The sequence below is a fragment of the Romboutsia sp. BSD2780061687b_171204_C1 genome (genome assembly GCF_015560225.1).
GTDB classification, from domain to species: Bacteria; Bacillota; Clostridia; order Peptostreptococcales; family Peptostreptococcaceae; genus Romboutsia_C; species Romboutsia_C hominis.
Genome location: NZ_JADMRK010000001.1, coordinates 749,727 through 807,397, shown reverse-complemented (window position 1 = coordinate 807,397; position 57,671 = coordinate 749,727). Strand labels below are relative to the sequence as shown.

59 protein-coding genes and 1 riboswitch (1 of these 60 only partly in view) are annotated in these 57,671 nt (G+C 26.5%); of the genes, 19 read left to right on the top strand and 40 right to left on the bottom strand.

The genetic code is table 11. The annotated features are described in order from the left end of the window. The 5 genes from accC to lexA all read left to right on the top strand — a co-directional run. A protein-coding gene (gene accC, locus I2H23_RS04095) for an acetyl-CoA carboxylase biotin carboxylase subunit (RefSeq protein WP_092925861.1) crosses the window boundary here: on the top strand, positions 1-993 show its 3' portion. 375 nt of this gene lie to the left of the window's left edge; only the last 993 of its 1,368 coding nucleotides appear in the window; its start codon lies off the left edge, out of view; the stop codon is at positions 991-993. Positions 994-1,006: 13 nt separating this feature from the next. Then, on the top strand, positions 1,007-1,855 hold the full coding sequence (gene accD / locus I2H23_RS04090; protein ID WP_092925863.1) for an acetyl-CoA carboxylase, carboxyltransferase subunit beta: 849 nt from the start codon (positions 1,007-1,009) through the stop codon (positions 1,853-1,855). 169 nt (positions 1,856-2,024) lie between these two features. After that, positions 2,025-2,978, top strand: a complete 954-nt coding sequence (locus tag I2H23_RS04085) for an acetyl-CoA carboxylase carboxyltransferase subunit alpha (protein WP_092925865.1) — start codon at positions 2,025-2,027, stop codon at positions 2,976-2,978. Between the two features lie 657 nt (positions 2,979-3,635). After that, positions 3,636-4,781, top strand: coding sequence for a tyrosine-type recombinase/integrase (locus tag I2H23_RS04080; protein ID WP_207733553.1), 1,146 nt, complete (start codon positions 3,636-3,638; stop codon positions 4,779-4,781). 101 nt (positions 4,782-4,882) lie between these two features. Next, positions 4,883-5,512, top strand: a complete 630-nt coding sequence (gene lexA, locus I2H23_RS04075) for a transcriptional repressor LexA (RefSeq protein ID WP_092925871.1) — start codon at positions 4,883-4,885, stop codon at positions 5,510-5,512. Positions 5,513-5,579: 67 nt separating this feature from the next. On the opposite strand, the gene deoD is transcribed toward lexA, so the two are convergent. After that, a complete protein-coding gene (deoD, locus tag I2H23_RS04070) occupies positions 5,580-6,293 on the bottom strand; it encodes a purine-nucleoside phosphorylase (protein WP_092925873.1) in 714 nt (237 codons plus the stop codon). Positions 6,294-6,507: 214 nt separating this feature from the next. Here deoD and I2H23_RS04065 point away from each other — a divergent pair, with 214 nt between their 5' ends. Next, positions 6,508-6,912, top strand: a complete 405-nt coding sequence (locus I2H23_RS04065) for a DUF4829 domain-containing protein (protein ID WP_092925875.1) — start codon at positions 6,508-6,510, stop codon at positions 6,910-6,912. A gap of 34 nt (positions 6,913-6,946) precedes the next feature. Here I2H23_RS04065 and I2H23_RS04060 read toward each other — a convergent pair whose 3' ends face one another. Further along, positions 6,947-7,570 carry an OmpA family protein gene (locus I2H23_RS04060; protein ID WP_092925877.1) on the bottom strand — a complete coding sequence of 208 codons (624 nt, stop codon included), beginning with the start codon at positions 7,568-7,570 and terminating at the stop codon, positions 6,947-6,949. Continuing rightward, positions 7,560-8,960 (bottom strand): MotA/TolQ/ExbB proton channel family protein, encoded by a 1,401-nt coding sequence (locus I2H23_RS04055; protein WP_166505393.1) that lies wholly within the window; start codon positions 8,958-8,960, stop codon positions 7,560-7,562. The genes I2H23_RS04060 and I2H23_RS04055 overlap by 11 nt, the downstream gene beginning before the upstream one ends. 539 nt (positions 8,961-9,499) lie before the next feature. Here I2H23_RS04055 and rluF point away from each other — a divergent pair. Together rluF and ymfI are read left to right on the top strand one after the other, a co-directional pair. Then, positions 9,500-10,204 carry a 23S rRNA pseudouridine(2604) synthase RluF gene (gene rluF, locus I2H23_RS04050; RefSeq protein ID WP_092925881.1) on the top strand — a complete coding sequence of 235 codons (705 nt, stop codon included), beginning with the start codon at positions 9,500-9,502 and terminating at the stop codon, positions 10,202-10,204. Positions 10,205-10,281: 77 nt separating this feature from the next. Then, positions 10,282-11,022 carry an elongation factor P 5-aminopentanone reductase gene (ymfI, locus tag I2H23_RS04045; RefSeq protein ID WP_195581115.1) on the top strand — a complete coding sequence of 247 codons (741 nt, stop codon included), beginning with the start codon at positions 10,282-10,284 and terminating at the stop codon, positions 11,020-11,022. 79 nt (positions 11,023-11,101) lie between these two features. Here ymfI and I2H23_RS04040 read toward each other — a convergent pair whose 3' ends face one another. The 11 genes from I2H23_RS04040 to I2H23_RS03990 form a co-directional block, all read right to left on the bottom strand. Further along, positions 11,102-11,461, bottom strand: coding sequence for a hypothetical protein (locus I2H23_RS04040; protein ID WP_092925885.1), 360 nt, complete (start codon positions 11,459-11,461; stop codon positions 11,102-11,104). 81 nt (positions 11,462-11,542) lie between these two features. Further along, entirely contained in the window at positions 11,543-12,208 is a 666-nt protein-coding gene (locus I2H23_RS04035; RefSeq protein WP_195581114.1) for a glucosaminidase domain-containing protein, read from the bottom strand. Between the two features lie 193 nt (positions 12,209-12,401). After that, positions 12,402-13,646: a peptidase U32 family protein gene (locus tag I2H23_RS04030; RefSeq protein WP_166505390.1), complete on the bottom strand. Its 1,245-nt coding sequence runs from the start codon at positions 13,644-13,646 to the stop codon at positions 12,402-12,404. Between the two features lie 179 nt (positions 13,647-13,825). Continuing rightward, positions 13,826-14,647, bottom strand: coding sequence for a pyrroline-5-carboxylate reductase (proC, locus tag I2H23_RS04025; protein ID WP_195581113.1), 822 nt, complete (start codon positions 14,645-14,647; stop codon positions 13,826-13,828). A 158-nt stretch (positions 14,648-14,805) separates the two neighbouring features. After that, entirely contained in the window at positions 14,806-15,699 is an 894-nt protein-coding gene (locus I2H23_RS04020; protein WP_166505388.1) for an HD domain-containing protein, read from the bottom strand. A 42-nt stretch (positions 15,700-15,741) separates the two neighbouring features. Next, positions 15,742-17,712 (bottom strand): [FeFe] hydrogenase, group A, encoded by a 1,971-nt coding sequence (locus I2H23_RS04015; RefSeq protein ID WP_092925895.1) that lies wholly within the window; start codon positions 17,710-17,712, stop codon positions 15,742-15,744. A 105-nt stretch (positions 17,713-17,817) separates the two neighbouring features. Next, positions 17,818-17,958: a hypothetical protein gene (locus I2H23_RS04010; RefSeq protein ID WP_166505387.1), complete on the bottom strand. Its 141-nt coding sequence runs from the start codon at positions 17,956-17,958 to the stop codon at positions 17,818-17,820. 153 nt (positions 17,959-18,111) lie between these two features. Then, complete coding sequence (locus I2H23_RS04005; protein WP_092925897.1) at positions 18,112-18,783, bottom strand: response regulator transcription factor; 672 nt, start codon at positions 18,781-18,783, stop codon at positions 18,112-18,114. Positions 18,784-18,802: 19 nt separating this feature from the next. Further along, positions 18,803-19,078, bottom strand: coding sequence for a hypothetical protein (locus I2H23_RS04000; protein WP_166505386.1), 276 nt, complete (start codon positions 19,076-19,078; stop codon positions 18,803-18,805). 79 nt (positions 19,079-19,157) lie between these two features. After that, positions 19,158-20,093, bottom strand: a complete 936-nt coding sequence (locus I2H23_RS03995; RefSeq protein ID WP_092925901.1) for a dipeptidase — start codon at positions 20,091-20,093, stop codon at positions 19,158-19,160. Between the two features lie 90 nt (positions 20,094-20,183). Further along, on the bottom strand, positions 20,184-20,999 hold the full coding sequence (locus tag I2H23_RS03990; protein WP_092925903.1) for an Mrp/NBP35 family ATP-binding protein: 816 nt from the start codon (positions 20,997-20,999) through the stop codon (positions 20,184-20,186). 166 nt (positions 21,000-21,165) lie between these two features. Between I2H23_RS03990 and I2H23_RS03985 the strand changes: the two genes are divergently transcribed. Both I2H23_RS03985 and I2H23_RS03980 read left to right on the top strand, forming a co-directional pair. Then, positions 21,166-21,390: a hypothetical protein gene (locus I2H23_RS03985; RefSeq protein WP_092925905.1), complete on the top strand. Its 225-nt coding sequence runs from the start codon at positions 21,166-21,168 to the stop codon at positions 21,388-21,390. A gap of 98 nt (positions 21,391-21,488) precedes the next feature. Further along, positions 21,489-22,313 (top strand): thermonuclease family protein, encoded by an 825-nt coding sequence (locus tag I2H23_RS03980; protein WP_092925907.1) that lies wholly within the window; start codon positions 21,489-21,491, stop codon positions 22,311-22,313. Positions 22,314-22,437: 124 nt separating this feature from the next. On the opposite strand, the gene I2H23_RS03975 is transcribed toward I2H23_RS03980, so the two are convergent. Beyond that, a complete protein-coding gene (locus I2H23_RS03975; protein ID WP_166505384.1) occupies positions 22,438-22,602 on the bottom strand; it encodes a hypothetical protein in 165 nt (54 codons plus the stop codon). 52 nt (positions 22,603-22,654) lie between these two features. Beyond that, a complete protein-coding gene (locus I2H23_RS03970; RefSeq protein ID WP_202819469.1) occupies positions 22,655-23,905 on the bottom strand; it encodes a chloride channel protein in 1,251 nt (416 codons plus the stop codon). A 177-nt stretch (positions 23,906-24,082) separates the two neighbouring features. Here I2H23_RS03970 and I2H23_RS03965 point away from each other — a divergent pair, with 177 nt between their 5' ends. Then, positions 24,083-24,241: a hypothetical protein gene (locus I2H23_RS03965; RefSeq protein WP_166505383.1), complete on the top strand. Its 159-nt coding sequence runs from the start codon at positions 24,083-24,085 to the stop codon at positions 24,239-24,241. A gap of 43 nt (positions 24,242-24,284) precedes the next feature. On the opposite strand, the gene I2H23_RS03960 is transcribed toward I2H23_RS03965, so the two are convergent. Continuing rightward, complete coding sequence (locus I2H23_RS03960) at positions 24,285-24,905, bottom strand: HAD family hydrolase (protein WP_166505382.1); 621 nt, start codon at positions 24,903-24,905, stop codon at positions 24,285-24,287. A gap of 60 nt (positions 24,906-24,965) precedes the next feature. Beyond that, the gene (locus I2H23_RS03955; protein WP_166505381.1) at positions 24,966-25,373 is read right to left on the bottom strand and encodes a hypothetical protein; all 408 of its coding nucleotides are present in this window, start codon (positions 25,371-25,373) and stop codon (positions 24,966-24,968) included. 270 nt (positions 25,374-25,643) lie between these two features. On the opposite strand from I2H23_RS03955, the gene I2H23_RS03950 reads away from it, so the two are divergent. Beyond that, positions 25,644-26,189, top strand: coding sequence for a peptidylprolyl isomerase (locus I2H23_RS03950; protein ID WP_240276264.1), 546 nt, complete (start codon positions 25,644-25,646; stop codon positions 26,187-26,189). A 99-nt stretch (positions 26,190-26,288) separates the two neighbouring features. On the opposite strand, the gene add is transcribed toward I2H23_RS03950, so the two are convergent. Beyond that, positions 26,289-27,275, bottom strand: a complete 987-nt coding sequence (add, locus tag I2H23_RS03945; RefSeq protein ID WP_166505379.1) for an adenosine deaminase — start codon at positions 27,273-27,275, stop codon at positions 26,289-26,291. 81 nt (positions 27,276-27,356) lie between these two features. Beyond that, positions 27,357-27,456: riboswitch (purine riboswitch) on the bottom strand. A 109-nt stretch (positions 27,457-27,565) separates the two neighbouring features. Here add and I2H23_RS03940 point away from each other — a divergent pair. Both I2H23_RS03940 and I2H23_RS03935 read left to right on the top strand, forming a co-directional pair. After that, positions 27,566-28,294 (top strand): M48 family metallopeptidase, encoded by a 729-nt coding sequence (locus I2H23_RS03940; protein ID WP_166505378.1) that lies wholly within the window; start codon positions 27,566-27,568, stop codon positions 28,292-28,294. 139 nt (positions 28,295-28,433) lie between these two features. Beyond that, a complete protein-coding gene (locus tag I2H23_RS03935; RefSeq protein ID WP_195581112.1) occupies positions 28,434-29,210 on the top strand; it encodes a hypothetical protein in 777 nt (258 codons plus the stop codon). A 698-nt stretch (positions 29,211-29,908) separates the two neighbouring features. Here I2H23_RS03935 and I2H23_RS03925 read toward each other — a convergent pair. Next, positions 29,909-30,052, bottom strand: a complete 144-nt coding sequence (locus tag I2H23_RS03925; RefSeq protein ID WP_166505376.1) for a spore coat protein CotJB — start codon at positions 30,050-30,052, stop codon at positions 29,909-29,911. A 1,065-nt stretch (positions 30,053-31,117) separates the two neighbouring features. Between I2H23_RS03925 and I2H23_RS03920 the strand changes: the two genes are divergently transcribed. Further along, entirely contained in the window at positions 31,118-31,318 is a 201-nt protein-coding gene (locus tag I2H23_RS03920) for an integrase (protein ID WP_242977287.1), read from the top strand. A 130-nt stretch (positions 31,319-31,448) separates the two neighbouring features. On the opposite strand, the gene I2H23_RS03915 is transcribed toward I2H23_RS03920, so the two are convergent. From I2H23_RS03915 to I2H23_RS03905, 3 genes are all read right to left on the bottom strand, one after another. Continuing rightward, on the bottom strand, positions 31,449-32,321 hold the full coding sequence (locus I2H23_RS03915) for a MurR/RpiR family transcriptional regulator (RefSeq protein ID WP_092925918.1): 873 nt from the start codon (positions 32,319-32,321) through the stop codon (positions 31,449-31,451). A gap of 263 nt (positions 32,322-32,584) precedes the next feature. Next, a complete protein-coding gene (locus I2H23_RS03910) occupies positions 32,585-33,166 on the bottom strand; it encodes a tRNA (mnm(5)s(2)U34)-methyltransferase (protein WP_166505375.1) in 582 nt (193 codons plus the stop codon). Positions 33,167-33,173: 7 nt separating this feature from the next. After that, positions 33,174-33,890: a pseudouridine synthase gene (locus I2H23_RS03905; RefSeq protein ID WP_166505374.1), complete on the bottom strand. Its 717-nt coding sequence runs from the start codon at positions 33,888-33,890 to the stop codon at positions 33,174-33,176. A gap of 175 nt (positions 33,891-34,065) precedes the next feature. Here I2H23_RS03905 and I2H23_RS03900 point away from each other — a divergent pair, with 175 nt between their 5' ends. Beyond that, complete coding sequence (locus I2H23_RS03900; protein WP_166505373.1) at positions 34,066-35,160, top strand: AI-2E family transporter; 1,095 nt, start codon at positions 34,066-34,068, stop codon at positions 35,158-35,160. Positions 35,161-35,274: 114 nt separating this feature from the next. Here the strand turns inward: I2H23_RS03900 and I2H23_RS03895 are convergent, their stop codons facing one another. The 5 genes from I2H23_RS03895 to I2H23_RS03875 all read right to left on the bottom strand — a co-directional run bounded on the left by I2H23_RS03895 (position 35,275) and on the right by I2H23_RS03875 (position 40,008). Next, the gene (locus tag I2H23_RS03895; protein ID WP_166505372.1) at positions 35,275-35,943 is read right to left on the bottom strand and encodes a tetratricopeptide repeat protein; all 669 of its coding nucleotides are present in this window, start codon (positions 35,941-35,943) and stop codon (positions 35,275-35,277) included. A 295-nt stretch (positions 35,944-36,238) separates the two neighbouring features. Further along, positions 36,239-36,856, bottom strand: a complete 618-nt coding sequence (locus tag I2H23_RS03890) for a hypothetical protein (protein WP_092925928.1) — start codon at positions 36,854-36,856, stop codon at positions 36,239-36,241. Between the two features lie 161 nt (positions 36,857-37,017). Next, on the bottom strand, positions 37,018-38,655 hold the full coding sequence (locus I2H23_RS03885) for a hypothetical protein (protein ID WP_092925930.1): 1,638 nt from the start codon (positions 38,653-38,655) through the stop codon (positions 37,018-37,020). Between the two features lie 88 nt (positions 38,656-38,743). Then, the gene (locus tag I2H23_RS03880; protein ID WP_195237706.1) at positions 38,744-39,313 is read right to left on the bottom strand and encodes a hypothetical protein; all 570 of its coding nucleotides are present in this window, start codon (positions 39,311-39,313) and stop codon (positions 38,744-38,746) included. A gap of 122 nt (positions 39,314-39,435) precedes the next feature. Further along, positions 39,436-40,008, bottom strand: coding sequence for a TVP38/TMEM64 family protein (locus tag I2H23_RS03875; RefSeq protein ID WP_195237704.1), 573 nt, complete (start codon positions 40,006-40,008; stop codon positions 39,436-39,438). Between the two features lie 307 nt (positions 40,009-40,315). Here I2H23_RS03875 and I2H23_RS03870 point away from each other — a divergent pair, with 307 nt between their 5' ends. Then, on the top strand, positions 40,316-41,980 hold the full coding sequence (locus I2H23_RS03870) for a glutamine--tRNA ligase/YqeY domain fusion protein (protein WP_195237702.1): 1,665 nt from the start codon (positions 40,316-40,318) through the stop codon (positions 41,978-41,980). A 35-nt stretch (positions 41,981-42,015) separates the two neighbouring features. Here the strand turns inward: I2H23_RS03870 and I2H23_RS03865 are convergent, their stop codons facing one another. Together I2H23_RS03865 and I2H23_RS03860 are read right to left on the bottom strand one after the other, a co-directional pair. Further along, positions 42,016-42,903, bottom strand: coding sequence for a YegS/Rv2252/BmrU family lipid kinase (locus tag I2H23_RS03865; RefSeq protein ID WP_092925938.1), 888 nt, complete (start codon positions 42,901-42,903; stop codon positions 42,016-42,018). Positions 42,904-42,993: 90 nt separating this feature from the next. Further along, positions 42,994-43,635: a lactate utilization protein gene (locus I2H23_RS03860; protein WP_195237700.1), complete on the bottom strand. Its 642-nt coding sequence runs from the start codon at positions 43,633-43,635 to the stop codon at positions 42,994-42,996. Positions 43,636-43,862: 227 nt separating this feature from the next. Between I2H23_RS03860 and I2H23_RS03855 the strand changes: the two genes are divergently transcribed. Continuing rightward, positions 43,863-44,633 carry a YaaA family protein gene (locus tag I2H23_RS03855; RefSeq protein ID WP_195237699.1) on the top strand — a complete coding sequence of 257 codons (771 nt, stop codon included), beginning with the start codon at positions 43,863-43,865 and terminating at the stop codon, positions 44,631-44,633. A gap of 97 nt (positions 44,634-44,730) precedes the next feature. On the opposite strand, the gene I2H23_RS03850 is transcribed toward I2H23_RS03855, so the two are convergent. The 5 genes from I2H23_RS03850 to I2H23_RS03830 all read right to left on the bottom strand — a co-directional run bounded on the left by I2H23_RS03850 (position 44,731) and on the right by I2H23_RS03830 (position 50,282). Continuing rightward, positions 44,731-45,612 (bottom strand): GGDEF domain-containing protein, encoded by an 882-nt coding sequence (locus tag I2H23_RS03850; protein WP_092925944.1) that lies wholly within the window; start codon positions 45,610-45,612, stop codon positions 44,731-44,733. Between the two features lie 43 nt (positions 45,613-45,655). Beyond that, a complete protein-coding gene (locus I2H23_RS03845) occupies positions 45,656-46,501 on the bottom strand; it encodes a YihY/virulence factor BrkB family protein (RefSeq protein WP_092925946.1) in 846 nt (281 codons plus the stop codon). A 401-nt stretch (positions 46,502-46,902) separates the two neighbouring features. Continuing rightward, positions 46,903-48,315 carry a cation:dicarboxylate symporter family transporter gene (locus I2H23_RS03840; protein ID WP_240275840.1) on the bottom strand — a complete coding sequence of 471 codons (1,413 nt, stop codon included), beginning with the start codon at positions 48,313-48,315 and terminating at the stop codon, positions 46,903-46,905. Positions 48,316-48,764: 449 nt separating this feature from the next. Beyond that, positions 48,765-49,706, bottom strand: coding sequence for an alpha/beta hydrolase (locus tag I2H23_RS03835; RefSeq protein WP_166505369.1), 942 nt, complete (start codon positions 49,704-49,706; stop codon positions 48,765-48,767). A 144-nt stretch (positions 49,707-49,850) separates the two neighbouring features. Continuing rightward, positions 49,851-50,282 (bottom strand): hypothetical protein, encoded by a 432-nt coding sequence (locus tag I2H23_RS03830; RefSeq protein ID WP_166505368.1) that lies wholly within the window; start codon positions 50,280-50,282, stop codon positions 49,851-49,853. A gap of 201 nt (positions 50,283-50,483) precedes the next feature. On the opposite strand from I2H23_RS03830, the gene I2H23_RS03825 reads away from it, so the two are divergent. Then, positions 50,484-51,290, top strand: coding sequence for an N-acetylmuramoyl-L-alanine amidase (locus tag I2H23_RS03825; RefSeq protein WP_166505367.1), 807 nt, complete (start codon positions 50,484-50,486; stop codon positions 51,288-51,290). Between the two features lie 62 nt (positions 51,291-51,352). Here the strand turns inward: I2H23_RS03825 and panF are convergent, their stop codons facing one another. From panF to I2H23_RS03800, 5 genes are all read right to left on the bottom strand, one after another. Then, positions 51,353-52,852 carry a sodium/pantothenate symporter gene (gene panF / locus I2H23_RS03820; RefSeq protein WP_166505366.1) on the bottom strand — a complete coding sequence of 500 codons (1,500 nt, stop codon included), beginning with the start codon at positions 52,850-52,852 and terminating at the stop codon, positions 51,353-51,355. After that, positions 52,852-53,160: a YhdT family protein gene (locus I2H23_RS03815; RefSeq protein WP_092925957.1), complete on the bottom strand. Its 309-nt coding sequence runs from the start codon at positions 53,158-53,160 to the stop codon at positions 52,852-52,854. The genes panF and I2H23_RS03815 overlap by 1 nt, the downstream gene beginning before the upstream one ends. 129 nt (positions 53,161-53,289) lie before the next feature. Beyond that, positions 53,290-54,036 (bottom strand): polysaccharide deacetylase family protein, encoded by a 747-nt coding sequence (locus tag I2H23_RS03810; RefSeq protein WP_092925959.1) that lies wholly within the window; start codon positions 54,034-54,036, stop codon positions 53,290-53,292. Between the two features lie 273 nt (positions 54,037-54,309). Next, entirely contained in the window at positions 54,310-55,635 is a 1,326-nt protein-coding gene (locus I2H23_RS03805; protein WP_092925961.1) for an APC family permease, read from the bottom strand. A gap of 456 nt (positions 55,636-56,091) precedes the next feature. Next, positions 56,092-57,438, bottom strand: coding sequence for an APC family permease (locus I2H23_RS03800; protein WP_166506248.1), 1,347 nt, complete (start codon positions 57,436-57,438; stop codon positions 56,092-56,094). Between the last annotated feature and the right edge of the window lie 233 nt (positions 57,439-57,671).

Genomic DNA, 57,671 nt, shown 5'->3' with positions numbered 1-57,671 from the left:
TTAGGTATAAAGGTAGTTCCTGGTTCTGATGGAGTACTAAAAAACAAAGAAGAAGCTTTTGAAGTAGCAAATAAAATTGGTTATCCAGTAATTATAAAAGCTTCTAATGGTGGCGGTGGGAAAGGCATGAGAATAGTCTATACGCAAGACGAACTGTTTTCAAATTTTGATATAGCTAGTTCTGAATCTTTAGCGTCATTCGGAAGTAGTGATTTATATATGGAAAAATTCATAGAAAATCCTAGACACATTGAAGTTCAAGTATTTGGAGATAGATTTTCAAATGCGATACATTTAGGTGGAAGAGATTGCTCTATGCAAAGAAAAAATCAAAAAGTACTAGAAGAATCACTTTCTAACTACTTAAGTGAAGAAGAGAAGAATAATTTATATAAGAGTGCTGTTAATATCGTAAAAGGAACTAATTATATAGGTGCAGGAACAATAGAATTTATAGTAGATAAACACAAAAACTTTTATTTCATAGAAATGAACACAAGAATACAAGTAGAGCATCCTGTTACGGAAATGATTACAGGAATTGATCTTATAAAACTTCAGATATTAATTGCAGATAATAAGCCTATACCTTTTACTCAGAAAGAGATAGTATTTAAAGGACATGCTATTGAATGTAGAATAAATGCTGAAATACCAGAAGAAGAATTTAAACCATGTCCTGGTGAAATAACATCACTAAATATACCTGGCGGATTTGGAACAAGGTTTGATACCTTTGTTTACTGTGGATATACTATACCTCCTCTTTATGATTCTATGATAGGTAAGCTTATTTGTTGGTCAGAGAGTAGAGAAGAGTGTATAAAAAAAATAAATAGAGCGCTAGACGAAATAATTATAGAAGGTGTGAGAACTAATATAGATTTTCAAAAATCGCTTATAAATAGTGAAGCTTTCTTAGAAGATAGGCATTATACTAAATTTATCGAAAATGAATTTCTGGGAAATAAACAGATAGCAACAACTATATAAGGGAGAAATCATTATGATTAAAAAATTTTTACCATCTAAAGAAACTAAATATATCACAGTTTCTCTAGATAATAAATTTAAAAAGAATAGTGTAGATGATAAATTTTGGATATATTGTGAAGGTTGTAATGATCATGTTTTTAAAAAAGATATAGAGGATAATTTAAATATATGTCCAAAATGTGAAACACATTATAGTATTAAAGCTAGAGATAGAATAAGTTTAATTTCTGATAATGGTACTTTTAAAGAGTTTATGTTTAAAATTGACATTCAGGATCCATTAGAATTTCCGAATTATTTAAATAAACTTAATAATTACAAGGAAAAAACTAAAGAAGATGAAGCTGTTATTTGCGGCACTTGTAGTGTAAATGGAATAAAAATAGTTTTATGTGTAATGAATCCAGATTTCATGATGGGAAGTATGGGCAGTATTGTTGGTGATAAGATAACATATTCTATAGAATATGCAGCTAGTAATGATCTTCATATAATTATTTGTACGGCCTCAGGAGGGGCTAGAATGCAAGAAGGAATGGTATCATTAATGCAAATGGCTAAAACTTCTCAGGCCATTTCTAAGCTCGAGGAAAAAGGATTATTATATATAAGTTTATTAACACACCCTACAACTGGCGGTGTTAGTGCTAGTTTTGCTATGCTTGGAGACATAATTTTATCTGAACCAAATACATTAATTGGCTTTGCAGGTAAGAGGGTTATAGAACAAACTATAAATCAAAGGCTTCCTAATAATTTCCAAACTTCTGAATTTTTACTAGAGCATGGATTTATAGATAAGATAGTTAATAGAAAATATTTAAAAGATACATTATATACTATACTTTCACTACATTAAATAATATATACTATACTTTCACTACATTAAATAAATAGATATAAATTAGCGAATAAATACAAAAAATTTATTCGTTAATTTTTTAGAAATAAATATTAAATAAATGAATATTTACATTTAAGTTGAATATATAAAAATTTAATTTAAGATATTTCTATGGAGGAATAGAATGGATATAAATACTATTGAGATAAATAAAAAAATACAGAAATTAAAGGCAGATATAAATAATTTAACTGAAATATCCAAATCTAATCAAATAGATTTAAGTAATCAAATAAGAGAATTGGAAGAAAAACTAAGTAAATTAAAAGATGAAGCTAATGTTAATTTATCACCTTATGAAAAAGTTTGTTTAAGTAGAGATATAAAAAGACCTACAACAAAAGATTACGTTGATAGAATTTTCTCTAATTTTATAGAACTTCATGGAGATAGGCTGTTTAAAGATGATTCATCTATAATCGGAGGAATAGGCAATATAAATAATTTTAAGGTTACCATTATAGGTCATCAAAAAGGAAATGATGTTCATGAAAATATTAAAAGAAACTTTGGGATGCCTCATCCAGAAGGATATAGAAAAGCCCTTAGGCTTATGAAACAAGCTGAAAAATTTAAAAGACCTATAATTACATTTATAGATACACCGGGGGCATTTTGTGGTATAGAAGCTGAAGAACGTGGTCAAAGTGAAGCTATTGCAAAAAACTTACTTGAAATGAGTAAACTTAAAGTACCTATCATATCCTTTATAATCGGGGAAGGGGGAAGTGGAGGAGCACTCGGAATTGGTATTGGAAATGATGTATGTATGTTGGAACACTCAGTTTACTCGGTAATTTCTCCTGAAGGACTGTCGAGCATATTATTTAAAGATTCCTCTAAAGCTAAAGAAGCTAGTGAAGTAATGAAACTTACTAGTAAAGACTTATATGCGCTTGGTATAATTGATAAAGTTATAAAAGAGCCATTAAACGGTGCTCAAGAAGATGTGGATTTAGTAGCTAACAAAATAAAAGAATTTATATTAGATAGACTTGATTACTATGAAAAACTTACTGAAGCTGAAATAGTTTCTAAAAGATATGATAAATATAGAAAAATCGGAAAATGCTTGTAGATTTAAAAAAATATACCTATATGATAAATTTAATTATATAGGTATATTTTATTTTGTATTATAAAAAAATACACTAATATAAATTCATTTAACAAATTTATCTATTATGCATGCAGATTTATTAAATTAATATTAATAATAAAAATTAAAATAAATTTAATATTGATAATTGGAAGTAGTGGTATATTTATAAATCTTTAAGATTTAACTAGTCTTTAAATGTATATTTAAGGAATAGTTATTATAATTAATAATATTATGCATATAAATTTATTAAATTTAGCAATTTGTGCCTATGCTTATATAGATTTAATTAATTTATATTTATTTGCTAATACTCTTTTTTTGTTTCTATATATTTTGTTTATAAATAGTTTTTCATATTGCATTTTATAGTTATCTTTCTTAAAGATATATTTATACATTAATATTAAAGCTTAAAGATATATTTATACATTAATATTAAAGATTTTTCATCTAAATATATAAGTATATTTAATATACTTTATTTTAAGCTTCAAATGCTTATACTTAATCTCTTTACAATGTAATTTGTAAGTAATACTTAAATTTTAGGAATAGTTGAAATACGAAAAACCTAGTGTTATTATATTTTATAGTTATAATAACTTTTCATTTTATAGTTGGAGGTAAATTTTGAAAGATACAAAAATATTAAAAATACATAATAAATCAGATAAACCAGATAACATCGTCATACGTGATAACAATCTTATAGAAGAATGTATAATAATAGAAAAATCATTGCCTAATTTTATGAAAGATTACTTTGTTTATTTAAAAGGATCTGTATCTGTCTCTACTAGACATGCATATTTAAAAGATATAAAATTTTTCTGCAATTACTTAGTTGAATCTCAAGAACTAACAATAGCTAAAGAAATATGTGATATTACCTTAGAAGAATTTAATTTAATAAAAGCAAGAGATGTAAACTTATTTTTAGGTGATTATTGTACTAGATACTATAAACATACATCCCAAGATACAACTTTAATTTATGAAAATAATAATAGAGCCCTTGCTAGAAAAAAATCATCTCTCTCTACTCTATTTAAGTTTATGTTTAGAAATGAACAATTAGACAGCAACATAACTGATGGCTTTAATCCAATTAAACTTCCTAAGCCTCAACCAGATGCTATAAAAAGACTCGACATAGATGAAGTCGCTAAAATGCTTGATTCTGTTGAAAATGGTTATGGATTAACTGATAAAGAAAAAGTTTATTGGAGGAAAACTAAGCTTCGTGATAAGGCTATTTTAGCTTTATTTGTTACTTATGGACTTAGATTAAATGAGCTCAGAGAGCTAAATATTTCTTCTTTTAACTTTTCTAGGGGTGAATTTAAAATATATAGAAAAAGAGGTAAAGAAGTCTTGATGCCAATTAACCATACTTGTGAAGTCGTTGTTAAGGATTATATTTATAATGAGAGGACAAAAAGTGAATTATTGGCTGAAGAACACAAAGATGCTTTATTTTTATCTTTACAAAATAAAAGAATTACACCAAAAGCTATCAGACAACTTGTTAAAAAATATACGTCTATTTCTATGGAAACATCTAGAGATAGTGGTTATAGCCCTCATAAACTTCGTGCTACTGCCGCTACTTCTCTAATTCAAAATGGTTTTTCTATATATGATGTACAAAATCTATTAGATCATGACAATGTCACTACTACCCAGCTTTATGCTGCACATAAAAAACATGTTAAAAGAGATATTGTAAATAATTTTGAATGGATAGATGATAAAAAAGAAACTTCTTTAGACTAAATAGTAAATACTTCTTATTTCGGAACGAATGTTTGAGAAAAGGGAAACATTGTGCTACAATATAAGTATAATGCAATAATTGACTAGGAAGGAGAGATTTTATGTATATAGATTTGAGTAGCAAGCAAATATTAATATTAGAATTTATAAAAGATCAAATAGCCTCAAAGGGGTATCCACCATCAGTTAGAGAAACATGTGATGCTGTAGGGTTAAAATCAACTTCTACTGTACATGCACATTTAAATAAGCTTGAGAAATTAGGGTATATAAGAAGAGATGCTACTAAGCCAAGAGCTATAGAAGTTTTAGATAAAGCTGGATTCGAATCAGATTTTCCTACACCAGAAATGCTAAATCTTCCTCTGGTTGGACAAATCACAGCAGGGTTACCAATACTTGCAAAACAAAATATAGAGGAGTACATAACATTACCAGCTAATCTAGTTAAAGGTAGCAATAACTTTGTTTTAAAAGTTAAAGGTGATAGTATGGTTAATGCAGGTATTTTAAATGGAGACTATGTTATTGTGGATAGAAAAAATACTGCTGTTGATTCTGAAATAGTAGTAGCCCTTATTCACAATGAATATGCTACAGTAAAGACATTTGAAAAAGATGGAGATGTTATTAGGTTAATACCTCAAAATGATTTTATGGAACCAATAGTTCTAACATCCAGAGATGTACAAGTTATAGGCATTGTTACAGGTGTGTTTAGAGTATTATAATAAATTTAAGTATTTATAAGTAAAAGATATGGTATTATAACCATATCTTTTACTTTTGATTTAAAATTTAAGCTAATTCTAATGCGATTTCCATCATTTTTGTAAATGCTACTTGTCTATCATGAGATGAACACTCTTCTCCTGTAAAAGGACAATCTGATATTGTAAGTATAGTAAGTGCATTAACTCCTGCTCTAGCAGCATTCATATAAAGACCAGCTGCTTCCATTTCTACACATAGAACCCCCATCTTCTTCCATTTTTCTAAATTACCTAGTCCTGTATCAGAATAAAATACATCACTTGAAAGTATATTTCCAACAGTTACTGTAGTCCCCTTATCATTAGCTATATTTACTGCTTTTTGTAGTAATTTATAACTTGCTATTGGAGCATATGTACCTGGTAAATTATATTGTGATGCAAAGTTTGAATCGGTACAAGCACCCATACCTATTACAATATCATGTAAATTTAAGTTTTCATTTATTGCTCCTGCTGAACCAATTCTTATAAGGTTTTTAACTCCATAAAAGTGTATTAATTCATAAGAATAAATCCCTATTGATGGTATACCCATACCACTTCCCTGTACAGATATTCTTCTCCCTTTATAATAACCTGTATATCCAAACATCCCCCTAACAGTGTTATATTCTACTACATCTTCTAAAAAGTTTTCCGCTATAAATTTAGCTCTTAGCGGATCTCCAGGAAGTAATATAGTTTCTGCTATATCTCCTAGCTTTGCATTATTGTGCGCCGTTGGTGTATTATTCATATTTTAACCTCCTTAAAACATTAAGTATTAACAAATTTTAACTTATAATTTATTTTTAGCTTATATGATAGTATACTATAATTAAGTGCACCTTTTCTAGGCATAAATACCTGAATTTAAGCATTAACTTAATTAAAATTGTTAATTAGGAGGTGATTTCATAAAAAATAAAACTAAGAGTAACCAGACATTAGCATTACTACTTTTAATACCTATGCTTATATTTTCTTTTTTAGCAACAATAAAATCTGAAGGTATAGAAAAAAATGATAGCTCTAGAGAAGTTGTAAATGAATATTTTAACTCAATCAATAAAAAAGACATATCTAAAATAAATCAAATTATTACAGATCAAGATGAAACTAATTTATTAAGTTCTAAATTAAATTATATAGACAAAATTACATTAAAATCACTAGAAAGAGAAACAAACAACAGTTTATTAAAGTCATATACAAAATATAGCAAAAAAAGCATAGATAATATTAGAATCTATAAAGTTAAGTATAAAGTTGATTATACTGCTCCTAAAAATATAAATAGTACATATGAGTCTTGGATATACCTTTGCCGAGATAATCATAGTTCTAAATGGTTAATAGATGTTTTTGATATGTAAAATTATAAAAAGGTGGTTTATATCCACCTTTTTGTTAATCAACATCAATTTCATACATTAACTCTACTCTTCTTGATGCATCTTTATTTATAGTACCGTCGGTATTTTTTATAAGCTCAGCCTCAGATCTACCTATAGCTTCGATATCCTTTAATACCTTATCTTTATATTTATAATCTCCAATTTCCTCACCTACTATAAATGTAGCTACACTATAAGCCCTTTTTTGGGATAAATCTAGATTGTATAAATAACTCCCAACATCATCTGTATGACCTTTTATTACTATTTTTGATATATTACCCTCATAATTACTATAAAGAGCTTCTACGTACCTTGGAATAAATATTTTAAGCATTTCTTTGGCTTCTTGTTTTAACTCATAACTATCTACATCAAACAATGTACTTTCTCCAAAGGTTACTAATCCGCTCTTTTCATCAATCAATACATTTAATCCATTATCTTTTAATGTGTTTTTAACTGAATCATTTATACTTTTTGCTAAATCTTTTTCAACTGAACCCGTTATAGATTCACTACTAAAAAGTATGAGCATTATAACCATTAGTACAGTTGCTATCATATCTGTAAAAGTTGGCCAAAAGCTACTCTTCTCAAACTCTTTATTAATAGTTCTTCTGTATTTATTTATCATCTTTACCATCTCCAATTAATTTATTTAAAGATGATTTACTTAATTTATTTCTTTTTTTTGAATCTATAGATATGAACTTATTTTGTCTTTTCTTTCTTAATACATCTGAAGTCCTTAATAACTCATTAGATTTACTATAATTAGAGTTACTTTCTTCTATATCATAAATTTCTTCTTGATTTTCAGTCTTATATCTATCTTCTTTCATATAATCCATAGCAACAGCTTCTTTATAAATTTCTATGTAATCAAATATCATATTCAATTTTTCATCTATATCTTGACTTGAAATTGCTATTACAGATGCTAAATGTTTTATTGTTTGATCTAGGTTTATTTGCTCTTTGTTTATGTTACCTTGCATATTAGATATATTTTTTTCATAGTCTACAAGCTTAACTAATAAATCTTGAGCAGTTCTTTCATATAAAGCAAAGTTAGCAGATAAGCTTCTTAAAAATTCTCTCATTTTATATTGATTTTCAACAGACTCATTTATGTTTTTAGAAGTAAGCTTTATATCTAATAATATTTCTTTATTTATATCCTCTTGAACATCATATTTATCAAATAATTTATTAAATCTTACATTCAATATATTAAATTGTTTATCTAATTTTCTAATATCTTGATCAAATACTTTTATAGAGTCTGAAGATCCTAGAAGTAAGTTCTCTAACGTCTTTATACTGTTTATAAATTCTTTATTAAATCTATTTAAATCTTTTGATATATCATCAAACTTCTCTATAGATTCTATTGATTTACTAATTTGCTTTATAGTATCTTTTACATCTTCTATTTTATTATCTAAGTCTTTAGATTTATTATGAGTTACATCAGAAGTTAGTAAATTTTCGCATTTTAGCATAAACATAGTTAATATTTGTTCACAATCATTACGAGAAAGTATAGTATTTAATACAATAGAGCTAACTATTCCGCAAATACTAGTTATAAACGCAGTTTGCATCGAACTTATAGTCTGAGGAAGTGAATTTATTATATCGCTAGTATTTATACTTAAAAGCATTAACGAAAGTCCAACAAATGTTCCTAATACACCAAGCAATATACAGTTAGATGATGAGCTCTTTATCGATTTAATATTATCAAGTACATATCTTTTTTTAAATGTTAAATTGGAACAAACTTCCTCAATAAATGTAGTTATATTAACTTGAGCATGACTATTTTCTAGTAAGTATAAATCATATTTCTCTTTTATAGATTTATATTTCATACTTCTTTGGTTATGCTCATTTAAACTTATATAATCACTATTTATATAATTATATAAAGCTTTATTTAAGATTACATTTATAATGCTATAAATAAGTATTACTAAAACAAAGAAAACTGTTAATATATTTATAAATAAACTATTCAAAACTTCTCTCCTCCCTTAATATTTATATAATTATATATATGTACTAGCCCAAAATAAAATTCAAAAAAATAAAGTGACTTAAACCTAAGTCACTTTATTAACTATCATAACTAGCCTACATTAAGTTAAATTATTGGTTTTATCTTTGAAAAAGCTAGATAACTCTTGTCTTAAGATTATTGTAGGGAGTTTTTAATAGTGTTACTAAATACTATGAAAAATTTCTGTAATTTGTTACTATAAAAAATAAATTCAAATCGAAATATATAAATATATATAATTCGTATGTTTACGTATGTTTATAAGGAAGTTAAAAATATAAACTCGAGTTTTTTTGCCATTTATGCATATATTATTATTTAAATATTGTTATATAATTCGTTTTTAAGAATCCCCCTATATTTTAAAAATGTATTATATAAAGACTATCATTATATTAATTAAACATATTTAAGTCATCATTTGTACCTTGATTAACATATTCAACTGTAATATACTTTAAAAGTATTATTTAAGATGAAGAAACAAAGGAGAACGATATGAGGCTAAACAATTACATTAGCTCTACTGGAATGTGTTCTAGGAGAGAAGCTGATAAATTAATACAACAAGGAAAAGTTTCTATAAATGGAAAAATAGCCAAAATAGGTCAGCCTGTTGAGGTTAATGATATTGTAAAAGTTAATGGAAAAAGAATTACTCCTAAAAAGAATAATGTATATATAGCATTAAATAAACCTGTTGGTATAACATGTACAACAGAACGTCATGTTAAAGGTAATATAATTGATTATATAAACTATCCAGAAAGAATATTTCCTATTGGAAGACTTGATAAACCATCAGAGGGATTAATACTTTTAACAAATGATGGATCTATCGTAAATAAAATATTAAGGTCTGAAAATAATCATGAAAAAGAATATGTTGTTACAGTTGATAAGAATATAAATCAAAAATTTATAGAAAAAATGAGTTCTGGCGTTAAAATATTTAATCCTGTTAATAATAAATGGGTTATAACTAAAAAATGCCATGTTAGTAAAATAAATGATCGTACATTTAAAATTATATTATCTCAAGGATTAAACAGACAAATACGTAGAATGTGTGAAGTGTTTGGGTATAATGTTGTAAAATTAAAAAGAGTGAGAATAATGGATTTAACCCTAAAGGGAATACCCACTGGAAAATGGAGAAAACTAACAAGTAAAGAAATGGATAATATATTACAAAAATTATAAAGTGTAGGTTTATATAGATTTTACAATCATATAAATTTTTTCTTTTAAAATAGACTTAAGAAAGGTTAAAACTAAATATGAATAAAAAAACAGTTTTAATAACAGGTGCCTCTAGGGGTATTGGTCGTGAAATGGCAAAAGTATTTGCTAAAAATGAATATAATGTTTTAATAAATTATAATAAATCAGAAAAAGAAGCCAATGAACTTTACGATGAACTAATCTCAAAAGGATATTCAGTAGTTTTATATAAGGCAGATATATCAAATCCTTTAGAAGCAGATGCAATGGTTAAGTTTTGTATCGGTACTTTTGAAAGAATTGATGTACTTATAAATAATGCTGGAATAACTGATTATAAGATGTTTACAGATACAACTAATGAAGATTGGAATAATATAATAAATACAAATTTAAATAGTGTTTTTTACACTACTAAATCTGCAGTAAAATATATGTTATATGAACATAGTGGTAAAATAATAAATATATCTTCTATCTGGGGAATGGTTGGAGCATCATATGAGGTAGCATATTCTACATCGAAAGCTGCACTAATAGGTATGACAAAAGCTTTAGCAAAAGAATTAGGACCTTCTAATATTCAAGTTAATGCTATAGCACCTGGAGTTATACAAACAGATATGTTAAATGGTATACATGAAGATGTTATTGAGTATTTAAAAAATGAAACTCCATTGTTAAGATTAGGCACTCCGCTGGATATAGCTAATTTAGCTTTATTTTTAGCTAGTGAAAAATCAAATTTTATAACAGGCCAAGTTATAAGTTCTAATGGTGGATTTGTAATAAATTAGATAGATTCTATGTAAAATACTTATTTATGATTATAATTAATCTAAAGTATTTTACATAGATTTTACACTTTAAATTAATTTATTTTAGAAAACCAGCATCTTGATTTGTCATAACCTCTTTCGAAAAGCATAATGGACATGTTATTTCTTCATTTGTATAATCTATAGTATAAATACTTCCGCAAATAGCGCACCTAAATTTACAAATAGTATTTACTTTTTCCTTTGTCTCACATTGAGTTATTTTTATGGGAATATCTTCTATGATAGCTATTGTTACTTTTTTTCTAATATCTAATATTAGTTGTGAAATTTCATTTAAAGATAAATTAAATTGCTTAGAACATTTTTTTAAATCAAATTGTTCTAGATTTATAAACTTTAATATATCTAATTCTCTAGATGTTATCTCTATATACTCAGCCTTTTCATGTTGCATAAATTATCCTCCTATCTATAAATATATATAATATCTTATGATTAATATATATTCTTATAAGCTAATACATTAGATATATTTTTATTCATTTGCGTAAAGTTTTTTATATACATCTAAGAATCCAGAAGCTAATTTATCTACCTTTACTTCCCACTCCTTATTTTTTCCTTCATCAGGACAATAATGTATCTGTACATCATCTACAGATACCCCTTCATAATAAATAGCTCCTTTTGTAAGGTAGTTTTTAGCAAGGTGCTTAGCGGTATATAAGACTGATTCATATTGAGTAGAAAATAATTTTCCCTTCGATTCATCTGTATAGACTTCAAATCCAGTTAAATTATTATCTTCAACAGCTCTTCTTGATGTAGCAAATCCACTTTCAAGAGCTACTATAGCTGCCATTGTAAATGCATTTACACCATAAAGTTCCTCGGCATCGACAAATGCCTCTGAAAGATGAATCATAGTAGATGCACCTTTATAATTCTCAAATACATTCTCAAGTTCTTCTTTTTTTACTCCACTTTCAACAGTAATATCTTCTCTTTTATAGGTAATATTTGAGGCTCTATTTTTTTCTATGAGCCTTACATTTTCTTTATTTAAATTTTCCTTAGTACTAGATAGAACATAGCTTTTTATTTTAATATTTTCGTTCACTTTCTCATTTGATGAAGATATAAATATTATAAATGAAACTACAAGTATACATATTACAATAGATTCTTTAATAAATTTCATACTATTTTTCTCCTTATTGAACAATAAATATTGTTTTAATATATATTCAACTCTATAATTGGCATTCCCTTTATATAATTTAATACAAAATTTTGCTATATACTTCATCTTTAATCTTTAATATATATTTTTTTCAAATAAAATGTAAATAAAAAGTCCTAATAAATTAATACTAGGACTTTTTATTTACATTTTATTTAATTGTTCTTATATTTACAATTGGTTTTCTTAACATATAATCTTTATCTACTTTAACATCTAACTTTATTTTAACAATTTGTCTTGCATGTGGAGCAGATTCTATCTCTTCACCATATTCATTGTACATTTCAAGAATTGTTGCATTAACTGTTTCTTTAAATGGACCTATAACTTCTATTTTATCTAACACATTCATTTTGTTTCTTTGCTCTACTATATAAAGGCCAGTTTCTTCTTCATAATCCCTAACTATTCCTATAAAATCATAATTTCTTATATATGAAGCTGAGTCATAGTTGTGTGCTTTTTCGCTTGGTCTATCAATGAAAAATCCAGTACTATAATCTCTATGACTTCCCTTTTTGAGTTCTTCTAGCCACATAGGATTAAATTTCCAATCAGTAGGGTTTTTATAATATTCATCAAGTGCCATTCTATATGCTCTAACAGTAGTAGCCACATAATACGCCGTTTTCATTCTACCTTCTATTTTTAAGCTTGTTATACCACTTTCAATTATTTGTGGTATGTATTCTATCATACATAAATCTTTTGAATTAAAGAAAAATGAAGAATCTATTTCATCTACAACTTTTTCATACTGACCAGGATTAACTTCATCAACTAAAGTATATTTCCATCTACAAGGTTGAGCGCAAGCACCTCTGTTTGCATCTCTTCCTGTTGTATAGTTACTTATTACACATTTTCCTGAATATGACATACACATAGCTCCATGAACAAAAGCTTCTATATCCATATCTTCAGCAGCATTGTCTCTTATTTCTTTTATTTCCTTAAATGATAATTCTCTAGCCATAACTACTCTTTTAGCACCTTCTTTATACCAAAAGTTTGATGCTAATGAATTGGTTGTACTAGCTTGAGTACTAATGTGTATTTCCATGTTAGGTATTGTTTCTTTAACTATAGTAAATATACCAGGATCACTTACAATAACTGCATCTACATTTATTCTATCTAATTCTAATAAATATGCTTTTAGTTGGTCTAATTCTTCATTTCTTGGTATTATATTTACTGTAACGAAAACTTTCTTTCCTCTTTCATGTGCAAATTCTACACCTTCAGCCATTTGCTCTATAGTAAAGTTTTTAGCAGCCGATCTCATGCCAAATATTTCTCCACCAAGATAAACAGCATCTGCACCATAAGTAAAAGCTATTTTTAATCTTTCTAAGTCACCTGCTGGTGCTAGTAATTCCACTTTATTCATATATGTCTCCTTAATCTTTTATATCTTTATTTTAATTAAATTAATTTATATTTATTATAAAATAATTATAATGGGTATTTAAACTCTGTAGTTCTACTTTATTCTACATAATTTACCCAAATATAAATTTATAAAACTTATATTAATATTTTATACAACTATTCATTATACATTATAATTTATTTTTTAGAAAGGTCAGCATTACTCATTTTTTTTGACTTATCAATACAGTTATCTATTGCTTTTATTATAGATTTCCTAAAACCTTCTTCTTCTAAAGATTTTACAGCTTCTATAGTAGTTCCTCCTGGAGAGCACACCATATCTTTTAATTCACCTGGATGAATATTTGTTTCTAATACCATCTTAGCCGCTCCCATAACAGCCTGAGATGTAAATTTATAAGCCATATCCCTTGACATACCATGAGATACGCATGAGTCTGCCATAGCCTCTATAAACATAAATACATATGCAGGAGATGAACCACTCGCTCCTATAACAGCATGTATTAAGTTTTCATCTACTACTTCACTTTTCCCAAATGAATCAAAAATACTCTTTACATCTTTTAAATCTTGATCCGATATATTTTTATTTTTACAAAGTGCACTCATACCTTCGTTTACAAGCGCTGGAGTATTTGGCATAGTTCTTATTATTTTTTTATCATCGCCTATTATATTTTCTATAGAGTATATAGTTTTTCCAGCTGCAATAGTTACTATTATTTTATTATCTATTACGTCTTTAATATTATCAAGTACTATATCATATATATTAGGTTTTACAGCAATAACAATTATGTCTGACCTTAATACAACTTCTCTTGAATCTTTTGTTGTATTTATATTAAATTCATCTTTTGCATTATTTAAAGTATTTTCACTTAAAGCTGACGCATATATGTTTTCAGGTCTAATAAGCTTTGAATTTATAATTCCTTTAATCATAGCTTTAGCCATATTACCACAACCTATAAATCCTATTTTTTTATTCATATCATTCTCCTTATGTTTTTATTTATATATAAACAAGTATAACAAATCATTGATATTATTACATGCAGATTATATAAAAAATAAAGTCACAAGTTTTACTCGTGACTTTATTTTAAACAAAATTTCATATAGTTTTTAATTTTAGAATTATTTATGTTTTATAAATAAAGCTTTGTTTCTAGCCTTCTATCATACTCAGACCATTCATCATCGCTTGTATTATCTTTTATTTGAACTATCTTATTCATAGTAGCATCGACTGAATCTGCATAATTTATTATAAATGATTCTTCCATGTTAGCTGGCCTTGGAGAACCATATTCTATTTTACCATGATGTTGAGTTACACATCCTTTTATTCTTCTTATAAATTCTTCACTAAATGTATAATCTATATTATTAAAAGCTCTATCTAACATTTGTACTCCAATTACTATATGTCCTTCTAATTCTCCTTGTAGAGTATACTTAAATGGACCATGGTATTCAAGCTCATATAATTTACCTATATCATGAAGCTTAGCACTTAATATTGCTATTTCTTTTCTTTTGCAAGAGTATCTTTCACATAACACTTTTGTCAAGTACATTACATTTAAAGTGTGTTCAGCAAGACCTCCTATATAATTATGATGCATGGATACTCCACCTATAGCTTCTTTAAACTTATTTAAAAATTCTTCATCTTTGAAAAAATAATCATTTAATAGTTTACCTTCTGTAGATATTATATATTTTTTTGATATTTCTTCTATTTCATTTAGTATATTTTCTATAGGCTCTTTAGTTGTTGGTAAATAATCCTTGAGGTCATAATCCTTAATTTCATCAAATTCTTCTATATCTAATATAGAATTCTGCTTACAATCTATTGATAAAACTTTACCTAATGGTACTCTGTAAGGAAGTTTAGCTTTAATATGACCACTTTTATCACTCATATTAAATACATATTTATTACCATCCCTATGAAGATATTTCATAACCATAAGAGAGGTTTTTATTTGTTCATTATTTTTAATATCTCTCAAAAAGATTTTTTTATTACCCATAAAATTCACTCTTTCTTTAAAGATCATTATTTAAGTAAGTTTCTATTCTTCTTTACTTGCATCAGTGTTTTCATCTTTTCCTCTTTTTACCTTCACAAAGTATTCAGTATGAAGCAATTCATGTGCCTTATGGCTTAATGGATGATCTAAGTGATTGTCGTAGATTGCTCTTACCTTAGGATTATCTTTGGATACTCTAAGGTCTAATGATCTATCTATGGAATTTAAACCTTCAGCTCTTTGTTGAAGAGTTTCAAGTCTTTTTTTAGCTTTAGGTTGTCCACCTCCACCAACACATCCATAAGGACATGCCATTATTTCAATAGCATGGAAAAATTCTTCTTTATTTCTTATTTTATCAAGGAGTTTACCAGCTTCTCTTAAACCATAGGCAATACCTATTCTTAATGTTAAATCATTAACTTTAACTTCTGCTACCCTTAGACCATCCCATCCTCTAAGAGATTCAAATTCAACTTTTTCTAGTTTTTTACCAGTCATATTTTCATAAAGAGTCCTAGTCGCAGCTTCTATAACTCCTCCTGTTCTACCAAATATTATTCCTCCTCCTGTGTAGTCACCCAGTACCGAATCAATAGGAGAATCCTCTATTTGACTTAAATCTATATTTGAATCTTTAAATAACGTCATTAATTCACTAGTTGTTATAACGTAATCAACGTCATAATTAAGATCACGTGAAAACTCTGCCCTTGAAGCTTCGTATTTTTTTGCTATACAAGGCATTATAGAAACCAATGTTACCTGGTCTCTTTCTAGCCCTTTTTCTTTTGCCCAAATATCTTTTGCAACCGTTGCAAACATCTGCATAGGTGACTTAGCAGATGATGGTACGTCTAACATATCAGCATAATTTTGTTCTATAAATTTAACCCAAGCAGGACAACAAGATGTAAGTATTGGAAGTCTTACACTTTTATCACCTGAGTAATATTTTTCAATTCTCTCTTGAAGTTCAGCAGCTTCCTCCATAATAGTTAAATCTGCAGCCCAAGTGGTATCGAATACATAATCTACGCCAATCTGTCTAAGCGCCGATGATATTTTATTTTCCACATTAGTACCAGGTTCAAGTCCAAAAGCTTCACCTATTGCAACTCTAACAGCAGGTGCCATTTGAGTTATTACTAACTTATTTGGTGTAGCTAGATCTCTTAAAAATCTAAAAGTATTATTTCCTGTAGTTATAGCATTTACTGGACAAGCAGCTACACATTGTCCACAGTGGGTACATCTTGTATAATCTATGTAATGTCTACTTTTTCTTTCTCCTTCAATACAATCAACCGGACAAACTCTTTTGCAAGCTCCACATCCTATACATTTTTTAGTTATAGATAGCTTTATAAGATGGTTACACTGAAATGTATAACATCGGTGACCTTCTATATGTTCTTTTATCTCATCATAAAACTTATCTATAATTTCTTCCATTATATTGTGTTTTTGATTAACTTTTTCTTTTACTGTACTTGCAAGTCTTCTTAGAAAGAAAATATCTCTCATATTCGCTCTACCTTTGCTGATTCTATCAAGTAGCTTCCACATTCTTATTATCTCTTTTTTAGCAACTAAATAGTTATCTAAACTACCATCTTGCATCTTACCTAAAAGATAATCTATATAAAATTTAGCATATTGTATTATACAGTCTTCGTCAGAAAGAATTATTATAGTTTGACTTGTGTTTTTATCAAATAATTTAAAATCTAATTCTTGATCTAAATTATCTTCAGTTATAAATCCTCCAAATGGCATACCTAGTTGTGCTGCTTTAAATCCACTATCATTTAATAGCCCTCCTGCCATAGTTATTATTTCAGCAAGTGTTGCACCTTTAGGAACTTCTATTATACCTGGAGAATTAATTTTTCCAGAGATAGCAATTCTTCTTTTACCTTCTTTTGTTAATTTTTTTAATTCTTCTTCACTAAAAACGCTAAATACAGAACCAAGTGAACTATGTATTATAGTTTGTCTTTCATTTGCCATGTCTGCACCTCTTATATAATTTTTATAATTTACTATTTAATTTTCCCGTAAGTTTTAATCTTATTCTTTAAAAAGATAAAATAAAAACCTGATGCTATCAGGTTTTTATTTTATCTTTTCTATTAATTTTTTTAGTAATATCTGTTTTATTTCATTATTTATATTTACAGATTCTTGGGGTTTCTTCTTTGAATTTTTCTGATTTATCTTTTTAGTCTTAGAATTTTTGTTGTTTTTTTTAGACATTTTACCCCTCCATTTTATAATTTTCTTTTAGTATATATATATTCAAAAAAATATATATAGTTACATAAAACAAGATAATCTGTCGTTTTAAAAAACATATATAATATATTTTAAGTATAATAAAAAAAGTGCAACTAAATTAGTTACACTTTTTTATTTCATTATATACCCAAGTCCTCTTCTAGTCTCTATATAATCCTTAAGACCTATTTCTTCTAATTTTTTTCTAAGTCTATTTATATTTACAGATAGTGTATTATCATCAACATATAAGTCTGAATTCCACATGTAGTTCATTAATTCTTCTCTAGTTACTATTTTCTCTTTGTTTTTTATAAGGTAAGATAATATCTTTATATCATTTTTACTAATTTCCAAAGAACCTATAGATGATTTTACAGTTCCCTTTGATAGGTTTAAACTTAAATCCTTGAATTCAAGAATATCCATATTTTCTGAATCATTATAAACTCTTTTTAATACAGAACTTATACGTGCTAAAAGTATTTGTGTATTATAAGGTTTAGTTACAAAATCATCTGCACCTAAATTTATACTCATAAGTTCATCTACTTCATTGTCTCTACTTGTAACTATTATTATTGGTATATTAGAAATTTTTCTTATCTCTCTACATATATAAAATCCATCATATATAGGTAAATTAATATCTAATAATATCAAATGTGGTTTTTCATTTTCTATATCCTTTATTATATTTTCAAACTTGTCTGATGCAAATACTTCATAACCATATCTATTAAGTAATGCTTTTAACTCTTCTCTTATAGTCTTTGAATCTTCTATAATCATTAGCTTTTTCATATTTTGTCTCCTTATATGACTACTTAACTTCAATTATATATACATTAGTCTGTGGTGGTATACTTAAGGTCATAATGTTAGAATGATATGCGACTACAAAGTCTCCTATATTTAAATCTTTAACAGATATTTCATTATACTCGTTATCTAGTATTAAAGTTTTATCAGAATATACAAGCCTTGTATAAGTGTATATATTACCTGGCTCTTCGCCTATAGTTATAAATATATACTCACCGTTTTCAAAACTAGTTATATCAATTATAACTCCTTTTTTATAGCTAGCATATTTCATAATATACCTCCTAAAACTCATTTTAATGTATGATATTCTTTAGATTTATATTATGTTAATCTATTCTTTTTAAAACTTTCTAGAGAACATCCTTTATAACTCTTAATGCATTTTTATACATCATTTTATCGATTTCACATTCTTTAAATCCAGCTTTTTTTAGTGAGTAATAAAGTTTTTCCATTTCACCTATATCATAAACTTCGACTGCATTTTCTATTCCATCAAAATCACTTCCTATAGAAATTACATCTATTCCACCAATATTTGCTATATGTTTTATATGATATATTATATCATCTATTTTAGTTATGGAGCTTTTTCCTGTAAAATAACTACAGAAATTTATTCCCATAACACCACCACTATTTGCTAATATTTTTATCATATCATCACTTAGATTTCTAGTTACATTAGTTATACTTCTAGCATTTGAATGTGATGCTACAAATGGCTTTTTAGATATATTCGCTACATCATAAAACCCTCCATCATTTAAATGAGAGACATCTATTATCATATTAAGTTCGTTCATGCATTCAACTACTTTTTTCCCAAATGGCTTTAAAGAATTGTATCTAAAATCGTGATTATTATGAGGATAACCTATTTCATTTTCATAATTCCAAGTTAATGTTATTAATCTAACACCTTTATCATGTATTTTATATAAATTATCTATATTTCCATTTATAGCTCCTCCTTCTTCGATTGAAAGAATTGCTGATATTTTATTATTATTAATATTAGATACTATATCCTGATAACTTGTTACTAGACCTATATACTTCCTATTTTTAATTATCTCTTTATTAAATTTTTCATACATGTCTTCAAACCTTTTATATGGATCTAACCTATATTTATTTAGGTCAAAATATAATGCAAATACTTGTAAAATAGAATTTGATTTTCTTAACTTTTTTATGTCTACAGAAAAATTATTTTCATATAAATCTTTATCTTCTTCCAACAATCTATCTATTGTATCACAATGTAAATCTATAAGCTTCATAATAGTCATCTCCCTTATCTTAATTATATATTAGATTATAGATTTAAAATAAAAATAAAGCTACTAATTTAGCAGCTTTATTTTTATTAATTATTTTATATTATTCACTATACCTGTTAGTATACTATCTAATTCCATACTTATTTCATTTACTCCATTGTGAGTTATATTTATTATTTCTTTAGTCATAGGAAGTTCTCCAAGTAACTTTAAATTCATTTCACTCAAGAATTTTTCAGTTTCTTCTCCTTCAAATAACTTTATTTTTTTATCGCAATCAGGGCATTGTATATAGCTCATATTTTCAACTACACCTAATATATCAATATTTAGCATTTTGGCCATATTAACAGCTTTGGCAACTATCATTGATATCATATCTTGAGGAACTGATACCATTACTATTCCAGTTAAAGGAATAGACTGCATAACAGTTAGTGCTACATCTCCTGTACCTGGAGGCATATCTATTAATAAATAATCTAAATCTTCCCACATAACATCCCTATAAAATTGCTTTACAGTATTTCCTATTAATGGACCTTTCCAAACTATTGGCTGATTTTCATTATCTACCATGTAGTTTACAGACATAGTTTTTATATTTTCTTTAGTTATTACAGGGTATATATCTTTACCATTTGGAGATATAGCTCTCTCATTTGATACTCCCATAAGCCTTGGAATACTAGGTCCTGTTATATCAGAATCAAGAATCCCAACCTTATATCCCATTTTATTTAATTTCTTAGCAAGTAGTGCTGTTACAGTTGATTTACCAACGCCACCTTTACCACTCATAACACCTATAACTTTTTTTATATTATTTTTTGGATTATTTTCTATATTACAAGTAGATTGGCTCTTACAACTTGATTTTGATGGACATGAACTACAATTTGACATTTGTATCCTCCTAAAAGTTTTAGTTTATCTAAATTTTAAATTATATATAATATTATTTAATGACTATATACCCATTATATCCTTATATAAACATTTTTAGGCACAAATTTTGTATAGGTTAAAAATCTTTTTATAGATAAATCTATTATTTGAAAGGATATACTATATGAGCAACTTTAGAAAAGATGAATACAAAAAAACTATAGAATATGCTAAAAAGCTTCTTAATAATAATGTAGACATGACAGATATAGTAGCTAAAACTAATTTAAGTAAGGAACAAGTAAAAGATATTATGATAAAAAAAGAAAAAGAGTTAAATGATAAACAAGATAAGTTTTTTACATATATGAAATTTTTTATTTGTTATAGTTTATATAAAGTATTTTAAATTTTCATGAACAAATTTCATCATTTTACTACAAAATAGTTGCATTAAATTTAATATAAATAGTATTATATATAAAGTATGTAAAAGAGGTGAATTAAATGAAAATTTTAGAAAAACTAAAATATAAAAGAAGTTTACTATCTATTGTAATATCAATACCATTGTTTTTTGCAGGATGTACTAGTAAAACTTCTAATTCTAAAGTATTATATAGTCAAATTTCTAATCATAAGAGTAATGTAAGTCAAAGTTTAGATGTAAATTCTAAAGATGTAATAAAAGCTACTGTTGATAGAGTTGTAGATGGAGATACAGTTGAAATAATACTTCCTAATAATAAAGAAGTTGATACTAGATTATTATTAATAGATACTCCAGAAACTAAGCATCCAAATATTGGTGTACAAAAATATGGTCCGGAAGCTTCTGAATTTGCTAAATCATTGCTAAAAAAAGGAGATACTGTTTACTTTGAACTTGATGGAAAAACTTCAACAGATAAATATGGAAGATATCTTGGATATTTATGGTATACATGCCCTGAACACAAAAAATTAGAAATGTATAATGAAAGAGTTGTAGAAGAAGGATTAGCAAGAGTTGGCTATATATACAACCAAACTAAACATCTTGATGCACTAAATAAAACTCAAAGCGAAGCTAAATCTAATAAGTTGAATATATGGTCAATTAATGGGTATGTAACTGATAAAGGATATGATATGTCTAAGATAAATGAAGAGGAAAGTTCTAATACTATAAATTCAAATGATAAAAATGTAGTATATGCTAATGGTGGTAATAGTAAGTCTAACTCCTATCATAAATCAAGAACTTCTCATGGAATGAAGGGCGCTATAAAATTGACTGAAAAAGAAGCTTTAAATAAAGGTTACAGTCCATGTTCTAAATGTTTTAAATAAAAAGTACTATTTACATATATATTTTTTAATTTAATATTATTTATTAGAGAATAAAATTAGAAAAAGTACTTACTAAAGTTATTTAACTTTAGTAAGTACTTTTTCCTTTCATTTTACATGGATATTATTTAATTATCGTATATATTCCATCACAATCAGAGCATTTATAATCTGGCTCTTTATTTTCAGTAATTTGAACTGATATAGATTTACATTTATTACATTTTAACTTATAAATATTCCCTTTTTCTAAAAGTGAATCTATTAAAATATTACCCTTTTTACTCATATTTTTCCCTACCTTTTAATAATATGTATTCTTATATTATCATATATTCTCTTTAAGTATATATATCTTCTTCATCTGGTTTAAATAATGAATTTTTCTGAGATGTATATATAGTACTTCTACCTGCAAACACATAGCTTATTGCACAAACTATAAATAGATATTCTATATTCGAAGAACCAAATAGCTCTATTCCCATTATAAATGATGATATAGGAGTTTTGGTTGCTCCAGCAAATACAGCTATCATACCCATACCTGCTAAAAATGAAATAGGTAATCCAACTATTCCAGCAAGTAAATTTCCAAGTGTAGCACCTATTACAAATAATGGAGTTACCTCACCACCTTGAAAACCTACAGCTAAAGTAAGTGAAGTTAATACTAGTTTTATTATAAATGAATCTTTAGAAACTACTGTTGTAAATGAATCACTTAGTAAATCCAAACTTAATCCTAAATATATTCTGGTTCCAAGTATTAATACAATAATTATAATTATTATTCCGCCTATAAAACTTTTTAAAGTTGAATTTGGTATTTTTTTGCTAAAAAATTTCTTTAATTCATGTGTAAGTTCTGCAAATAGTTTACTAGTAAGACCAAATAAAGCCGCACACAATATTACCTTAAAAAATACATCAACGCCACCTATAACATCAACTACATTGTAATGACTGTGGTGAACATTAAGTAATTTAGCTATAAAATTTCCAATATAACTTGATACAAAACATGGTATTATAGCTTCGTATCTCATTTTGCCAATAGAGCTTACCTCAAGTCCAAATACGGTACCTGCTATAGGTGTTCCAAATACTACTCCAAAACCACTGCTAACTCCACTTATTATTAATATTGTATAATCTAATCCTTTTAATTTTAGTATTCTACCTATCTTTGCTGAAATACTTGCACCTATTTGTACTCCAGTACCTTCTCTACCTGCTGATCCACCAAATAAATGAGTAATAAATGTTCCAAAAAATACCAGTGGAGCCATCCTAAACGGTATATGGCCTTGACCTTCATTAATTCTTTCAATTATAAGGTTATTTCCCTTAGCTGAGTCTCTTCCAAACTTGGCATATAAGTAACTTACTAATGCTCCTCCTAATGGAAGTAGGTATAAGAGCCAAGGATTAGATTTTCTTGTACTTGTTGCAAATTGTAAACAATTTAAAAATAAAGATATTACTAATCCAACTACAGCACCAGATATAGATGCTAGCACAAACCATCTTAGAAAGGAAATTAATATCAAGCTACTTTCTTTGATGTGAACCTTAATTTTATGCAACATTTTCACCTCTTATTTCGTTAAATTTCTATTTTTGTACTAACAATATAATACTCTTTTTATTATGGAAGTCAACATTTTTTACTTTTTATAAATATGATTTTATATACTTTCACAATAAATATTTTATAAATTATATAGACATACTAACTATAAAGATATGATAGTAGAAAAATTGTTATGAAGAAAAATACTAGTTTAGAATTTAATTCAGAGAGTAATGTCAAAATGACTAATACTACTAAAAAAAGGTTAGAAGGTACTTGTCCTTCTTTTGAAAAAAGATCTAAGATGTTTAAAAATGAGAAAAATAAAAAGTATACAAATAAATTTAAATAATAAAAAATAGATTATGGTTATATAACCATAATCTATTTTATCTTTATATAAAATTTAATATATCACTAGGTTCATTTAAACTTATAGTTGCATTTATATTTTTATCTACAGCTCCCCATAAAGCTAAAGCAAAGTCTACTTCACAATTCTTAGAACAATTATAGTCCGATATGGAGTCCCCTACATATAATGTATCATATGGATTTATATTTAGTATTTCCATTACTTTTTTTAGTGGTTCTGGGTGTGGCTTATGATATTTTGTATCTTCTTCTAATACTATAGCATTCATGCACTCATGAAGTCCTGTAGGCATAAAGTCAATTTCATATTGAGACTTATTTTTAGAACTTACAATGCCACATATTATATTTTTAGAGTGCATATGTTTTATAATATCTTTAATGCCATCATAGAGTGTTGCCTTTTTTTCATATTCATTTACATACTGAACCCATTTTTCATAAGATTTGTCAATATTATTAAAACCTAATATCTCTAAAGTTTTCTTTCCTGGAAGACCCAAGGCAAATAAAAGACTTTCATATGTCATATCTATTTCTTTTTCTTCTTTAATTAGCTTGATTAATGGATATATGTTCATATTTGCTGTATTTAATATAGTACCATCAATATCAAATATTATATTTTTATATTTTTTCATTATATCCCCCCCTTTCCATTTTATAGTACCTTATTTTATATGTATTTTCTACATATCATTTTAGTATTCTAAATTATTTAGATTATACTTTGATAATTCTTTTTTCAATATTTCTCCCTGTTCCTTCGTTATTATATTTTTAGATACAATATTATCTACATTTTTTATTTTAAGTGCATTTTTTTGATATTTATAGTTATTGATATGAGCTTCATATCTTTTATTTTCCATTTTATCAGATATATATTTGTTTATAGCTTTAGCATCTGTGTTACTTAATACTTTTTCTTGTCTAAGTTTTTCTATACAGATTCTCCATATAAACTCTGCTCTTTTTACTTTTTGTTGCTCTACGGTAAATTTGTACTCCATTATAGGTTCATTTGCATAAGAATTTATATTAACTGATATAACTAAAAATAAAAATACTATACAAAGTATTGATATGTATTTTTGTATTTTTTTCATGTCTTTACCTCCATAATGTAAAAAGTATTTTTAGTTTATATATAAATATTTTACATATTATATGTAGTAATTTATATATAATGCTAAAATAAAAATTCATATTGGAAAAATATAGATATATCAATCTTTTATTAATTTTTTTATGCTATAATAAAACGACTAAAATTTAATTAGGATGGTGATTTTATGAGAACTAAAACAAAGAAAGGTTTTATAGGCGCTTTAGTTGCAGGAGCTTTAGCTTTAGTTGGATGTTCTTCAAATGATGAAATGGCTGATGAGGTTAGAACTCCACCTGAAAAGCTTCCTATTGCTACTATAATATTTAAAGACTTTGGAACTATTAAGGCTGAACTATACCCTCATATAGCCCCAAATACAGTTAGTAACTTTATATACTTAGCTAATAATGGTTTTTATGATGGCTTGACTTTTCATAGAGTAATAAAAGACTTTATGATTCAAGGTGGGGACCCTGATGGCACTGGTATGGGTGGCCCTGGATATAGTATTTATGGAGAATTTACTAAGAATAAGTTTAAAAATGATTTAAAGCATACTAAAGGAGTATTATCTATGGCTAGAAGTCAAAATAAAAATAGTGCTGGAAGTCAATTCTTTATAATGACTAAGGATTCTCCTCACTTAGACGGCCAATATGCTTCTTTTGGTAAGGTTGTTAACGGGATAGATGTAGTTTCTAAAATAGAAAATGTTGAGACTGACAAAAATGATATGCCTACTAGAAAAGTAATTATAGAGTCAATTAAAGTAGATACATTTGGTACTACTTATGATGAACCTAAAAAAATGTAGCCATATTCTACTTGTAGAATAATTTATTAAACTATAATAAATTATTTCAAATAAATATCACTTCTTGGATAATTTATCTAGCCAAGAAGTGATATTTATTTATATAAAGCTTTTTAACCAGTTTTTAGTTTCTTCATCAGAAAATGTTGCTTCTACTGTATTTAAGTATATATTTTTATACTCTATTTTATTAATATTAAACTTCCTGAATATTAAATCTATCTCATTTGTTAAATCTATATTAGATACTGTTCGATTATCTGTATTTAACGTCACATATATTCCATCTTTATAAAAATCATATAATGGATAATTATTAAAATCATCTATTGCTTTAGTTTGAATATTACTTGTTGGGCACATTTCAAGATATACTTTGTTTGATTTTACTAAATCATAAGCTTCTTTCATATCTTTTATTCTAACACCATGGCCTATTCTTTTTGCACCTAGTAAATTTATAGCATCTATAACATTTTGACCACTTGCAGCTTCCCCTGCATGTATTGTTACATTATATCCATACTCTCTAGCTTTATCTATTACAGGTTTAAATTTATTGCAAAATCTTTCTTCCTCACATCCTGCTAGATCTATAGCTACTACTCCTTTATTTATAAATTTTTTCCCAGCTTCTACAACTTTAAGTCCATCTTCTACACTCATAGTTCTTAAACAAGATAATATTACATTACCCTTTATATCATATATATTTTGAGCTTCTTTTATTCCGTCTATTACACTTTGTATTATCTCTTCTACACTTAGTCCTTTATTAGTGTGTAAAAGAGGTGCAAACCTAACCTCTATATATTTTACATTTTCTCTTTGTGCATCTTCTAAAAGTTCAAAAGCTATTTGCTTTAAACTTTCTTTACTTTGCATAACTTTATTAGGTAAGTCAAATTTCTCTAAATACTCATTAAGTGATGTACAATCTTTTTTAACCATTACTAATTCTTTTATGTCACTTTCTTTATATGAAGGTATTTCTATATTTTCTCTCTTTGCTATATCTATTATTGTTTGTGGTCTAACACTCCCATCTAAGTGACAATGTAGTTCTATTTTTGGTAATTTCCTCATAATAAATTGCCTCCCTAATTTTCTATGTTTTTAATTTTTTGTATAAAAAAATTCTTGATCACAAAGAAGCTTGCACACTAAAATCATGTAAAACTCCTTCGTAATCAAGAATTATCGGTTCTTGGTAGAAACTCCCAAACCATATCATTGGGATTATACGTAGACTCTCTAAATTATTTATTTCTAATGATTTTATTATCTTTTTATAGGATTGTCAATATATTTTTATATTAATAATCTATTTTTTTATGTAAAATAAAGTTAATACATTTATTTGGAGGGTTAAACCATTGCATGAAATTAAATACAAAGATAATTCTATAAAATATTCTATAATAAAAAAATCTAATATAAAAAATATTTATATTAAAGTTAAATATCCTGGTATAGTTACTGTAACTTCACCAAGTGATATATCTAATTTCCATATTAATGATTTATTAAAATCTAAGATTCATTGGATATTAAATAAATTACATGAACTTGATGAGATAAATTTTAGTACAAAAAAACTTGAACTTATAGATGGGGATAATATTTATTACCTTGGAAGTCCATATACATTAAGAATTAATAATAATAAATTCTTATCTAAAAATAGTATATATTTAAAAGAAAATGAGTTTATAGTAGACATAAGTTCTCATATAGGTATATCAAATAGACGTAATGTGATTTATGAATTACTCAAAGAATGGTTTATAACTTCTGGTAATAAAAAAATTAAAGAAAGATTAAATATATACTCTAAAATTTTAAATATATATCCTGAAAATATTAAAGTTAAAGAACAAAAGACTACGTGGGGGACTTGCTCTTCTCTAGGTAATATATACATAAACTGGAGGATATTTTTAGCGCCTATTGATATTATTGATTATGTATTAGTGCATGAGTTATGTCATTTAAAACATATGAATCATTCAAAAGAGTTTTGGAACTTAGTTGAAAGTGTAATACCAAATTATAAAAATAAAAGAAAGTACCTGAGAGATAATTCAAATAAATTAAAAATATAGTTATTTTATAATACTAGGTAAAATTTATTTTAACTAAAAATGTATATCATCATTAACTTTGGCAGAAGTTATTAAAGGCATAATTACTTACTTTTTATATGTAAATAAAGTATTTAATTTTTTTAAATTGGAGGATATAATGAATAAATTTAAAAATGAAAATATACTGATAGGTGCATTTCTTATTTTATTGTCACTGTTTTTGCACTATATACATTACTTAATATTTAAAGACGCTCATCATACTTTGATATTTTTATTTGCAGATATAGCCTTTATACCTATGGAGGTATTTTTCACAACGTTATTCATAGATAAATTGCTAGAAAAAAGAGAAAGGGCGCATATAGTAGAAAAGCTTAGTCTACTAATAGGTGTATTCTTCACAGAGGTAGGAACTAAATTACTGAATCAGTTTACTATTGGTGATAAAAATATTAATAATATTGGAAATATGGTTGATTTAGATAGACTAATAAATGATGTTGATTATTTTAAAAATATTAAATTAATTACATCTAAATATGACTATAAAATTGATTTAAATAATATTGACTTAACTGTAATAAAAGATTCTCTTCATGAAAGCAAGAACTTACTTGTAATTTTAATAAGTAATGAATATTTACACGATCACGAAACTTTTACAAAAACTATTATGGCACTTTTTCACTTAAAAGAAGAAATTGATACTAGATACAATATAGATATTAAAGAATATGAAAAGGAGCATTTGGAAAGTGATATATCTCAAGTTTATCGATATCTAACTTATATGTGGTGTCATTATATCAATTATTTAAGTTATAATTATCCTAGTTTATATGTAAAAGCACTTATAAACAATCCTTTCGATACTCGCTCTAAGAAAGAAAAAGATGAAGTATATTTAAAGCATTTTAATGTATATAAATAATTTATAAACTTAAAAGATTATATAGTACTTAAAAACTAAAAAAATAAGCAATATACCAAAATAAGTATATTGTTTATTTTAAATCCATTCATAAATAGAATATTGTAATTATCATCTAGAAAATCTAAATATATAATTTACTTTTTACAATATGACATACAACTTTTGGCATATGCTTAGTATACACTTATATTCTACAAGTAAATATATAAGCATAGAGCTACAAATTTGTTTAGTATATATGAACAACTAGTATAATTGGACGTAAGTGACCTGACCAAAGTCTATACATTTTGTCTTTGGCCTTTTGTATTAAAATTTATATATAAATATATGTAGAAGTACATAAAAATACTCCCAAACTATTACTCTGGGAGTATTGCAACAAATGCACTGTAATTATACTTTTCAAACTGGTTACTTAGCCCTTGAAATGTTTTTACACTACATCCACTCAATAAGAGATCAAGAAGCTAAAATAGCATTCTTGCATTTATTTGTACGTTAATTGCTCCAAGTTTATTTGCTAATTATATTTTACTAAGATAAAATGTAGCTAATATATAAGATTTTTTTATTTAGTATTTTATTAGAATTATTGTCTATATTCTGTAAAGTCGTAAACATACATTAATGACTCGCCAAATCTTTGATAGTGTACTACTTCCCTTTCTCCTAAAAATCTAATCATATCTAGCTTAAGCATACTTATCGCTATATTGGTTGTATGAATTTAAAGCATTTTTATCTTCTGGATTATTATATAAATATAAATTTAATTCTATACAAGCAAAACTGTATTCTAAAACTTTATCTAAAAGATCTCTTCTACTTGATCTCATTAACATCTATCCTCTCTATGTTTAAATTCGTGAATTTATTTTTTAATACTGGTATATATATAGTGATTTTAATAGTTTTTAATAATAGTAAATAATCAAATTGATCTTATTTTCATAGATAAGATTTATAAATAATCATTCTGAGTTCTCTATAAATTTTGAAAATATAATATCAATTTAATATATAATGTTCATGCTTTAGACATTTTGTGAATATATTCAATTAAAAAACATAAAGCATCAAATTTTTCGATAAGATATGACGTATACTTATATATCAATAGACTATAATGGACCACTGAAGTACGATCTATCCATGATTAATTTAATCATAAGATTAGATATAAATTAAGCCAGTTATACAGTAAATGCATATGAATCATTTTAGATAGTAATATGATTTTTTAATCTAAAATCATATTATTAAATGTTTGTATAATATTTTTTATAATTTGTTTCTTATCATATAAAACACACTGAGTAGAATATTACATTTATTCAATTGGTTAAGAAAAAATAATTATACTTATAAAAAGGGGACATTTTTATTAAATCATCATAATAGGAAAATAAAACGTTAAATTTAAGATTTAAGAGGATGGACACTCTTAAAAATAAGAAGTTCAAATATGAAATTATTATTTGAAAGGTTAAATTATCTAAAATCATTTAAAAAATTTAACTTTTTGACCTTTATAGAACCTAATTACTCTGAAATAGTTGACATAATAAATTTATTGGAAGATCACCCTGTAACAGCAAAGAATTAATAAAAATACTTGATAACTTTCAAAAACATATAAAATGTATTCCTGGTAAATCTACACAAAAAATATTAATAAAGGAATTAAGTATTCTATTTTCACATTTCTTTTTAACTGTTGCTTTTCTAGTCTTTTTTGTATAACTTCTAATATATATTTCTTTATCATATAAGATTTCTTCATTTTGTTCTAAGTCTAAAATTCTATTCTGAGCTAATGCATTTTATTTTAAGGGCTGTATTATCTGAAAGTCATAGATTAAAAGAGATCAATGAGAATACATGTAATTTTATATAAAAAGATGAATTTGAAGCACATGTTTATACTAAAGAGGAAACATACAAACGTTACATTAGAGTTATTATCTGGAACAAATATTAAAACTGTTGTTAATAGATTAGTACATAGTGATATTAAGATTAGTATGAATAAGTATAATCATGTTTTAGAAGAAATGGACAAAGAGACTTCTAAAAATTTTAGTAATATTTTATTTAAATAATTGTCAGTTTTTATATAAATGTCAGTTTATTGCTAGCTAGTTTAATGCTGTTAAATAATATTCAATATAAAAAATAAATAAGCAATATACCCAAGTTTACTGAGAAAGTATATTGCTTATAGAATGTATTCTACTCGTAAACAGAGTATTGATCCCAAATTTTTTCTAAATCACTAAAGTGTTCTTTTATGTCTTCTTTTTCTTTCATACCAACAGATACTATTAAAGCATTCGCTATACTTAATGCAGGTACTAGTGAATCAACAAATGATGCCATATTACTTTTTACTAATAATACATCATCTGCTAAAGATGCAACTGGCGCAAATAAGCTATCTGTTAATGATATTATATGAGCTCCTTTTTCTTTAGCATAACTTACTATTTGATATGACTTTTTAGAATATCTTGGGAAGCTTATAGCTATTATTACATCTTCTTCATTTATTTTTACTATTTGCTCAAATGCGTCCCCCATATCCATTCTTATTATATGAACGTTATCAAGTATTATATCTAAGTAAAAGCCTAAATATTGAGCTATAGTAAATGAACTTCTCATACCTAATATATATATTTTTCTGGCCTTAAGTATCTTATTTGCAGATTCCTCAAATGCTTTTTCATCTATTGTTTCTAGTGTTGATTTTATATTATCTATATCACCTTTTAGTATTTTATTAAGTATTGTACTATCATCTGAATATTCTTTTGCCATTTCCACTCTTTGAACTGTTGTAAGCTTATTTTTTATGAGTTCTTGTAGTGCTTCTTGAAGTTTAGGGTATCCAGAATAACCTAGTGCATTTGCAAACCTTACTACTGTAGATTCACTAACTCCTACTGTTTCCCCCAATTTGCAAGCTGTCATAAAAGCTACTTTATCATAATTTGATAGTATATATTGAGCTATTAGCTTTTGTCCTTTACTAAGTCTTGGATATTGTGCTTGTATGTCTGAGATAAGTTTTTTACTATCTTTTAAGTCTCTAGTATCTTCCATTTCTTTCTCCTTATAATTTATATATTACTAAAATTTCTATATTCTTTTAGAAATGATTCTATATTCAAATTTTCTTTATTTTTAACTTCTGATTGAGCATCAATTATTATTATACCACTTTTACATATATATTTTAAATATTCATTTTAGGATTTTATATAAAAAATGTATATAATTTTATTTTTATCTAACATTATATAATTAATTCTTTTAAAAAATTTTTCAGAAATAAATCAGCTAAAAAACCATGCTTAAAGCATGGCTTAATACTCTTTTTTCTTTTCTATCAAAATAAGCTCTGGTGGATTATTTATTTGATTTATAAATTTACATTCTAATACATTAAATTCACTTTGATTTAAATTTTTAACAAAATTATACACATGATTTTTTTCTTCTAATCCACCTTCATGTCCTGTATAAATTGCAAGACTTATTACACCATGAGGCTTAAGTAGCTTTAAACTATTCTCTATAGCCTTTATTGTTGTATTTGGTTTTGTTGTAATCATATGCTTGGCTCTTGGTAAATACCCCAAATTAAATACTACACATGAAATTTCTTTATCAATATATTTGTCCATATTTTCATGACCATCTAAAATAAGTTTTACCCTAGAAGATAAGCCTTCTTTTTCTAACTTTTTAGATGTTGATTGTATAGCTTGTTCCTGAACGTCAAAGCTATATACAAAACCATTTTTTCCTACTTTCTTAGCAAGATATGTTGTATCGTAACCATTACCCATAGTAGCATCTACAACTATATCTCCCTCATTTATTATTTGTTCTAGATACAATTTATTTATGTCTATTACTTTAGTTAGATATTTAGCTTTTATCATAATTCACCTACTTTATACCCTTTAAGTATTTTATCTCATCACTAGTTAAGTGTCTGTAGCTTCCTACTTCAGTTTCTTTTAAAGTTATTTTACCCATAGCAACTCTTCTAAGTCTAAGTACTGGATGATTTATAGCTCTACACATCTTTCTTACTTGTCTATTTCTACCTTCATGTATTTTTATTTGACATATTGAATAATTTTTTTCTTCATTTATTTTTACTATTTTAAACTTAGCAGGTGCTGTTTTATAATCTTCTATATACAAACCTTTCTCAAAGTTTTCTATTTCTTCATTAGTTGGTACACCTTTTACTATTGCCATATAAGTTTTATCTATCTCATGTTTTGGATGAGTTAATTTATATGTTAAATCACCATCATTAGTAAGAAGTAATAATCCGCTAGTTTCATAATCTAGTCTTCCAACAGGATATATTCTTTCTTTTATATCAGTTATTAAATCAAGTACACTTGGTCTATCAAATTGATCTTTTACTGTTGTTATATATCCTTCTGGCTTATTTAAAACTATGTATACTTCTTTTTCATCTAGTCCTATTTTTTCTCCATCTATTTCTACTATATCTTTAGCTTCATCTACCTGAAATGATAATTCTGTTATAATTTTTCCATTTACACTAACTCTACCATCATTTATAAGTTCTTCGGCTTTTCTTCTTGATGCTATACCACAAGACGCTATATATTTATTTATCCTCATATTACACCTTCTCTTTAATATTTTATCATGCTAATAATTCACTAATATAAGACTTTTTATTATTACAATTATATATAATAATACATTGTTGTTAAAAACAAAACCCTAATTTTTTTTCGTTTATATGAAATACTATTAATATATCTAATTTAAGTACATTTTTAAGGAGAATATTATGATTTCAAAGGAAAATATAAAGTATTATGTATTTATAGCTTTTATAACTATACTTATATATAAGTTTATAGATTCACCAGAAAATTTATTATCTAATATAAAGGGTTTATTCATTATTCTGAGTCCTTTTTTTATAGGTATTTTATTTTCTCTATTGATAAACCCATTTATGGTATTTCTTGAAAAAAAGTTTAATATTAAAAGAATTTTAAGTCTTTTAATATCTTATATTGGTATTTTTTTATTAGTATCTATCTGTGCTAATATGATAATCCCCTCTTTAATAAATACATTGAGCACTTTATTAAAGGAGATACCTTATTGTATAGATACTTTACATACAGTATTTACTAAGCATATATCTCATTTAGATATATTAAAACTATTGATATATAAAATAGAAGATGGATTAAATATACTATTAAAAGAACTTAATAATTTATCTTCAAAAACTTCCACTGATATCTTAAATTATATACTTAGTATAACTTCTTTATTTTTTAATATTTTAATGGGTATTATATTGTCTTTTTATATTTTATATGATAAAGAAAATATAATACTAAGTTGTAAAAATTTATTATACGCTATTACCACTACTAAAAAAGCTAATTCTTTTTTAGAATTTTTTAAAACCTTTAATTATATATTTTATCATTATATAGTTGGTAGAATATTAGACTCATTAATAATAGGAATATTAGCTTTTTTAGGATTTAAGTTTATAATTAAAATTGATAATGCTATATTTTTATCATTTATAATTTTTTTAACTAATATAATACCTTATTTCGGTCCATTTATAGGAGCTATACTACCTATTTCTATGACTTTTCTTTATAGTCCCCTTAAGGCACTTTGGGTATTTGTATTTATTTTTATTCTTCAACAAATAGATGGAAATATAATCGGACCTAAGATTATGGGAGATCAGGTTGGACTTAGTCCACTTTGGGTTATATCTGCAGTACTTATAGGAGGATCATTATTTGGTATATTAGGTGTTTTTTTATCTGTTCCTTTTGCAGCATTAATAAAAATTTGTTTGGGTAAATACATAAACAATCAGATAAATATTAAAGATTCAAAATAAGAATTTTCATCAATTAAATATTCTTTTATATTATCTATATGAAATAAAATTTACAATTTAAGTACAATAAATAGCTATGATTTAAATCATAGCTATTTATTGTACTATACAACCTTATTTTAAAATTTTATCTACTATAGTTCGTATTTTTTGTTCTACAGTTTGAGGAATAGGTTGAGTATCTGGATTTGTTGAAGGGATTATAGGAGGTGTTCCCGGTTGATTAGGAACTATTGGTTGTGTTATTTCCATATTTTCTTTTGAGTTTCGCTCTTCTTTTTGCTTTTCTTCAGCTTCTTTTCTTCTATTTTCCTCTTCTTTAGCTAGTATTATAGCTTGAATACTTGAAACTTGCTTTTGTGCATAAATTACACCTTTTTTAGAAGCTTCTTTTGCATTTTCTTTCCTTTCTTTCTGAGCTTTTTGATACTCTTCATCTAATTTTATAAGTTCTTTTTTCTTAGTTAATGCCTCATTTTTAATACTTGATGAACCATCTTTTATATCTTCTATACGTTCAAGTTCTTTTATAGCTTTTTTATAATTTCCTTGATTTTCATATTCATTAGCTTTTTCCATATTAACAGCTTGCATATACATAGCTCTGGCCTCATCATCTGCACTATCGGCCTGTAATGCATCTGCTAATATGTCCCTAGCTTTATCATATTCATGTTTTTCTAAAGCAACTTTTCCCTGACTAACTAAATCATCGTCTTCTTTAGAACAACCTACCATTACAATTGATATCAATGATAATAGTAAAATTAATTTTAATTTCATTAAATCCCTCCTTATTATCTAGTAATAATTCTATCATATTTGTTGTTCATATAGGAGAAAATATCGAAATTAATATTTTTAAAAACTTTTTTGTTTTATTTTTAGCTAAAGTGTTGTAAATATTCATTTAGAAACCTAATTTTTTAGCTATTATCACTTTAATTAAAAACTTTCTGCAATGTGTTGTATATTTGATATTATTAAAAATATGATTAAACATATTTAAAGTGTAGGCATAATAAATATCTACACTTTTTTAATATTAAATACTATATTATATATAAATACAAATCTTTTATATATATCTAAACAATTTATTTAAAAATATATCTACTATTTCAACTTCACCATCTAACTTATTTACCCTACTTCTTTGTAAATCATCTATTTCTTCCCCTGTTATAACTAATACTTTTGGAGTTTCAAAAAAAGGTATTGTTGATTTTTTTATTTTTTCATCCATGTTTTCATACTTAGAAGTGTTTAATTTCTCATCTATTTTTATGTCTATCAAGATTTGCTTTATATCTCCATATTTATCAATATATTCTACAAATAAATCATACTTTGAATTTCCTACTGATATATTTCTATAGAATCTTTTTATATCATATCCATTATTATTTAGTTTGATTGCCACTTCTGATCCAACAACTACCTTTATAAGTTCTTTACCTTTGTATTGTTTACTTCCATTTAGGTAATATACATATGAATTGTCTTTATACCCTGAATAATTTATATTACATGGATACTTTCTAAGTGTATAATCATTGCACATCTTTCTTAAAGTTTTTTTAAAAGATTTTTTTTTGAATTTCTTCCTTGTCCCAAAAACTTTTCCAAATTGATTTTCCGTCATACACCTAACTCTACTTACTAAAATCAATATCTCTTTTTCTATCCCAAGCATATTGTCTATCTCCTTGAAGTTATTTGATATTAAAGGTCATATATTATTATATTAAGCAAGTACTATAAAATTTACAAATTTTAGGTGATTTATTTAAAAATTCAAATATTATATTTAATTAAACTAAAAAGAAGTAGCAAATTTGCTACTTCTAACTTAAATCATTTATTTTCTTTAGTCATGTTACCTATACTTAAGTTATCAAATTCAACTATATCTACAAATCCCTTTTCCCCTTTTTGGTAAGTTATTTTAACCTTATCTCCTACTTGAGTAAGTGGTAAGTCTATAGATACTTTTGATGTTGCATTAAATACTTTATCACCATTATTTTCTAAAGTCAGATAATAGAAAGTATTCCCTGACTTTACATCTGGGCTAATTCTAGATACAGTACCCTCTACTATTTCTGTTGTTGTATCATTTTCTATTTTTATATTATTTCCTTTCGAAGAAAGTGCCTCTCTATAATTCCTAAGTGCTTCTTCTTTTGTTTCTCCAAGCCCTAATATGCTAAAGTCTTCTACTGATATAAATGCAACCATCTTAACTAATCCTGCTTTATCTTTTAAAGATGAAACATATGTAGGAGTTCCAAGTATATTATACATCACAGGGAATGTTGCTTCATAGTTTTTCTCTTGAACTTTACCCTCTGCAGATCTCATAGCTGCTGCTTCTGTTGCACCTGGTTGTTTATATAATTTAGCTTCTTTAGTACGAGTATCAACTAACATAAACCCTATAGTTGATTCATCTCCACCAGAAGAAGTTATCCCTGTATACCAATATGATTTATCATCATTTCCGTAAACTAAAGATGTTCCTTCAGTTGGAACTAAAACGCCTTCTTCTGATATTACAGAATTTAAAAATCCTTTCACATATAATCCCCAATCATTTATTTGATCTGTTACAAATTCTTGAGGCTGTATTCTATCTATCCATTTTGGTGCATTTTTTATATTATACCTCTTAGTTTCTCCAGTTTCTGCATCTACTGTAGCCACCCCAATAGCATTAGCACCGCTATATCCTATATCATGTTTGTATAATGTTGTAACCCAATAAGGTCTGCCTTCATCATTTATTTCAAGTGTAAAATCTGTCATACCTACATTTACAATTCCTTTTAAATACATATGTCTGTGTAAGTCTTGATGTAGATATGCTTCTGGTTGATATACTATCTTAACAGGTTTCCCGTCTATCTTTTGAACTAATCTTACATCTTGAGGATTACTAGCAGATACCATTACATATCCGTTAGTTCCATCCATGGATGTTATCCATTTTATTAAATCTCTATGTACAAGTGGTGCCACCCAATATAAATTTCCATTTACACTTTGTATATGAAATTTACCAAGTTTAGCAACACTTCCTAATGCTGGTACTTCTCCAACTTTTTTGTCTCCCAATTTCATAGCCATATCTTCATCTACTAAACGAATATCTGCTACACTTACAGGACTTACATCTTTTGTAAAGGTGCTTTCCTTAACCTCTCCTAATAAGTTTCTATATGATTTGGAATGAAGTATTGGTGAAGATGTTATAAATGGAACAGCTATATTATAAACTATAAGTATTATAGCTATAAAAAAATTGTATTTTGCCATTTTAGAAGTCTTTTCTGACCTATCAAGCATCATGTCTAATATGCCTGATAAACCAAAAAATAGTATAAGTGTTGATGTAAATGATATGAAGTCAAAACTTAAAACTGGTAGTTTTATGATTAAATATATCAAAATGACTATAAGTGATATTATGTACGGTTTTATTTTCTTTACCATTAAATACTCCCTTTCTTATTATTTGTATTTAATTACATTATATCCATTTGTTGTAAAAAAATAAATACCTCTTTAAAATAAGAGGTATTTATACATTAACTGTTCTTCTTAAGTACATATCATTTTTATTTCTATCGTAGTATTTAGAAAGTAATCCTTCGTATTCTAGCACTAAACCTTTATAATCATAAAAATCATTAGGCCTTACTTCATAAGAAGGCTTATTCATAATATCTATATCACTTTTTTCTAGCATATCAGCAACAAAATGTGAACATACATATTTAAATTCTTTTTCTCTAGGTCTATCTATGCTTAGATATAAAAGTGCTTTTACATCATAATCATATTGTTCTCTATTTTCACTTACATTCATTATATTCTTGTATAATTTATGATATTGTTCATCAGTAACATCTAACGAGTAAACACGACACATAGTGTTAGTTCTTATAGCGTATAAACCTTCATTTATATTTTCCTCCACAAACCCTGCAAATATAGGAGTTTTAGGATTTAACCTTCCAAATGAATACATAGGTCTTAATTGTTCATTTAAAGATATTGATACATGTGCATATGGGGTTTTACTTATACGTCTTATAAGAAACGATAATACTGTACCTGTATATGTTGTTATAATATATACTTTTTTCATATTACTCTCCCCCTTCATTAAAATATAACTATAAAATTATATCACAAAAATATATATATAGTAAATGTTTTTGTGAAATTATTTGTCGAAAATTATAAATATTATATTTATATTATTTAATTCTATTTAGGTACATTTCCTGTATGTATTCTATTATTTATTTTTCTTCCAAGTATCCAAGATATAATTACAGCTAAAGCAAATACTACTACTTTAATAGGTTCTTGTAAAACTTTATCCAAATCTTCCCCAATGTAACTTATAAGTAAAAACATTACAAATTTTCCAAATACCATTCCTGATATATAATTTTTTATTTCTGTTCCTGCAAATCCAGATGAAATTGTTACTAAAAAATCTGGTATAAAAGGACATGCATAAGATATAAATATAGTGTTAAATCCTTGCTTATGAATCCAAGAAGTTATCCTTTTTACTTGTTCTTTTGATTTATACTTTTGTATGTATTTTAACCTTGAAAACTTATTTGCTATATAGTATAGAATTATAGATGCAATTGCTGACCCTACCCATGACACTAAAAAACCCATCCACATCCCAAGAACAAAAGCATTTGCTAGCACTATCGCAATTAATGGAAGTATTGGAGCAAAAGTCTCAAGCATTATAAGTAAAAATCCAACTATTATGGCTAATGCCTTGTGGTCTGTTAATGAATATAGTATTTGTTCCATAATTAACTACTCCTAAATATATGTTTATTAGTTTAAAAAATGACTATCATATTATTATTATTTAGACTTATCTAGTAAGTATACATTTTTTTATGGCATTTTAGGATTTAAGTTCACTATTTAAACGGAAATTTATCATAATTTTATATTTATATTATAAAATTTAGTCATTCATATAATAATTTTAAGTATATATATTTAATTATATCTTTATTTTTTTACAATATTAGATTAAAATTAATATTATGGATTATAGTACTTTTTTGTACTATGGATAAAAAATTAATAAATGAGAGGTACTATTAATATGTCAAACGAAAATGTTTCATCTAATTTCATAAAAAACATTATAGTTAATGATTTAGAAACTGGAAAACATGACAGCATTATAACTCGTTTTCCACCAGAACCAAATGGTTACTTACATATAGGTCATGCTAAAAGTATATGCTTAAACTTTGGTCTTGCAAAAGAATTTAAAGGAAAAGTAAACTTAAGATTTGACGACACTAACCCTGTTAAAGAAGATGTAGAATACGTAAATTCTATAAAAGAAGATGTTAAGTGGTTAGGATTTGATTGGAATAATTTATTCTTCGCATCAGACTATTTCGATACAATGTACGAAAAAGCTGTGCTTCTTATAAAAAAAGGTAAAGCTTATGTGTGTGAATTAACACCTGAAGAAATGAGAGAATATCGTGGTACATTAAGTGAACCTGGTAAAGACAGTCCTTATAGAAACAGAACTGTTGAAGAAAACTTAGACTTATTCGAAAGAATGAGAAACGGTGAATTTAAAGATGGAGAAAAAGTATTAAGAGCAAAAATTGATATGTCATCTCCTAATATAAACTTTAGAGATCCTATAATATATAGAATAGCTCATTCAACGCACCATAACACAGGAGACAAATGGTGTATATATCCAATGTATGCATTTGCTCATCCATTAGAAGATGCAATAGAAGGAATAACTCATTCTATATGTACTTTAGAATTTGAAGATCAAAGACCATTATATGATTGGGTTGTTAGAGAATGTGAAATGGAAAATATCCCTAGACAAATAGAATTTGCAAGACTTAACCTTACAAATACTGTTATGAGTAAGAGAAAGCTAAAGCAACTTGTTGACGAAGGTATAACTGATGGATGGGATGATCCTCGTATGCCTACTATATCAGGTCTTAGACGTAGAGGATATACTCCTGAAGCTATAACAAACTTCTGTAGAGAAATTGGTGTATCTAAAGCTGATTCTAAAGTTGATAGCCAAATGCTTGACTTTTTCGTAAGGGAAGATTTACAACCTAAAGCTCCACTTGCTATGGGTGTTTTAAGACCTTTAAAATTAGTTATAACTAATTATCCTGAGGGTCAAATAGAAATGTTAGAAATCGAAAATAATGCAAAAGACGAAACTAAAGGAAAAAGAATGGTTCCATTCGGTAGAGAACTTTATATAGAACAAGAAGACTTTATGGAGGAACCTGTTAAAAAATACTTTAGATTATTCCCTGGAAACGAAGTTAGATTAAAAGGTGCATATTTTGTAAGATGTAATGAAGTTATAAAAGATGAAAATGGAAATGTAACTGAAATACATTGTACTTATGACCCAGAAACTAAGAGTGGTTCAGGATTTACAGGGCGTAAAGTTAAATCTACTATACATTGGGTTGAAGCAACTACTGCTAAGCCTTGTGAATTTAGATTATATGAACCATTAATACTTGATGATGCTCCTGAAAATGAAGGTAAGCATTTCTTAGAACAAATAAACCCAGATTCTCTAGAAATACTTCAAGGATTTGCAGAGCCTACTCAACTTGAAAATGCTAAAGTTCTAGATAAATTCCAATTTGTTAGAAATGGATTCTTCTCTGTCGATACTAAATATACTACTGATGATAAATTAGTATTCAATAGAGTTGTTCCTTTAAAAAGTTCATTCAAACCTTCAAAATAATAAATAAAAAAGGAAGCTAAATTTAGCTTCCTTTTTTATTTTACTCCAAGTATTTTTATTCCATCTTCTATACATTCTATATCCAGAGGAAAATCTGGCCCTCTTTCTCCATCTATATCAGTTAATAAACCATCACAACAATCTATTCTTACTTTTTTAGTTTTAAAATATAATATCTCACTTTCATTGTATGTATCTAAGTGCTCACCCTTTAATATACTTATAAGCACTGGTATTGATTTTGGTATAGGCATTGCTTTAAATATAATAACATCTAGGTAACCATCGTCTACTTCTGCTTTGTATGCCAAATTTAAATTACCTGCTGTTTTTCCATTAAAGACTAACATAAGATACATATCACCCTTGTACATAACTTCTTTGGAATTTACATTTATATTGAATTTTCTTAGGTGAAGAGCTTCCTCTATACCTGTAATATAATAAGATACTTTTCCCATATAATTTTTTAATTCTGGATTTATCTTCTGAGATACATCAGTAAACATCCCTGCACTAGCTACATTTATAAAATATTTATTATTTATTTTTCCTATATCTATACTTTTAGGCTCTGAATTGAGTATATCTTTAACAGCTTTATTTATATCTAATGAAATATTTAACGCTTTAGCAAAATCATTAGCTGTTCCTGTTGGAAGTATAGCAATAGGTATATCTACATTAAATTCTTTCATAGCATTTAGAACTATGTCTACTGTTCCATCTCCTCCTGCTATTAATAAATGGTCATAAGTTTCATCCATATCTAAAAAGGCTTTACTTATGTGCTGATGTTTACTTAATCTATATGGTATAAGTATGTAGTTATATTTTTGATATATTTTTATTATATTATCAAGTTGGTTTGTTATTTTTTTCTCACCTGAGTTTGGATTATATATAAGCTTTACTTTTTTCATATTTCCTCCTTACTACCCTTGGTGATATACATATTATATATTATTGACAAATTATGTATTCATTATGTGTAGGATAAATTGTATACTATTTTAATACCCAAAACTTTCATTTATAAATATTATATGTATTCTATTTGGTATTCTTTGTTTTTTTATAATAGTATATTCACAGCATATTCGTTCACTGCTACTACAGTCCATACAATAGCCTACCTCTTTACATGGCGTCTTAGTATTTAACCTTTTAGCATTCGCAGGGGCAGATACTACTTTATTTCTATTTATAGCTTCATCTATATTTTTTACTATCTTATTTACTCCACATACTACTATAACTTTATCAGGTCCATAAAGCATGGCAGCCACTCTATTTCCCATTCCATCTACATTGTATAATTCTCCTTCTTCTGTTATAGCATTAGTACTAGTGAAGTATGCATCTGCACAGAAAGATTTTCTAAATATCTCTTTCATCTCCTGAGGTGAGAGATTTTCTTCGTATCTATCTAAAAAATTATATCTACCACTTCTTAATAAATCTATAATACCTGTTTTAAATAAAGTCATAGAGCCACCACAAGCTACTAATGACTTTTCATCAACTAACTCTTTTATTATATTTATAATATCATCCGTATCTTTTGCTAAATAACCATTCATATTGTTTTTTTCTAAAGCTTTAATTGTTTTTTCTATTCTTTTTTCATTGATCCAAGTTATATTTTTATCCACAATAATTCACTCCTTAAAACTATATTTTATATAAATTTTTCAATACATGTTAATTCTATCACAGTTATATACTATTTCTAAATATTTTTATATTACATACTTATATGATTAAAATTTTTATATTAAGGGTATATAATAAACTTATGAAATTCAACTTAAAATATTAATCAATTTTACTTTAATTGGTGTAAGTATAAATTAGTAAATAAATATATGAGAGGTGTAAAATGATTACTATAATTTCTCCTACTACAACTATGAATTTTGATAAGAATATAAGATTGAATAAACAATCTATACCTATATTTAAAGATGATATAGATTATTTAATTAAACTTTTAAAATCATTGAAAAAAGAAGAACTATCAAATCTTATGAATCTAAGTGAAGATTTAACTATATTAAACCATAATAGACATAAAAATCTATCTACTAAAAATAATCCAAAGTGCGAAAGTATCTTAGCTTTTGATGGAGAGGTTTTTAATTGCATGAAAATTTATGAATTTACACATGAAGATTTTGATTTTGCTAATGGAAATATAAGAATACTTTCAGGACTTTATGGTATACTTAAGCCATTTGATTTAATAGAACCCTATAGACTTGAGATGAAGTCTAAATTAGTTAATAATCGTGGGGATGATTTATATAAATTTTGGAAAGATAAAATAACTCAAAATATAATGAATGAATTAAGCACACATAAAAACAAAATACTAATAAATCTAGCTTCTTCTGAGTACTTAAAGTGTATAGATTTAAAATCTATAAAGAAAGACTATACATTTATAGATATAAACTTTAAAGAATATAATTCTAGCAAAGACACTTATCAAACTAAAGGTCTTTATGCAAAACGTGCCCGTGGATATATGACATCTTTTATAATAAGAAATAAAATAGATAAAATCTCAGATTTAAAAAAGTTTAATATTGATGGTTATAGTTTTAATGAAAATTTGTCAGATGATAATAAGCTTGTATTTACTAGATAGTATTTTTTAATATTATTATATATCATATTTAAAGTTATATTTTAAAAGTAAAAAAGTGCTTTTAAGTTAGTATTTATACTACTTTTAAGCACTTTCATTATTTATGTGATATATTATTTCTTCCTTTTTGTTTTGAAAGATAAAGCATTTTATCAGCAGATTCTAAAATAGATTCTACTGTTTTTGTATCTTCATCTAACGTGCTTATTCCAAAGCTTGATGTTATTTTTATAACCTTATCTTTCCATTTAAATTCATGTTTTTCTATTTTATCCTTTATAGCTTGTACTCTCTTAGTTACATTTTTTAATGACATATTATTAAATACAATTATAAATTCTTCTCCTCCATATCTTGCTACCCAATCTATATCTTTTCTTATATTATCTTTTAGTATTTTACCTACTTCTTTTAGTACAAAATCTCCACACAAATGCCCATATGTATCATTTATCTGCTTAAAATAATCTAAGTCTAGCATACAAACTGATAATGTCTTATTTTCATTTATACTATCTAATATATTAAAAGGTAGCATTTCATTTACATATCTTATATTAAAGCAACCTGTAAGTTCATCCTTAACAACTATTTCATTTAATCTGTTAACTTCTTTTGTTATATCACTTATACTTTTTTTACTTATCTCTTCTAATATGTTATCCTCCGTTACATCCTTTAACGCTTCTACTATATATTTTGTACAATTTATTTTGATTAAAGTTGCAATTACAAAATATACTTTTTCTTTATTAAACTCTATTTTTGAAAAAGATTTTTCTTCATTATACGCTCTAATTGATATACAATTTTCACATACTTGATTTCTATTCCAAAACTCATAACAAGGTAGCTTTTCTATATCTACCTCATTTTTTATTTGATGTATAACTACTTTTCTTATTGGATCTACTATTCTAATACAATCAAATAAATTATAAAGTATATCTCTTTCATTTATATATTCATATGTATTCATACCTTATTTATCTCTCCTAATTACAAATAAGTGTCTATTATTATTATATTTTTTCATTAAATTTATATTTGTATATATTTCTTCTTAAGTAAATTTTAGCATTGATTTCTATACCTATCAATATAGCCCAACTACTTAAATAAATCCACGTTATTAAAACTATTATTCCACCAATACTTCCATATATAACTTCATAATTTGCATAATAATTAGAATAATAAGAATATCCTAAAGATACTAATATCCATCCAAGAGTTGATATTATAGCACCTGGTGTTGCTTCTGACATTTTTACTTTTTTATTAGGGCTATATCTATATATACTTATAAGTATTATAACTAAGGTTAATATACCTATAGTGTATCTTAGTATATCCCAAATATACATAAATATCTTATCAAGCCCAATAAGTCCAAATATAAAGTATCCTATCTTTTCTCCATATACTAAAAATACCATTGATGAAAATATTAAAAATAATAAGGTTATAGTTGATAATATACTTATAAAAAACACCTTTATAAATGATCTAGTTTCCTCTACCTTATAAGATTTATTAGCACCTCTTATCATAGCTCTTACTGCTCTTGATGATGTCCACATAGTTAGCAGAAAACTTGTTATTATAAAATTTTTGCTTTTATTTTTCATAGCAGAATAAATTATAGCTGATATCATATTAAAAGCACTTTCTGGCATCATATGCTCAAATAATAATATATATTTATTTATTTGAATAACAGGCATATATGCTATAGTACTTATAGTAAACATTAAAAATGGAAAAAGGGATAATAGTAAATAAAAAGACATTTCAGCAGCTTTTGAATTTATCTCTGTATAGTTTGAATTTCTAAATACATCTATAATCTTATCTATCTTTTTCATATGCCCCTCCTTATTTTCATAGTGTAATTTTTCTATTTTATGGTAATATTTTATTCTAAACTAATAATACATAAGCCACTTAAAATATTCACTATTTTACCATTTTATCATACTTTTTAATAAAGTTAAATTTAGGAATATTTCATAAAAAAAGAATGTAGCTAATATACATCCTTTTTTATTATTTGTATTTTTATAGTTTTCACAAAACTATTATATTTTTTTAATATTTAAATATGTAAGTTTTTTGTATATATGTTTTTTTATTTTTTAGTATTAATTCTACTAGGAACTTATGTTAATAATTATATATTCCTTATTATACAATATAGTGAACTAACTGTATCAAGTTTCATATATCTTAAATAAAAATAGCCCTCATTTATGAGGGCTATTTTTATTTAAGCGCTTCTATCTTCAGTTGTTACTGTATTTTTTCTATTGTAAATATCTTTATCGATTTTGCCAAGTGAATTACCAACAGCTATTGAAGTTACCGATGCTCCGTTTACATTTATCATTGTTCTACCCATATCTAGTATTGGATCTATTGCAAGTATTCCACCAGCTAATGGGAAATAAGCTCCAAGTCCTACTCCTGATACAACTACTGATACTGCCATTGTTGCAGTTCCTGGAAGACCAGCAATTCCTAATGAGCTTATAGTTATAACTACAAGTAGCATTACATAGAAACTTATATCTTTATCTATCCCAGCCATATTTGCAACTGTTATAGCCATTAGTGCAGGGTATATACCAGCACATCCATTCATCCCCATATTAGCACCTAAACTTGCTGTAAAACTTGCTACACCTTCTTCAACACCATGCTTTTTAACAAGTGTATCTATAGTTACAGGAAGTGTTCCTAAACTTGAACGAGATGTAAATGCAAGAAGTAGTGGTTCTGCCGCATTTTTTATATAAGTAATTGGGTTTAACCCACAAGCTGCTATTATTATTAAGTGAACAACAAATAGTATTGCTGTTGCTACATATAAAGCTACTACAAATTGTACAACAGATATCATTGAAGATAATCCTCTTGCAGTTATAGTATTTGCTAAAAGCGCAACTACAGCATATGGCATAAACTTTATAACTGTCATTGCAACACTTACTATTATCTTATAGAAAGCTTCTACCAAATCTATAAATGGCTTAACTGTATCCATATATTTTTTCTTTGTTCTGTTTGTCGCAAGCCCTAAGAATGTAGCAAATATTATTATTGCTACTATATTTCCATCTGCCATAGATAGTACTGGATTTGATGGTAATAATCCTCTTAAAGTGTCAACTAATGGAGTTATTTCTCTCATCTCTGGTGCTTCTATGCCAGTTGCTTCAAATCCAACTCCTAGTTTCATAACATTTCCTACTACTATACCTATTATTGCTGCTAAACATGTTGTCCCAAGTAGCATTCCTAAAGATTTAAATGTTAATGCTTGTAAATTGTCCCCTTCTTTCATATTTATTATAACTCTTATTATCGATACAAATACCATTGGAACTACTAACATTTTTAATAAATCCATAAATCCATACCCAAATAATCCATACCACTTACTTACTTCTTGTAACCAATCAACTTGTGATGGATCTTCAGGAAGACCTGCCACTAATTGGATTATAACCCCTAGTATAAGTCCTATTATTGTCGCATAGATTGTTCTTGTTGAGAACTTTACTTTCTTCTTTTCAAAGTGTTTAACTATGAAAAACGTCCCTATTAATAGTGCAATAAAAATAATTGTTTTGATGTTTGATATCATCAAAAACCCTGTTAAGAATGAACTCTCTCCCATTTTGTCCTCCATAATATTATTTAATTTTTATAAATTAACCAGTACGTTAATCATTTTTTAATTAACTTGGCTAATTTTTCATCTGACTTTCCAATATTAAAACTTTATAAAAATACGTTTTCATATTTAAAATCATAGTTAAATTTTTGTAAAGTATTTTCTTATTTTTACTTAATATTGTTAAGTTTTTCTCCTCTTATATAAATTATGATATATTATTAACATTCTATTGTCAATATAACTTTTAATATATTTTAAAGTTTTTTATGCTTTTTACTATATTTTTATAAGAATTAATATAATTTACCCGTATAAAACTTAATTTTAATTAGTTTTCTTACTTTTACAAATTCTTACTTTTGTCTTTTTCATACTTTATTTTTTTAACAACTCTAGAATCAATTATTCAAAATAATTATTTTTTAAATACAAAAATAAAAACTACATAATTATGTAGTTTTTTGTACCAATTTATTGTTAATCCAATCTAATATATCTTTTATAACGTCATCTTTATTGGTTTCATTTAGCATTTCATGCCTTCCACCTTCATATAATTTACAACTTACATCTTGTACTCCTAAATTTATGTATCTATCCCTTAAATTAAAAACACCTATTCCAAACTTTCCTATTGGATCTTTATCTCCAGATAATATATATATAGGTAAATCAAGAGGAATTTTAGCCAAGTTATGTTTATCTTCTATTTCTTTTAATCCTTGTATAAAATCATAGAAAAAACCACAAGTAAATATTAATCCACAAAATGGATTATCTATATATTTTTTAACCTCTTCTTCATCCCTACTTAGCCAGTCAAATTCTGTTTTAGTATTTTTAAACTTTCTATTATTTCTACCGAATATTAAGTTATCTATAAATTTACTTCTATATAATCGTCCATGTTTTTTTATTTCTCTATTTATTATTATCTCTGCTAAATTTAATATAAATCCATGGTCTCCATTTGAACCTGACAATATAACTCCATCTATATTATGTGAATACTTCATAATATAGTTTTGACTAGCAAAAGATCCCATACTGTGCCCAAATAAATATATAGGAAGTCCTTCATTTTCATTTTTTATAATATTTGTTAATATGTTCATATCCTCAACCAAATGATAGAAGCCATTTTCCTTCGCTAAATATCCAACATTTTCAACCGTCTTAGCAGTCTTGCCATGACCTCTATGATCATTTATATAAACTATATAACCATTTTTAGTTAAATGTTTCGCGAAATACTCATACCTACTAGCAGTTTCGTTCATACCATGTGCTATTTGAATTATACCTTTTGGCTTGTCTGTTTCCCCTTCATACTTATATACATGTATATCTAAATTATCATTTCCCTTAAAATAAAAATTTGTACACCTCATATATTCTTTCAATTCCTTCTATTCATTTTAATAATTATTATATCAAACTTTTATAATCTATAATATATTTTTTTATATAAATTTACCCAGTATTAACTTTTTATTTTTAAATAAAAAGTTACCAACCTACAATATGTGCATTGATCACTTTACCTTTTTAATCTTTTTCTTTTTATATTTCTTCTTTTTAGGTTTTCTAATTAGATCGGCTATCATTTCATCATCAACAGTCTCTCCTATAGCATCAGCTAGGGTGTCCGTCTCTTCTAATACTTCTTCCTCCTGCTGCTGGCTTAATTCTGTTTCTCTTCCCGCTCTTATAGCTTCTTGCGTTCTTAGCATAACTAAATCTCCATTTAACATATTTATAAAAGATATTAATAAGCTTAAATCTTCCTCATTTAATTCTTCTACTATTGCATATGCTAATGTCGAAGATAGCAATACAAAGTCTGCATAAGAAAACCTATCTAATCCCAGACTTTGAGTACCTTTATTTGATTTAATTTTGGAACACTTATCAATTGCCTTTTTAATTTGTTTATTTTCTCTATTTATATTATTTTTATTATCCATAATTAAATATACTCCTTGTAAAAGTATACGAGTTATAAATATTCTATTTGAAAAATTTATATACTATATGTTATATTCTTACAGTTTTTTAAAAATTCTACTTTGTCTACTTTTTCAATAAATTACATTAGGTTGAAAAATTTTTTTAAACTAGTATAATTAGAGTTGAATTTAATTTTAGACATCTAAGGAGGAACATTTTTGAGTATTAAACATATGAGAAAACCTATAATAGCATTGTTATTGTCTTTATCATTTATGTCAAATATGACTATATCAAATGCCCAAAGCTATAAAGTATTTATAGATGCAGGCCACGGGGGAAAAGATAATGGTTCAAGCTATGGTGCTAGAATAGAAGATAATCTAAACCTTCAAATAGCGGAAAAAGTAGAAAAGCTATTAAGAGAAGAAGGCATATACGTTGAGACAACTAGGAATAAAGATGAATATGTATCTTTATCTAAAAGAACTAAAAAATCAAACTTATCTAATTCTGATTTATTTATATCAATACACCAAAATACATCAGAAAGTAAAAGTGCAAATGGTATAGAAACTTATTACTACGATAAAACCAATAAAGGTCTTGCTAATATTTTTCAATCTAATCTATTAAATTCTACTAAAGCTAATGATAGAGGTGTTAAAAAAGGTAACTTGCAAGTTTTAAGAGATAACAATAAGCCATCTATTCTTATCGAATGTGGCTTTATATCAAATGATAATGAAGGATTCAAATTGTCTACAAAAGCATATCAAGAAAAAATAGCTAATGGTATAGTTAATAGTGTCAAAGAATTTTTTAACATTAAAGGAAGTTTTTCCAATATAAAGACTGTATTAAATGACAATGTTAAAGTTAGAGCTGAGAGAGGTACTTTATTTGCACCTATTGGATATTTGCAAAAAGGAGATAAAGTTAAGATAGTAGACACTAAGCATGATTGGCACAAGATAAAATTTGGTAATACTTATGGATATGTATCCTCTGTATATGTTAAGTAAATTTTTATATTATTGTTAGATATAAAAGAGATACCTCTATTTGAGGTATCTCTTTTTTCTTATCATTTATAATATATACCCCAGAAAGTTTCTAAAACATCTTCATCTGGTTCTTTTGTATTTTTAGATATTATTATAAAAGTTATTAATGATAATACTAAGGGAAGTACTATAGTATGCATCCCAAATGGTCTATTCCATATTTGGCTAAATAATATATATGAGCCTATACCTACTATAATAGATGATATAGCACCAGATGAATTCGCCCTTTTCCAATAAAGCCCAAGTATTATTGGCCATAAAAATGTAGAAATTATTCCTGCATTAGCGTATAAATTTAGCCAAACTATTAATTCTGGTGGATTAAAAGCTACTAAATATATTATAATACCAAGAAGTGCGGTACATAATATACTTATCTTTCCGCTTAAATTAGAATTAGTCTTTAAATTAGGATTTATATAATTTGAAATTAAATCATTAACTATAGAACCTGATGCTACTAATAACTGTGAATCTACTGTTGACATTATAGATGCTAATGGTCCTGCAAGTAATATTCCTGCTATTACCGATGGAAATAACTTGGTTGTTAATGTTGGTACAACTAAATCTCCAGATTCTATACCAGTAACTAATGTTGAACCAAATGCCCCTACTAAATGCATTCCAAGAAGTAATATCATAGATACTATCGTTCCATATTTTATACCATCATGCAAACTCTTAGTGTCTTTATAACTCATAGCTCTTTGAGATACTGATGGGATACCTACCACTGCAAATCCCACTAATATCCAAAATGATGTTACCCAAGCTATAGTCATATTTCCTGGTGTTACTCCAAATGGAGTTATCATTCCCTCATTAATAGCTGCCATATTTTGAATTATATTATTTATTCCACCACCTGCAATTATAGTACCTATAAATATAGCTATAGTTGCTATAGTCATTATTACACCTTGAATTGTATCAGATAATGTAACTGCTCTAAATCCACCTACTACAGTGTGAACTATAACTGTTATTCCAAATGCAGTTAATGCAATGTTGTAATCAAGACCTACTGAACCTTGTAAAAGTCTAGCCGCTCCTACCCACTGTGCTGCCATTGCCGCTATAAAAAATATAACTATTGATATCGACGTCATTATAACTACTATGTCTGATTTATATCTTGCTCTTAAAAAGTCTGTTATAGTCACTGCATTTATTTTTCTAGATATTATAGCAAACTTTTTTCCAAGGACCGCTAATGTAAAATATCCTGTTGGCATTTGTGCCATCGCTAAAAACACCCATCCTAGTCCTTCTTTGTAAGCAGTTCCAGGTCCACCTATAAAACTTCCTGCACTTAAATATGTAGTAACTAAAGTCATAGCAAGTACAAATCCACCTAAATCTCTTCCTCCTGTCATATATTCGTCCATAAAAGAATTATCTTTATTTGAATTTCTTGCTCTATTTACAAACTTCATAGAGTAAAAACCTACTCCAAATATAGCTATAAAGTATATAACTATAGGAATTAATACTTTGTAATTTACATTTTCCATTACTTAAACTCCTTTTTGTACATCTCTACTTCTTCTTTGCTTAAACCATCAAGTGGCATATCTTTAAAGAACTTATTTATTGTAATAACTGTAAGTATAGAAAAAAGTATTCCTCCTACTATACAGCTCATAAAAAACCATGCAGGAAAACCTAGTATATATGTATACTCTTTAACTGGTCTATTTGAAAGTCCATATCCAAATCCAAACCACCATATAAGATTTAAGAGTCCAAGAATAAGTCCCATTATAGCTTCTTTATTACACTGTTTATATCTTGGATCTTCTACTATTTTTTTATCATCCATAAATTTAATCCTTTCTATATTATTTAAATAATATAACTATTTTAACCACGTCCTATTTTATTATTTTTTGTATTATTTTGTCTAGTAAAAATTTTAAGTAAACAAAATAGCTATCATTTTGATAGCTATTTATTTAGTATTAATATTCCAAAAATTCTTTGGTATTTGTTTTTCATTTATAGGAAGTATTTCATATCCTTCTTCATTTAAATAAGTAAGTACTTCATCTAATGCTTGTACTGTTTGTTTTTTTTCGTGCATAAGTATTACTACTTCTTTTTTATTTTTAACCTGTTCTTTTACAATTTCTATTATTTTATTAGAATCATTTTTCCAATCTTGAGTATCTATATTCCAATCCCAAAGCTTATATCCTGCATCAACTAAATTTTCATATGACTTGACTGGTGTATACGGTTTGCTTCCATAAGGAAGTCTTATTATATTTGATGTCCTTCCAGTTATCTCATAAAAAGTTTCCTTATTTTTATCAAATTCTCTTTTAGCTGAATCGTAATTTTCATAAAGTTTATTTACATCATGCGAAACACTATGAAATCCTGCACTATTTCCACTTTCGACAATCTCTATTACAGCATCCTTATTTACTTTCATATTCATATCTATCATAAAAAATGTCGCATGTGCATTATGCTTTTTAAGGATTTGTAGTATGTCTTTTGTGTACTTGCTTGGACCATCATCTATCGTTATATAAGCGATTTTATTGTTTGTATTAGCAGTTTCATTTACATCATAATATATAGGTAAACAAGTATATTTATCTATATATTCTAAAGCACTTGTGTTATTTGGTATCATAGCAAATGTTAAAAGTCCTACACTTATTGCTAGTTTTAATCTTACATTTTTCATATGAGTTCCTCCTTTATAGTTATTATAAATTTATGCCTTTTAAGGAACATATTTGTATAAATTTTTACGTTTTAAACGTTTTTATAATCTTAGTATTGGTAAAAACCCTTTTTTATATCACTAAAAGATAAAACTTATTCTGTAAATATTTATGTAATAAAAATAAAAATTTACTTTAATTTATAAGTGTATCAATAAAACTCTTCACATTTTTATATTTAACATAAAATCCTTCTAATAAAAAAGTACAAGCAATACGCTTGTACTTTTTTATTAATTAGTTTTATTTTGCATATAATTATAAATTGGTAATCCTATAAGAGTTATTATTATACCTCCTAAAGATATCATTGTTGTTTGTAAACCAGCAAAACATAGTTGGTTTATTACAACGAATAATCCACTTAATATAGCTATAGCTGGTATAAATGGATATAATGGAACTCTGTATGGTCTAAATAAATCTGGTTGATCTTTTCTAAGCTTTATAACACCTATAAATGTTAGTACGTAGAATATCCATATAGCAAATATTGATAAATCTGTTAATAAGTTGAACTGTCCTGATAATGCATATATAGCTGATAATGTTGCCATTGCTATTATTGAGTTAGCTGGAGCTTGAGATTTATTTAATTTAGTTAAAGTCTTGTATCCTGGTAGAGTTTTTTGTTCTGCTAAAGTATACATAACTCTTGGTCCTGTTAATAAGTATCCGTTAAGTGTACCAAATACTGATATTAATATACCTATTGTTATTAATTTACCACCCATTGGTCCAAACATAGCCTCTGCAACTGCTGCTGCTGGTGCTGAATAGTTAGCTAATTCACTTGCTGGAAGTACCCAAAGATATGCTAAGTTTATTACTACATAAACTCCCATAACTACTGCAAGCCCACCAACTATCGCTCTTGGTAAATCCTTACCTGGATTTTTCATTTCTCCAGCTAAAGCACCAACATTTATCCATCCATCATAGGCAAATAATACTGCTATTAATAATTGACCTATAACTCCTGCTGGGCTTATTCCATCTCCTACTAATGGTGTCATTACTGGATTTGTTCCGCTTCCTTTTATAAATCCAAATACCATTATAAGTGCTAAAGGTATTAACTTACATATAGTAGCAATTGTTTGTATAGCTCCACCAGCTTTTGATCCTAATGTATTTAACGCTGCAACAAATAATATAATACCTACTGCTATAGGAAGAGTTAAAGACTCATTTCCTATTAATGAAACTGCTTGTTGTGCAAATATAACTCCTAGTGCTGCTATTGTTGCTGGGAAGAATAATACCGTTTGCATCCACCCTGTTAAAAATCCTAGTTTCTTGCCATATATTTCTTCAATATATACCATCATACCACCAGTTTTTGGTATAGCTGCTGATACTTCAGCTGCCGTTAATCCTGCTGTTATAGTTATGATACCTGCTACTACCCATGCTATCATTCCAAGTCCTGGCTCTCCACCTGTTGTTTGATAAACAGCTTGCGGCTTAAAGAACACACCTGCACCTATAACCATACCAACAACTGTTGATAAAGCTGCAGACATCCCTAAACTTTTTTGAAGTTCTTTACTTTCCATATATGCCTCCTTATTTATTAAGTTTTCTATAATTTCATTATAATATTTTTTGAAATACTTTCAATACATTTTTTTATTTTTTTCGACAACGTTTTTCTAAATTATGTATTTTTAGAAAATTTTTTTAAGATTACTTTAATTTTTATATTTTTATTTATTATATAAATTTTCTGTTATTTTTTATATTTCAGCTATTTAGCCAAATTAACTTTGTATACTTAAATTTAAATATGAATTTTTTTCTTTACAAAGATAATCTATTTAATCTTGTAATTATTTTTTTCAATAAAAAATCTTTTTGAAAAAAACTTAGTTTTTTTGTTTTTTTGTGCAAACATTTTCTTGAAGTTAATTTCAATAATTTAGACAAAAAAAATAGAACTTCTAAAGTTCTATTTTTTTACTTTGTGTATTTTAAGTTTTCTATTATTTTTGTGTGTTTTTATTCGTAATTTATTATGCTACCCTTTTTATATCTTTTTCCTTTTGATTCTTCTTCATCATATAATTATATATAGGCAAACCTATAAGAGTTACTACAACTCCTCCTAATGACATCATTGTATTTTTAGGTCCTGCAAATAATAATTGGTTTATTACTACAAATAATCCACCAGCTATTGCTATTAAAGGTATTACCGGATAAAACGGAACTTTATATGGTCTATGTAAGTTTGGCATAGTTTTTCTCATTTTTATAACTCCTACAAACGTTAACACATAAAATGACCAGATAGCAAACATTGATAAGTCACTTAGTAAGTTAAATTGTCCAGATAATGCATAAAGCGCTGATAAAGAAGCCATCACCATAGTTGCATTTGCTGGTACATCATATTTATTTAATTTACCTAAAAATTCAGGTAATGTTTTTTGTTGTCCTAATGTGTATATTATTCTAGGTCCTGTAAGTAGATATCCATTTATACATCCAAATACAGATATTAATATACCCATAGTTATTATTTTACCACCAATAGGTCCAAATATTTCTGTTGCAACAGCAGATGCTGGTGATGCATATTTAGCTAATTCACTTGCTGGAAGTACCCAAAGATACGCTAAGTTTATTACTACATAAACCGCCATAACTAAAGATAATCCACCTATTATTGCCTTTGGTAAATCTTTTCCCGGATCTTTCATTTCCCCCGCTAAAGTACCGACATTTATCCATCCATCATAAGCAAATAATATAGCAACTAATAATTGTCCTATTACACTAGTTGCACTTATTCCCTCCCCTACTAATGGAGTAGTTATTGAATTATTCCCTGATCCACTTATAAATCCAAATACCATTATAAGTACTAAAGGTATTAATTTACACACTGTAGATATTGTTTGTATTGCTCCACTAGTTTTAGAACCTAATGTATTAAGTCCACCAACTAATAATATTACCCCAACTGTCATAGGTATTACTAAATTTTCATTTCCAAGGAGTATCGCTGATTGTTGCCCAAACATAACTGATATTGCAGCTATTGTTGCTGGGAAAAATAATACTGATTGCATCCATCCTGTTAAAAATCCTAATTTTTCACCATATATTTCTTCTATATATACCATCATACCGCCTGTTTTTGGTATAGCAGCTGAAACCTCTGCTGCAGTAAGACCTGCTGTTATTGTCATGATACCTGCTATTACCCAAGCTATCATTCCAAGTCCTGGCTCTCCACCAGTTAATTCATACACTGCTTGAGGCTTAAAAAATACTCCCCCACCTATAACCATACCAACTACTGTTGATAAAGCTGCAGCTGCCCCAAGATTTTTTTGAAGTTGCTTATCTTGCATATTCATATTCCTTTCTTCACCAAGTTTTGTCATAAGTTGTCGCATTTATAATTATAATATAAGTATAATTTTTTTCAATACAAAAATTTTTAATTTTAAAAAGTTTCAATTTCTAACTTTTTAAAATTCAAACTATCATTTTTCCTCAATTTGATTCATTATTTCCTCAAAAAAATCCACCTAATTTTATAGGTAGATTTTCTAATAATTTTATTTTCCTGTTATATGTTCTA

Coding starts and splice junctions, on each gene's coding strand:
- accD (WP_092925863.1), top strand. CDS start 1,007: ATGATTAAAAAATTTTTACCATCTAAAGAAACTAAATATATCACAGTT.
- I2H23_RS04085 (WP_092925865.1), top strand. CDS start 2,025: ATGGATATAAATACTATTGAGATAAATAAAAAAATACAGAAATTAAAG.
- lexA (WP_092925871.1), top strand. CDS start 4,883: ATGTATATAGATTTGAGTAGCAAGCAAATATTAATATTAGAATTTATA.
- deoD (WP_092925873.1), bottom strand. CDS start 6,293: ATGAATAATACACCAACGGCGCACAATAATGCAAAGCTAGGAGATATA.
- I2H23_RS04065 (WP_092925875.1), top strand. CDS start 6,508: ATGCTTATATTTTCTTTTTTAGCAACAATAAAATCTGAAGGTATAGAA.
- I2H23_RS04060 (WP_092925877.1), bottom strand. CDS start 7,570: ATGATAAATAAATACAGAAGAACTATTAATAAAGAGTTTGAGAAGAGT.
- rluF (WP_092925881.1), top strand. CDS start 9,500: ATGAGGCTAAACAATTACATTAGCTCTACTGGAATGTGTTCTAGGAGA.
- ymfI (WP_195581115.1), top strand. CDS start 10,282: ATGAATAAAAAAACAGTTTTAATAACAGGTGCCTCTAGGGGTATTGGT.
- I2H23_RS04040 (WP_092925885.1), bottom strand. CDS start 11,461: ATGCAACATGAAAAGGCTGAGTATATAGAGATAACATCTAGAGAATTA.
- I2H23_RS04035 (WP_195581114.1), bottom strand. CDS start 12,208: ATGAAATTTATTAAAGAATCTATTGTAATATGTATACTTGTAGTTTCA.
- I2H23_RS04030 (WP_166505390.1), bottom strand. CDS start 13,646: ATGAATAAAGTGGAATTACTAGCACCAGCAGGTGACTTAGAAAGATTA.
- proC (WP_195581113.1), bottom strand. CDS start 14,647: ATGAATAAAAAAATAGGATTTATAGGTTGTGGTAATATGGCTAAAGCT.
- I2H23_RS04020 (WP_166505388.1), bottom strand. CDS start 15,699: ATGGGTAATAAAAAAATCTTTTTGAGAGATATTAAAAATAATGAACAA.
- I2H23_RS04015 (WP_092925895.1), bottom strand. CDS start 17,712: ATGGCAAATGAAAGACAAACTATAATACATAGTTCACTTGGTTCTGTA.
- I2H23_RS04010 (WP_166505387.1), bottom strand. CDS start 17,958: ATGTCTAAAAAAAACAACAAAAATTCTAAGACTAAAAAGATAAATCAG.
- I2H23_RS04005 (WP_092925897.1), bottom strand. CDS start 18,783: ATGAAAAAGCTAATGATTATAGAAGATTCAAAGACTATAAGAGAAGAG.
- I2H23_RS04000 (WP_166505386.1), bottom strand. CDS start 19,078: ATGAAATATGCTAGCTATAAAAAAGGAGTTATAATTGATATAACTAGT.
- I2H23_RS03995 (WP_092925901.1), bottom strand. CDS start 20,093: ATGAAGCTTATAGATTTACATTGTGATACAATAGATAGATTGTTGGAA.
- I2H23_RS03990 (WP_092925903.1), bottom strand. CDS start 20,999: ATGTCAAATTGTAGTTCATGTCCATCAAAATCAAGTTGTAAGAGCCAA.
- I2H23_RS03985 (WP_092925905.1), top strand. CDS start 21,166: ATGAGCAACTTTAGAAAAGATGAATACAAAAAAACTATAGAATATGCT.
- I2H23_RS03980 (WP_092925907.1), top strand. CDS start 21,489: ATGAAAATTTTAGAAAAACTAAAATATAAAAGAAGTTTACTATCTATT.
- I2H23_RS03975 (WP_166505384.1), bottom strand. CDS start 22,602: ATGAGTAAAAAGGGTAATATTTTAATAGATTCACTTTTAGAAAAAGGG.
- I2H23_RS03970 (WP_202819469.1), bottom strand. CDS start 23,905: ATGTTGCATAAAATTAAGGTTCACATCAAAGAAAGTAGCTTGATATTA.
- I2H23_RS03965 (WP_166505383.1), top strand. CDS start 24,083: ATGAAGAAAAATACTAGTTTAGAATTTAATTCAGAGAGTAATGTCAAA.
- I2H23_RS03960 (WP_166505382.1), bottom strand. CDS start 24,905: ATGAAAAAATATAAAAATATAATATTTGATATTGATGGTACTATATTA.
- I2H23_RS03955 (WP_166505381.1), bottom strand. CDS start 25,373: ATGAAAAAAATACAAAAATACATATCAATACTTTGTATAGTATTTTTA.
- I2H23_RS03950 (WP_240276264.1), top strand. CDS start 25,644: ATGGCTGATGAGGTTAGAACTCCACCTGAAAAGCTTCCTATTGCTACT.
- add (WP_166505379.1), bottom strand. CDS start 27,275: ATGAGGAAATTACCAAAAATAGAACTACATTGTCACTTAGATGGGAGT.
- I2H23_RS03935 (WP_195581112.1), top strand. CDS start 28,434: ATGAATAAATTTAAAAATGAAAATATACTGATAGGTGCATTTCTTATT.
- I2H23_RS03925 (WP_166505376.1), bottom strand. CDS start 30,052: ATGAGATCAAGTAGAAGAGATCTTTTAGATAAAGTTTTAGAATACAGT.
- I2H23_RS03920 (WP_242977287.1), top strand. CDS start 31,118: ATGAATTTGAAGCACATGTTTATACTAAAGAGGAAACATACAAACGTT.
- I2H23_RS03915 (WP_092925918.1), bottom strand. CDS start 32,321: ATGGAAGATACTAGAGACTTAAAAGATAGTAAAAAACTTATCTCAGAC.
- I2H23_RS03910 (WP_166505375.1), bottom strand. CDS start 33,166: ATGATAAAAGCTAAATATCTAACTAAAGTAATAGACATAAATAAATTG.
- I2H23_RS03905 (WP_166505374.1), bottom strand. CDS start 33,890: ATGAGGATAAATAAATATATAGCGTCTTGTGGTATAGCATCAAGAAGA.
- I2H23_RS03900 (WP_166505373.1), top strand. CDS start 34,066: ATGATTTCAAAGGAAAATATAAAGTATTATGTATTTATAGCTTTTATA.
- I2H23_RS03895 (WP_166505372.1), bottom strand. CDS start 35,943: ATGAAATTAAAATTAATTTTACTATTATCATTGATATCAATTGTAATG.
- I2H23_RS03890 (WP_092925928.1), bottom strand. CDS start 36,856: ATGCTTGGGATAGAAAAAGAGATATTGATTTTAGTAAGTAGAGTTAGG.
- I2H23_RS03885 (WP_092925930.1), bottom strand. CDS start 38,655: ATGGTAAAGAAAATAAAACCGTACATAATATCACTTATAGTCATTTTG.
- I2H23_RS03880 (WP_195237706.1), bottom strand. CDS start 39,313: ATGAAAAAAGTATATATTATAACAACATATACAGGTACAGTATTATCG.
- I2H23_RS03875 (WP_195237704.1), bottom strand. CDS start 40,008: ATGGAACAAATACTATATTCATTAACAGACCACAAGGCATTAGCCATA.
- I2H23_RS03870 (WP_195237702.1), top strand. CDS start 40,316: ATGTCAAACGAAAATGTTTCATCTAATTTCATAAAAAACATTATAGTT.
- I2H23_RS03865 (WP_092925938.1), bottom strand. CDS start 42,903: ATGAAAAAAGTAAAGCTTATATATAATCCAAACTCAGGTGAGAAAAAA.
- I2H23_RS03855 (WP_195237699.1), top strand. CDS start 43,863: ATGATTACTATAATTTCTCCTACTACAACTATGAATTTTGATAAGAAT.
- I2H23_RS03850 (WP_092925944.1), bottom strand. CDS start 45,612: ATGAATACATATGAATATATAAATGAAAGAGATATACTTTATAATTTA.
- I2H23_RS03845 (WP_092925946.1), bottom strand. CDS start 46,501: ATGAAAAAGATAGATAAGATTATAGATGTATTTAGAAATTCAAACTAT.
- I2H23_RS03840 (WP_240275840.1), bottom strand. CDS start 48,315: ATGGGAGAGAGTTCATTCTTAACAGGGTTTTTGATGATATCAAACATC.
- I2H23_RS03835 (WP_166505369.1), bottom strand. CDS start 49,706: ATGAGGTGTACAAATTTTTATTTTAAGGGAAATGATAATTTAGATATA.
- I2H23_RS03830 (WP_166505368.1), bottom strand. CDS start 50,282: ATGGATAATAAAAATAATATAAATAGAGAAAATAAACAAATTAAAAAG.
- panF (WP_166505366.1), bottom strand. CDS start 52,852: ATGGAAAATGTAAATTACAAAGTATTAATTCCTATAGTTATATACTTT.
- I2H23_RS03815 (WP_092925957.1), bottom strand. CDS start 53,160: ATGGATGATAAAAAAATAGTAGAAGATCCAAGATATAAACAGTGTAAT.
- I2H23_RS03810 (WP_092925959.1), bottom strand. CDS start 54,036: ATGAAAAATGTAAGATTAAAACTAGCAATAAGTGTAGGACTTTTAACA.
- I2H23_RS03805 (WP_092925961.1), bottom strand. CDS start 55,635: ATGGAAAGTAAAGAACTTCAAAAAAGTTTAGGGATGTCTGCAGCTTTA.
- I2H23_RS03800 (WP_166506248.1), bottom strand. CDS start 57,438: ATGCAAGATAAGCAACTTCAAAAAAATCTTGGGGCAGCTGCAGCTTTA.